The organism is Streptomyces sp. NPDC047108, assembly GCF_040643575.1.
In the GTDB taxonomy this organism is placed as follows: Bacteria; Actinomycetota; Actinomycetes; order Streptomycetales; family Streptomycetaceae; genus Streptomyces.
Genome location: NZ_JBEYUP010000007.1, coordinates 111089 through 167456, shown reverse-complemented (window position 1 = coordinate 167456; position 56368 = coordinate 111089). Strand labels below are relative to the sequence as shown.

The following is a 56368-nucleotide window of genomic DNA, read 5'->3' as shown; positions in this document are numbered from 1 at the left end:
CACGCGCCACGCCCCGGGGCGCCGGTGCGGGTGGCACCCATCGACGAGATGCCGTTCTCGGGCGCCACACGCCCGGCCTAGGTCCGCTCCTGGCCCACGTGTCGCCCGTTCCTCGCCCGTGCGGCGAACGGGCCCGGGGCCGCCGATGGTTCGCAGTCCCTCATGGCGGCGCAGCCCCGTGGCCGAAACCGGCTGCTCCTGGGCACCTGAATTATCGGAAGCACCGATTTCGGTCAGCAAACCGGTGGGATCATCTCTCTGTTAATCGCGATGGACGGCAGAGGCATCGCGTGACCCGCACGGTGTACCGCGAGCTGCCCCACCGCGTCCGCAGTCTCATGGCGGGTTCTCGTCACCGTTGGACGACTGCTGGGGACCTGCATGAGCTGGCACGACTCACCGATATTTCTGAACTGGGTGTTACCGGCCCTCCTGAGCGCGGGAGTTGCCTGGGTGTGCCTGATACGGCAGTACCACGGAAAGGGCCGGCTGCTGGGCACCCGCCGTTCCGTCCTGCACTCGGCCGGGCTGCTCGGCGCCATGGCCGCTGTCGCCGTCGTCCTGCTGGTCCTGCTGCCGCTGCTCGGCAAGGTCCCGCCGATCGCGGTGGGCGTGGCCACGGGCGCGGGCGTCGTCAGCCGCGGGCGTGTGCAGGCGGACACGACCAAGCCCTTCACGGGGATCCTGACCCTCGGAACGGCGCATCTCCTCGAACGGCTGGAGGAGCGGATGGCCACCGACTGCGCGGACTGGGCGGACGCGGTGATGACCGGCTTCGAGGACATCACGCAGATGCAGCTCTTCGCCCACGAGGTCAAAGCCCATGCGCTGGCCCGCCAGTCCAACAAGAACAGGCGCAAGTCGATCGAAGCGTGCTACGAGGAGGCGGACGACGCCCTCGGGCGCGCGACGAACGTCCACGCGGCCATCGGCGAGGCCTGCCGCCTGCCGACGCCCGGCGGTCTGCCGGAGGAGCGGCGGCTCCCCACGGCTGCCGAAAGCGTCGAACTCCACCGGGCATGGGCGGAAGCCGAGCACAGCCTCAAGCTCCTGTTGCAGCAGACCTACGTCTACGGTCGCCGGTCCGACGACACGGCGCTCCTGGCCCTGCGGGACACGCGGGTGACGTCCCGGGGCTACCGGGAGACTCCGGTGCCCGCCCAGCGGCGCTGAGACGGCGCGACGCGCGGCCGACGCCGGACGGTCACAACCGTGCCGTGACGCTGCCGCAGCGTGTGGCGTCTCCGCTGCCCAGCTCGCCATGAGGAGCAGGCATCGGCGGCGGCGGAGGATCGAAGAACCGGATCTCGACGGACGCGCCCAGCGCGGCCGCGGCGCTCGCCAGGGATCGCACCGTCAGGTTCGCGTCCCCTGACATCATCTGGCTGACGCGCCCCGGACTGACTCCCATGAGCTTGGCCAGCTCGGAGCGGGACACGCCTCGGGCGGCCAGCAGCCCCGCCAGGGACGTGGTCGCCTGCCGCGCGAGGCTGGCAGCGGCTAACTCGGCCTTGTGCTTGCCTTCGGTCGCCATGGTGGTACCCCCAAGTCTCGTGGGCCGGTGCCCTTCTGACAGCATGCCACCTTTAGCTCAAGCTAAAAGTGTAATTGACGGCACTGACATCGGACTTGACATGTCGTCAGTTAATGGAGCAGCTCTGACCTGCGCTGATGCAGGTCGGACGCATCGGCGCGCGAGACGAGATTCACTCCGACGGGACGAGGTCGACTCGCGCCACAGCCGGAAGCACCCCACCGAGCCCCGCACGACGCGTTGCGGACGCCCACCGCGGGCGCCGCGGGGCACCGGCGTCCCGCCTTCCCCAGCGCGCGGACAGAACCGGCCATCATGCAACACGGGCCACGCGGGACACACCCCACCCACCCGGCTCCGGGCCGGTCTCATGCCACCGGGAATCCGCGACACCACTGACCGGCAATTCAGCCGTGGGCCTCAACTTGCCGGTTCCGATGCGCAGTTGGTATCCAGGAATACCGCGTCGAACATTCGACGGCACGGCGTACGCGGGTGGGACAGATTTCCCCATCGGCTCGTCATCCGATAGTCGCATCAGCGACCGAATGCCTCTTCCTGATGAATTCACGCCTCCCGTTGACACGGTGGCTCTGTCTAGCGTGAAACACGACCCACTCTCAGAGGCGGGTGATCACCAAGTTCTGGTGGCTCCCCGCCAGTTGGAGGCAATTCGCCATGCAGAATCAGCTCATCCCCCTCCCCCCGATTCCGGGAATTCCGGTTCTCGGCCCGACGCTCATCACCGTCGTACCGCCCGTCGGCAACGCCGGGGACGTCGTCGTGCTCGTCGGCCTCAACCTGAACAACCCCACCTCGGTCACCTTCGGCGGGGTCGCGTCCCCCACGGTCATCCCGCTCATCCCGGGTGTCGTGCTTCTCGCGACCGTGCCCCCGGGATCCGGGACCGTGTCGGTCCAGGTCAACACCCCGACCGGCACCAGCAACTCGGTGCCGTTCTCGTACCTGGTGGTTCCCCCGCTGCCGCCGGTTCCGGCCGCCATCCTCCCGATCTCCGGCCCCGCCGCCGGCGGGACGCCGTTCACCATCGTCGGGGCCAACCTGACCAGTGCCACCGTCACCATCGGCGGCAACGCGGCGACCGGCGTCGTCGTCAACCCCAGTGGCACCGTGCTGACCGGTGTCACTCCTGCGGGCACGGCAGGCCTCCAGGCCGTCGTCGTCACCGGCCCCGGGGGCAGCGCACCCGTGGCCAGCGGTTACACCTACGTGTGATCCGCACCCCGCACAGGCCGATGCCCCGGCCGGTCACGGCATCTTCCACATGCCGTGCCCGCGCCGGGGCACCGGTGCGTCGGGCCCGCCTACGGGACGGGCTGCCGCGCCGCGAACGCGACGAACGCGGCCCAGGCGGCAGGCGTGAACGCCAGCTGCGGGCCGGAGGTGTCCTTGGAGTCCCGGACGTGAACGGTACCGGGGCAGGCGCCGACCTCGACGCAGGCGCCGCCTTCGGAGTCGCTGTAGCTGGACTTGCGCCAGGCAACCGCAACCTCGACGCACTCGCCGCCGCCGGAACTGCTGTAGCTGGACTTGCGCCAAGCGATGGCGACCTCGACGCAGGCGCCACCCTCAGAATTGCTGTAGCTGGACTTGAACCACGCCAGCGCGTCAGTCATAGCTCCTCCGCCAACATCCCGATGAGGCGCACCGATTCCTCTGGGCCCAGGGCCCGCCGGAGGATCATGTCATGGCGCTGCCTGATCAGGCTCACCTTCTCGGGGACGGAATAGAGCAGGCCCATCGTCTGACCCTCCTCATAGGCCAGGTGCTCGTGCTCCGAGGTCTCCAGAACGACGAACGGCCCCATGAGCCCAGGATGATAGCCCTGGCCTGTCGGCATGACCTGAACGGTGACGTTGCGCTGCCTGCTGACGTCCAGGAGATGGTGCAGCTGCCGTGTGTGAGCGTCCGCGTCGGTGATTCTGCGCCGCAGAGCGGTCTCCTCGATGACGAAGTTGAAACCCTTGACCTGTTTCTCCAGCATGCTCTGACGACCCAGCCGCGCCGCCACTCGCTCCTCGACCGTCTCATCGTCGAGGGGCGGACAATGCCCATTCATGAGCGCTCGCGCGTAGGCTTCCGTCTGCAACAGTCCAGGGACAAGTTGGGACTCATACCAACTGAGTGCAATTGCCTCAGCCTCGTATCGCATGTAGTCCTGCGAATAGGACGGAAACTTCTCCGGCTTCAAATAGTCCTGCGCCGCGGTCAACAACCCCTGCGCCCCGCACATTTCGTCCGCGATCTCCAGCACACGAAGCGTCGGTTTGCGCCGACCCTGCTCCATCGACTTGATCGTCTCGCAGCCGTAGCCCGCTTCCTGGCCCAGCTGTTCGCGGGTCACGCCCGCTCTCGTGCGCCACAGCTTGAGCTGGTTGCCGCAGTACCGCCAAGCCATGGGCGGCTGGGAGGAGTTCCCAGTCGTCATCGCGCCCCGCCTCTCCCCGGTGCACGCGGGGTACACCACGCACCGTACCCGCGTCGTTACTGCCGAGGCTACGCCGTGGCCAGCACCGTTTGAGCCATGGTCGACGGAACTCCCCCACCACCGAAGGACATCGAATGGCGCCTGCCGCGTCACTCCCGCAGCGTGGGCCGCTCCCGCCAACTGCTGCGGGAGCAGGCGCGCGCATGGAAGGTCCCGGACGACGTGACCGAGACGGCCGTGCTGCTGCTCAGCGAGCTGATGACCAACGCCCGTACGCACGCCCGGGTCTCGCCGGGCCGGGAGCTGCGGGCGCGCTGCGTCCTGCGGGACGGCGTCCTGCGCGTCGAGGTCTCCGACGCGAGCGACGCGCTGCCCGCGCCCCGTACCGCGTCGCCGGACGACGAGGGCGGGCGCGGCCTGGCGCTCGTCGCCGCGCTCGCGGACGAGTGGGGCGCGCATCCGCGGGCGTGCGGCATCGGCAAGACCGTGTGGTACGCGCTGAAGCTCCCGGCCTGGCCTCTGAGTTGAGGTGTCGGGGTGTCAGACCAGACGCCGCGCCGTCGCCCACCGCGTCAGCTCGTGGCGGTTGCTGAGCTGGAGCTTGCGCAGGACCGCCGAGACGTGGGACTCGACCGTCTTCACGGAGATGAATAGCTGCTTGGCGATCTCCTTGTACGCGTAGCCGCGCGCGATGAGGCGCAGCACCTCGCGCTCCCGCTGGGTGAGGCGGTCCAGGTCCTCGTCGACCGGCGGGGCGTCCGTCGAGGCGAAGGCGTCGAGGACGAAGCCCGCCAGGCGTGGCGAGAAGACCGCGTCGCCGTCCGCGACGCTGAAGATCGCGTTCACCAGGTCCGTGCCGGTGATGGTCTTGGTGACATAGCCGCGCGCGCCACCGCGGATGACGCCGATGACGTCCTCGGCGGCGTCGGAGACCGACAGTGCGAGGAAGCGCACCGGCTGCTCCGGGTCGCCCATCATCGCCGCGCTGCGCCGCAGGACCTCCACGCCCCCGCCGCCCGGCAGGTGGACGTCCAGGAGGACGACCTCCGGCCGGGTCGCGGTGATGACGGTGACGGCCTGGTCGACGTCCGCGGCCTCGCCGACGACCTCCACGCCCGTCTCGTCGGTGCGGCCGATCTCGGCCTGGACGCCCGTCCGGAACATCCGGTGGTCGTCGACCAGCACGACCCGTACGCGGCGGCCGGTCGCGTCGGCGGCGGCTTCCGCGTCGGCGGCGGCCTCGGCCTCGCTCGGGTTCCGGCTCTCTGCCTCTTCCGTCATCACGAAGCCCTCTCCATCTCCAGCTCCACTACCGTGCCCCCGTCCGGCGCGGAACGCAGCCGCGCGGTCCCGCCGTTGCGCTGCATTCTGCCGATGATCGATTCGCGGACGCCCATGCGGTCCTCCGGTACGGCGTCCAGGTCGAAGCCCGGGCCCCGGTCCCGTACGGACACGAAGACCGTACGCCCCTCGACCTCGGCGTAGACCTGTACGGGCCCGCCCTCGCCACCGTACTTCGCGGCGTTGACCGTCGCCTCGCGCGCCGCCTGGAGCTGGGCGGACAGCTTCTCGTCGAGCGGGCAGTCGCCGACGCAGACGACCTCGACGGGGACGCCGTGGTGGTCCTCGACCTCGGCGGCGGTCCGCCGTACGGCCTCCGCCAGGGTCTCCGGCTCGGCCTCCTCGTCCTTGCCCCTGCCCTGCGGCTTGTAGAGCCAGGCGCGCAGCTCGCGCTCCTGGGCGCGGGCCAGCCGCGCGACCTCCCTGGGGTCCTCGGCGTTGCGCTGGATCAGGGTCAGCGTGTGCAGGACGGAGTCGTGGACATGGGCGGCGACCTCGGCACGCTCCTGGGCACGGATGCGCATCAGCCGCTCCTCGGAGAGGTCCTGCGTCATCCGTACCAGGTAGGGGCCCGCGAGCAGGATGACGCCGACCAGGACGGCGAGCGCGGCGGTGAGCACGGTGCCGAGCTGATGGGCCGAGCCGCGGAGCACGATGAAGCCGGTGACGCCGAGGCAGACCAGCACCACCCCGGCCGCGCTGCGGGCCACGGCCTGGACGCCCTTGCTGCGGCCGACCGCCATCCAGCGCCCGCGGCGGGCGTTGTCGGCCTGGCGCCAGACGAGCGCGACACCGGCGGCGATCAGCAGGACCGGCCAGATGTAGGCGTTGGCGACCCGGCCGAGCTGGATGCTGTCGATGAAGATCGCCATCCCGGCGATCAGGGCCAGCAGGGCGAGGATCTGGCCCTTGTCGGGCTTCCGGGCGAAGATCCGCCGGCGGCCGTCGGGGCCCGTGCGCTCGGCGGGCGGGGCCGGGACACCGCCGACGCCCAGCGGGACGGCGAACCAGAACCCCGCGTACAGCAGCGCGCCCAGCCCGTCGAGCAGCAGCAGCGCCAGGAAGACGATCCGTACCCATGAGACCGGCAGCCCGAGGTGGCCCGCGAGGCCGCGCGCCACACCGCCCACCATGCGGCCGTCCGCGCTGCGGTAGAGCTTGCGCGGGGCCGGCTCCTCGGGGGCGTCGGGCGCCGGGGCGAAGGGGCCTCCAGCGCGGGCAGCGGCGGTCATGCCCCGATCGTCACACGGGCGGAGCACGGCGGGCATCAGGGTCGACCCTGATCGTTCCCCGAGGCTCCGCCCGCCTCAGTACATCCGGGCGCCGCGGGCCTCGGGCCCGGCCGCCGCGCGCGGACGGTCGTCCGCGCGCGGGCCGTGCGAGGCGGATGCGTGCGGGGGAGGTACGGGTCAGAAGGTGTCGTACGTCGGCCGGCCCGCCGGTTCGTAGACGTGGACCATCACACCCGTGCTCGTCGTCCTCGCCTCCTTGAGCCTCATGGCCGTGGGCAGCGCCCCGTCGGCGAAGAGGCGCTGTCCCTTGCCGAGGACGACCGGGAAGATCCAGAGCCGGTACTCGTCGATGAGATCGCGCTCCATCAGCGACCGGGCCAGGGCGCCGCTGCCGTGGATCTGCAGCTCACGGCCGGGCTCCTTCTTCAGCGCGGCGACCCGACCGGGGACGTCGTCGGCGATCACCGTGGAGTTCTGCCAGTCCGCCTTCTCCAGGGTCGTGGAGGCCACGTACTTGGGCAGGGTGTTGAGCTGGGTCGCGACGAGGTTGTCGGGGTCCGTCTGGTTCGGCCAGTAGGAGGCGAAGATCTCGTACGTCCTGCGGCCGAGGAGGAAGGCGTCGGCCTCGCGGAACCAGGCGTCGACGTAGCGGCCCATGTCCTCGTCGTAGAACGGGACCAGCCAGCCGCCCTGGTCGAAGCCGCCGCTGGGGTCCTCCTCCGGCCCGCCGGGGGCCTGCATGACCCCGTCCAGGGACAGAAAGGTGGTCAGCGTGATGCGGGTCATGGCGTCCTGCCTCTCGTCGGGTGAACCGGTCCCCCTCACACCGGTTCAGACTCGGCGACGGCCTCGGACTCATCGGTCTCCGACACGTGGGTGCGTCCGTACGGCGCCCCGCCGGTGCGGGCGCGGTCCCGTACGGCCACCGGTCACTCGTCGTGGATCTTCAGGCTGTTGCGCACGTCGTCGAAGATCTTCTTGCTCTCGTCCCACTGGGCCTCGGGCGCGGACAGATAGACCGCGTACTCCTTGCCACCGGGCTCGCCGAAGCCCAGGTCGATCGCGCGGTACCGCTGGACCCTTCCCGCGAAGGTGAACTCCCAGAGGGCGGCGGGCATGCCCCGGAAGGTCGTGGACTGCATACGCAGCTGCTGGTAGTCGGGCAGCTTGCCCTCCTGCAGCGACTTGGCCTCGTCGTCCTTCCAGTGCTGGAGGGGGTCGGTGGTCGCGAAGTCGAGGACGTTGATGCGGATCCCGACGAGCTCGGCGCCGTCGACGTACGAGATGGCGCTGCCGGCGGCGTCCTTCTCCTTCCAGCCGTCCGGGACGGGGACGGAGAGGCCCTCCTCCTCGTGCTCGACGTAGTGGTAGCCGTCGGGCAGGGGCGAGGGCTTGGCCGTCGGCTTCGACGGTGACGACGACTCCGGCTTCGACTGGGACTTCGTGGGCGTGGAGGGCCCCTTGTCCGCCGAGGCGTCGGGGCCGAAGCCCGTCCCGCGCCACAGGACGTAGCCACCTGCCGCCCCGGCCAGGACGACGGCGACGGCCGTCCAGACCACGACGCGGGCCTTCTTGCGGCGGGGAGGAGGCGGTGGCGCGGGCACCGGCGTGGGCGCGGACGGGGTGTCGCCGGCGTACCCGCCGTACAGGGCGGCGCCCTGCGCGCCCTCGGGGGGTCCGAAGACGCCCGCCTGACCGTGCGCGGCGACGGCGCCGGTGCCGTGGCTTCCCGTGCCGTAGCCGCCCGTGCCGTGGCCGTCGGTGCCGGTGCCGGTGCCGGTGCCGAAGCCCTGGCCGGTTCCGTCGCTGTGCCCGGGTCCGGGTGCGGTCACCGGACCGCCCAGGCGCCCCATCGTGGTGGTGACGTCCATCGGTCCCGGGAACTGCCCCCGGTCCACGTACGCCGTCTCGGACTCCGCCGCGTGGTCGCGCAGCCGCAGCTCGACGGTCTCGGCCGGGGGCCGCGCCTCGGGGTCCTTGGCCAGCAGGTGCTCGATGAGCGGGCCGAGGGTGCCCGCGCTGCGCGGCGGTTCCAGCGCGTCGACGGCGATCGCGTAGGCGGTCTCGATCGCGGTGTCCTTGCGGAACGGCGGCCGCCCCTCCAGGGCTTGGTAGAGCGTGGCGCCCAGCGCCCACAGGTCGGATGCGGGGCCAGGGGTGCCGCCCCGGACGCGTTCGGGGGCCACGTAGTCCACCGAGCCGACCAGTTCGCCGGTCCTGGTCAGCGTGGAGGTGCCGGAGGCGACGGCGATCCCGAAGTCGGTGAGCACGACACGCCCGTCCTCGCCCAGCAACACATTGCCCGGCTTGACGTCGCGGTGGAGAACTCCGGCGGCGTGCGCGGCCCGTAGAGCCGCGATCATGCCGCGCCCGATCCTGGCCGCCTCGTCCGGGGTCACCGGGCCTTCCTGCTTGAGGACGTCGCCCAGCGTCCGGGACGGCACGTGCTCCATCACGATGCAGGGCAGCCCGCCGTCGTCCACGACGTCATGGACGACGACCACGTTCTGGTGCGTGATGCGGGCCGCGCTGCGCGCCTCGCGCCGGGTCCGCTCGTACAGCGTCTCGCGCTCGTCGTCCGCCAGATGGGGCGGTACGTGCAGCTTCTTCAGGGCCACATGACGGCCCAGCAGCTCGTCCTCCGCCCGCCAGACGGTGCCCATCCCCCCGCGGCCGATCCGTTCGAGCAGACGGTACCGGCGTGCGACGAGACGCCCCTCGTCCCTCCCCGTGTCGTCAGACACTTCTACGCTCCCCTTGCTCCCCCGCCTGCCATGGACCCGACATGCCATGGAACCGCCACGATAACGGCGTTCACCTGCCGCGTCCCCACCGGGGACATCTCAGGGTCGTACCAGGGTCGGACCCGATGTCCTCAGGGTCACGGCGCCGTCACCATGGAGTCATGACCGACCACCACACCACCACGGACCGAACGGGCAACCTCAGCGGCGCGCCGCCGCTGCGGCGGAGCCGCGGCACGAAGGTGGCCGGTGGGGTGTGCGCCGGGCTCGGCCGGACGTACGACGTCGACCCGGTCATCTTCCGCGTCGTGCTGGCCGTACTGGCGCTCGCGAGCGGCATCGGCTTCATCGCGTACGCCGTCGCCTGGCTGCTGATTCCGCGCGAGGGCGAGGACGAGAACGAGATCAGGCGGCTGCTGTACGGGCGCGTGGAGGGCGAGGCGCTGGCCGCCGTGCTGTGCGCGCTGGTGGGCTGCGGTCTGCTGCTGGCGACGCTCGGCCACCCGACCCGCCTGTTCTTCTCGGTGGTGGTGCTGGGCATCCTCGCCGGGTGCGCCCACTGGTCGCAGCGGCGGCAGCAGTCGGGCACGGCGGAGACTTCGGCGGGGGCAGGGCCCGCGGGCCCGCCGGGTGCGGGCGGTACCGGTGCGGCAACTCCCGCCACCGGTCAGAAGGGTGCGCCCCCGGAGACCCAGGCACCGCCGGCGCCGGACGCGCCTTCCTGGTGGCGCGGCCCGCTCACCAAGGACGGGTCGACCGGCACGACGGGCACCGGTTATCTCTGGGGGCCGGACGACGGCCTGGCCTGGGACGCCAAGGAGCCCGCCGCACGGCCCTCCTGGGGGGCCGGATACCGCCCGGCCCGGCACCGGAGTCCCTGGATCGGCGGGTGGGTCTTCCTGCTGGCGGCGGCGGCCTGCGCGACCGGCATCGGCACCACCTGGGACGCCGGACCGCTGGGGACCAGCCTGCAGACGGGGCTCGCCTGCGCGCTGGCCGTCTACGGACTGGGCCTGGTGGTGGGCGCGTTCTACGGAAGGGCGGGCGGCGGGACGATCGTGCTGGCGGTGCTGACCGCCGGTCTGCTCGCGTGCGCGGCGGCCCTGCCGAAGAGCGTGACGGCGGACTGGGCGCGTACGGACTGGAGACCCGCCACGGTCTCCGCCGTACGGCCCGCGTACGAACTGGGCACGGGCGTCGGGACGCTGGACCTGTCCAGGGTGGAACTCGGGGAGAAACAGACCGTGTCCACGCGCGCGAGCGTGGGCGCGGGGCAGCTCCGGGTCGTCGTGCCGGAGGACGCCAGGGTGACGATGGACGTCGAGATCGGCCTCGGCGACCTGCGGCTGCCGGGCGACCGGCGGGACGACGTCGACGTCACCCCGGGCATCGACGAGCACCGGACGCTCGGGCCGGCGGAGGGGCGCACGGCACGCGGCACCCTCCACCTCGAACTGGAGACGGGCACGGGACAGGTGGTGGTGAGCCGTGGGACGCCATGAGTTCGAACCGGGCAAGCTGGTCGCGGGACTTGCCCTGCTGGCCGGCGGCGTGATCTTCGCGCTGGACGCGGCGGGGGCCTGGTCCGTCCCGGCCTGGGTGCTGATCCCCGTGGTGGTCGGCGGCCTGTCGCTGGCGGGCGCGACGGGCGTGGTGCGGTCGGCGGTCCGCCGCGGGGCGGACCGGCGCCGTACGGTCGGGAACGGAAGCCGGAACGGGCCCTGAAACGGGCGCGGTTCGGGCGGACGCGGAAGCCGGAACGGGCCCGTGCGCGGTAAGGAACCGGGGGCCTCTGCGGGCGATCCGGGGGGATGGGCGTCCGTGTGATCCGGCGCACGCCACCGAGACGCACGCCACCGAGATCCGGCGGCTCCGTGGGGATCCGGGGGGAGATCCGGCGGATCTCGGTGGATCCGGCGGCTCCGGGGGGACGTCGCGGCGGGTGGAGCCGACGCGGCTATCCGTAGAGCTGGGTGCCGTAGCGCGTACGCCGCGATCCGAGCCTGGCGTCGAGGGAGAACATCGGCGCCCCGGCGAAGATCAGCGGAATCCACGCCACCATGTAGATGAGGTCGTTGCCGTAGTAGTACGGCTCGGTCTGCCAACTGACCGTGAGCCACAGGCTCAGGGAGATCAGTGCGCCGCCGAAGGCGGCCAGGCGGGTCAGGAGCCCGACCAGCGTGCCGACCCCCACCGCGATCTCGCCGATGGCGATCGCGTAGCCGAAGTTCGTCGGACTCTTCAGAGCCAGGTCGACCATCGCGGGGATCGCCGCCCCGTCGCGTACGTTCCGCATGAGGTCGCCGATCGAGCCGTTGCCACTGCCGGCGAGGAAGGCCGAATCGGTCAGTTTGTCCACACCGGCATAGATAAAGGTGACGCCGAGAAAAAGGCGCAACGGGAGCAGGGCGAAGCGGGAAGCGGAATCCCGCATCGTCGGGACGGGCTCACCCAGCCCGCCCGTACGACTCCGGTCAACGCGTGCTCCATGAGCCATGCCGTCCGCCCTTCATCGCCGGCCCCCGCGGAGACGATTCTCCGGCACGCGGGTGGCGTCGGCGAGAGGTACGCAGCAGATTCGGTGAGGGTTCAACCAGCGGTCATCAGCGGCAACCAGGCCCAAACCTCATGAACCGGACCGGCCGGTCAGCCGTCCGCGACGTCGATCCGGATGCGGTTGGACTCCGCGCCCGTCACCGTGACCACCTGGACCTCGACCCGGCCCGGCTCGACCTCCGCCGGTACGGGCACGGTCAGCGTCAGATCCGTCGGATTGCCGAAGCCGCCCGCGACCGGCACGAGCGGCACATGCACATGAACGGTCCCGATGCGTACGACCATTCGGGCGAGGGCTTCCGCCGTGTCCGCGCCCGGCGGCACGAAGCCGCTGCCGCGGATCTCGATGTCGTCCCCGGTCCTGATCGGCCCGTCGAGGTCGCCCGCCTCCCGGGCACGTACGACCGACATCACCAGCGGCCGGCCGCCGTCGGTCAGCTTGGCCGCGAGATAGGCGAGGGAGGAGACGAGAGCGAGCCCGACGAGCCCCCATGGCAGAGCGGGCAGCCGCTGCGGCTCCCGTACGAGCGCCACGACCGCGAACACCGCCACCCCGGCGGCCACCGCCGCGTACTGCACGTCCGCGAGGCTGCCGCGGCCGGCGTCGTCCGTGAGGACATCGGCGGCACGCGGGCGGGACGCGGCCACCTTCTGGAGCCGCTGGGTGCGCACCCGCAGCGTCACGATGACCCGCGCCGCCACCGCGACGACGAACGCGAGGGCGAGGACGGCCAGCAGACCGGCGCCGCGGCCGAGGCGCAGCCCGTCGAGCAGCCGCGCCCGGTCGTCGGTCACGGCGAGGGCCCCGGCGACGACGAGGACGGAGACGACGGCGACCAGCGTCCACAGGGCCGCGACCGTACGCGAGGTGGACAGGCGGTTGTCCTCACCGACGAGCGGCCCGGCCAGGGCACCGCGCCCGTGCCGCAGCCAGGCACGGCCCTCCGCGCGCCCCAAGTCGGCGGCGGTACGGGCGGACCGGGTCAGCTCGTCCGACACCCACTGGCGGGAGGCGCCGGTGGAGTGGGCGAGCGCGCCGGGGACGCCGCGGCCCGCGGCCAGTTCCTCGCGCTTGGCCACGAACGCGGCGACGGCGCGGCGGTGGCCCTCGCGGGCGCAGTCGGCGCAGGCGCCGCAGGTGCAGTCGCTCCCGCGCCCGTCACCTGCCGTACGTCCGCGCGCCGTGCGGTCCTTCGCCGTGGCGGCCGGTGCCGCGGACGAGGTGTCCGCCGTGGCCCGCGCCGCGGGGTCGCGGTCGCCGCCGTCACGGCCGCCGCGGGGAGCGTCCGTCGCGCCCGTGGCGCCGGAACCGCCACCCGGCTCACCGTCTCTCGCCGAGTCCACGGCCATGGGACAACACCTCTCTCGCTGCACGCGCCGCAATGCCCGTGTGATGAGAGGGAATTGTGCCGCATTCGTCCGGGCTGTCAGGGCAGTGGATCGGCGCCGCCGTGGGTGATCCGCTGCCACAGAACCTGGTAATTGATCCAGGCCACGAGATCGTTTCCGAGTTGCTCGCGGGTCTGCACGGCGTCGTCGTGGTTGATCAGAACCGGCTTCCCGGCCGCCTTCGCCGCCAACTGCACCTGGCAGGACCGCTCCATGGTAATGAACCACCACGCGGCGGCGTCGACGGAGTCCCCGACCGTGAGGAGACCGTGATTGCGCAGGATGACGGCCTTGTGCGGACCGAGCGAGGCGGCGATCCTCGCCGCCTCGCGGGCGTCCACGACGACGCCGGTGTAGTCGTCGAAGAGCGCGTGATCCTCGTAGAAGGCGCACACGTCCTGCGTGATCGGCTCCAGCATCGCGCCCAGTGCGGCCAGCGCGCGCCCGTACGTGGAGTGGGCGTGCGCGACGGCCACGACGTCCGGACGGGCACGGTGCACGGACGAGTGAATGGCGAACGCCGCCTGGTTGACGTGGTGGCGCCCTTCGACCACCTGTCCGTCCTCGTTGGCGAGGACCAGATCCCCGACGGTGATGTGGTCGAAGGACTTCCCGAAGGGGTTGACCCAGAAGTGATCCGCGAACTCCGGGTCCCGCACGGTGACATGGCCCGCGACGCCCTCCTCGTAGCCGAGGTGCCCGAAGATCCGGAGCGCGCCCGCGAGCCGTTCCTTGCGGTACTGCCGCTCCTCGGCGAGCGAGTCGAAGGTGGGCGGCATCGCGAAATGCAGCTGCTCGGTGGGGATGGGCTGGGGTGTCCGACCGGGCTCGGGCATCGGCTCTCCTCATGACTCCGTGGTTCCGAGCGGAAGCTACCGCCGCGTATCCACGGAGAACAGAGCCGTGCGGCACCCTCACGGAACCGGCACGACCCGCCGCTCTCCGCCCCGGTGCGTTCACACACCGCGGGGCGGGCTCACAGGCGGTCGATCTCGGTGAGGTCGATGTCGATCTCGAAGGGGTCGGTGAGCTTGAGCCGCTCGGCGTGGACGCCGGTGGAGCGGTAGGCGCGGGCCTCATGGTCGAGCTCGAAGGTGTGGACCACGGGCCGCTCGTCGGTCCCGGCCATGTCGACGCGCCAGAAGTGCGGGATCCCGGCGCCCGCGTATTTGTGGGGCTTCGTGTCGTAGTCGCGCGCTTCGGAGTCCGGCGAGACCACTTCGACGGCCAGCATCACGTCCGCTGCACGGAAGTACGTCTGAGCGCGGCGCTGTACGGCGTCGGCCCGCACCACGGAGACGTCCGGCTCGGGACCGTTGCGCTTGTCGATCACCACGGTCATTTCCCGCCGCACCTTCCAATCGATGGGCACGGTGGCCCGCAGCCCGCTCACGAGAAGGTCGATCACCACGCTGTGGAAATCCCGTTGCGGACTCACGAAGACCAGGCTCCCGTCGATCAGTTCGGTGTGCGGCGGGAGATCGGGCAGGGTGAACAGGTCATCCACGGTGTAGCCGTCTCGCGGCGGCACCGGCCAGCGGTGCGCGGGCGCAGCGGTCATGAGTGCTCCCATGGACGTGAGTCTGGTCCGTACGCTCAGGCTACCCAGGGCGAACAGCGACGCCGCCACTCGAAAGAATGAGCGACGGCGTCGGCGTTGTCCCGTAGCGGGAGGTCACTCCCACTCGATGGTGCCCGGGGGCTTGCTCGTCACGTCGAGCACGACACGGTTGACCCCGTCGACCTCGTTGGTGATCCGCGTCGAGATCCTGCCCAGCACGTCGTACGGGAGGCGCGACCAGTCGGCCGTCATCGCGTCCTCGGACGAGACCGGGCGCAGCACGATCGGGTGGCCGTACGTCCGGCCGTCGCCCTGGACACCGACCGAGCGGACGTCCGCGAGCAGCACCACGGGGCACTGCCAGATCTCGCGGTCCAGGCCGGCCGCGGTCAGCTCCTCGCGGGCGATGGCGTCGGCCTCGCGCAGCAGGTCCAGGCGCTCCTTGGTGACCTCGCCGACGATGCGGATGCCGAGACCCGGGCCGGGGAACGGCTGGCGCTGGACGATCTCCTCCGGCAGGCCCAGCTCCTGGCCGGCCATCCGGACCTCGTCCTTGAACAGCCGGCGCAGCGGCTCGACGAGCCCGAACTGGAGGTCCTCGGGGAGGCCGCCGACGTTGTGGTGCGACTTGATGTTGGCGGTGCCGGTGCCGCCGCCGGATTCGACGACGTCCGGGTAGAGGGTGCCCTGGACCAGGAACTCGACCTGTTCGCCCTGTGCGCCCGCCTCGGCGACGATCTCGCTCGCGGCCTGCTCGAAGACCCGGATGAACTCGCGGCCGATGATCTTCCGCTTCTGCTCGGGGTCGGAGACGCCACGGAGCGCGTCGAGGAACCGGGCCTCGGCGTCGACGACCTTGAGCTGGACGCCCGTCGCGGCCACGAAGTCCTTCTCGACCTGCTCGGACTCGCCCTGGCGCATCAGGCCGTGGTCGACGTACACACAGGTGAGCTGGTCCCCGATGGCCTTCTGGACGAGGGCCGCGGCCACCGCGGAGTCCACGCCGCCGGACAGACCGCAGATCGCCCGCTTCGAGCCGACCTGCGCGCGGATCGCGGCGACCGACTCCTCGACCACGTTCCGCGTCGTCCAGTCGGGCTGGAGGCCGGCGCCTCGGTAGAGGAAGTGCTCCAGGAGCTGCTGGCCGTACGTGGAGTGCATGACCTCGGGGTGGTACTGGACGCCGTAGAGCCGGCGCCGGTCGTCCTCGATGGCGGCGACGGGGGCGCCGTCGGTCGTCGCGGTGACGGTGAAGCCCTCGGGCGCGGCCGAGCAGGCGTCGCCGTGCGACATCCACACGGACTGCTCGCCGGGGGTGCCCTCGAAGAGGGTCGAGCCCTGGCGGGAGACGGACAGCGGCGTACGGCCGTACTCACGGCCGCCGGTGTTGTCGACCGTGCCGCCGAGGGCGAGCGCCATGGCCTGGAAGCCGTAGCAGATACCGAAGACGGGGACCCCGGCCTCGAAGATCTCCGGGCCCAGGTGCGGGGCGCCCTCGGCGTAGACCGACGCGGGACCGCCGGAGAGGATGATCGCCTTCGGCTTCTTGGCGAGGATCTCCGGCACCGGCATGGTGTGCGGCACGATCTCGCTGTAGACCCGTGCCTCGCGGACGCGACGGGCGATGAGCTGTGCGTACTGCGCGCCGAAGTCGACGACCAGGACGGAGTCCGGGGTGTGGTCGGCGTCGGGAGCGGCGGGCGGGGTCGCTGATGGCACTTCGGCGGCCTTCCGGCGGTGAAACGGGGTGTGTGCCCTCGATTCTAACGGGGGCACGGAACCGGTCCGCCGCCTCGCCCCCGCGGACCGCTTCCCCCTGATCTCCTGTCGCGGGCGTGAGGGCCGCGGGACGCCCGGCCGTCTCATCATCCGGGCGGATCAGGCCCGGATTGGCCCGCCGGGCCCGCCCACGCCATACTGATCCGCATGTCTCGGCACATGACCTTCGTCTTTACCTATGGCACCCGGCCCGTCCGGCTGCCATGGTCGTGCTGCTTGAGCCACTGACAAGCGACTTCCCAGGCGCCCCGGGCCGACAAGGCCCGGGGCGTTCTGCGTGTGCCGGGCCCGCGACCGTCGTCCCGGGGCAGCCGCCCCGACCCGAGGAGACACGGACCATGAGCGTCCCCACCGCAGCCCGCCCCGCGGACGGCGCCGCCGACACCGGCGCCCGCACCGAGGAGGCGGCGGCCGAGATCACCGGCGCCCGCGACCGGATCGACGATCTGGACGGCAGGATCATCGGCCTCATCCAGGAACGGATGGCCGTCTCGGCGGTCATCCAGAAGACCAGAACCGCCTCGGGCGGACGGCGGGTGAACCTGTCGCGCGAGATGGAGATCCTCAGCCACTACAGGGACCAGCTCGGCAAGCCGGGGACCGCTCTGGCGATGACGCTGCTGGAGCTGTGCCGGGGCCGGGCGTAGCGGGCGGCGCGAGGGCACCGGGGCCGCGGGGATCCAGGCGCGTACGGTCAACGGCCCTCAGGGCACCGGCAGTTCCTGAGGGCACGGCGCTTCCTGAGCACACGGCGCTTCCTGAAGGCGCGGGCCGTCACCCGTACGGCCCGTGACCGGGCCGCGGCCCCTTCGTTGGTCCCGGTGTCCGTGCCAGCCAGGGGCGGTCAGAGCATTCCACGCGTGGCTCCGCCCTCGTTCGATCGGGCGCCCCTCAGCAACAGGGCGGAACCACTGGAGCGCGTGACGCGGTGCGCGTCGTGGGACCGCGCTCCAGTGCGTGACCGGACAGCAGGGGACAGCAGCCCGGTCACGGCCAATGAGGACGGCCGGTTCCCGGGACGCCGGGACCCGGCCGTCTCGCCTTTCTCCGGCATGGCCTTCCCGGAACTTCCCGCGGCGCCCTTCACCTTGGCTTCACTTTCGTCACATCAGTGACACAGGTCACGTGCGGGCCTCTTCGTTGATCGCACAACCATTCGCCCCCATGACGGGTCTCGTATCTGCAAACGCACGGCCCTACCGCGCTCCCCCAACCGCGACGGCCTCCAGATGCTGTGCTGCCATCCGCAGCACCACGGACCCTGAAGAGGTCTCATGAAGATCCGCCGCGCCCTGGCGACCGCTGCCGCGACGGCTGTCCTGGTCCCCGCCGCCCTGCTCGCCGCACCTGCCGCGTACGCGACCGACGGCCCCTCCGCGACCCCGACCGCGGACGACACCTCGACGCCCGACCCGGAGGAGAGCGAGAGCACCCCGGCCGGCGACCCGTCGGAGAGCGAGAGCGACCCGGCGGCCGAGCCGTCGGAGAGCGAGTCCTCCCCGGCGAGCAGCCCCTCCGCCCCCGCGCCGTCGGGTTCGGCCTCCGCCTCCCCCGACCCGACCCCGTCGGAGACGGACGAGCCCGAGGAGGAGTGCAAGGCCGCCGACTTCCGCGCGAGCCTCAGCGGCTTCCCGGACAAGGTCGTGGCCGGCTCGGGCTGGAAGGAGTTCACGCTCCACCTGGACAACAGCGAGGGTGAGGACCTGGAGAGCGTCGTCATCGGCGCGTCCGTGGTCTACAAGAACGACCTGGAGAGCGACGGCGTCTCCGACACGATGTCGAAGTTCGCCCAACTCCAGTACTTCGACGGGGAGAAGTGGTCCGGCGACCTCTCCGACGGCGGCTCGATCGGCGGCTGGCTGGACGTCGCCGCCGGCGAGAAGCTCTCGCTCGATCTGCGTCTGAGCATCGGCGCCAAGGCCCCGGCCGGTTCCGCCGTCGGCATCGCCTTCGGCGTCTACACCGACGAGGAGGACTGCTACCTCGACGAGAGCTGGTACGAGTTCGAGGTGCTGGCCGCCGGCACCCCCGAGCCCGGTGACGTGAACGACGCCGAACCGCAGGGCGGCAAGAACCCCGTCGACGTGAAGCCGGCCGGTGACGTGGAGAAGATCGAGGGCGCGCTGGCCGAGACCGGTTCGTCGTCGGCGCTGCCGACCGTCGCCGCGCTCGGTGGGACCGCCCTGGTCCTGGGCGCCGGTGCCTTCGTCGCCGTCCGCCGCCGCAAGGCCGCGGGCAGCGAGGCCGCCGTGTAACCACGGCTTCCCGCAGGGGACCCCGCACGGGGAAGGGGCCGCACCGGAGGGGGGTGCGGCCCCTTCTTCACGGGTCCGTTCCTTACGGGTCCGTTCCTTACAGGTCCGTTCCTTACAGGTCCGTTCCTTACGGGTCCGTTCCTTACGGCTCCGTCGCCGCGTCGCGCCCGAACCGGCCCACGCGGGGCGGGCGTCGGTTCAGGACGTCTTCTTCGGCACCACCGGCACGGGAAGCACCGGCAGCTTCAGCGCGCCGAACGCGCTCTCCGGCACCACCGGGGACTTCGGCGACACGGCCTCGAGCCGGGCGTACGCCGCTCCCTGCTCCGGACGGGCGTCCACCTCACCCTTGTTGGGCCACAGCGACATCGCGCGCTCGGCCTGCGCCGTGATCGTCAGCGACGGGTTGACGCCCAGGTTCGCGGAGACCGCGGAACCGTCGACGACATGGACGCCCGGGTGCCCGTACAGCCGGTGGTACGGGTCGATGACGCCGTGGTCCGCGTCCTCGCCGATCGGGCAGCCCCCGAGGAAGTGGGCGGTGAGCGGAGTGCCCATCAGCTCACCGACGTTGCTGCCCGGGTAGCCGTTGATCTCCTCGGCGAGGATGCTCGCGGCCTTCGTGGCTTCGGGGATCTGGTTGGGGTTGGGCGCACCGTGGCCCTGGCGTGCGGTGAGCAGTCCCTTGCCGAGGCCCTTCGGCTTCCGGTACGTGGTCAGCGAGTTGTCCAGGGTCTGCATGACCAGGCCGATGATGGTGCGCTCGGACCAGCGGCGGTTGGACAGCATGCGCACCGTCAGCCACGGGTGGCGGGCGCAGTTCGCCAGCCAGGCCAGCGGGCGCGGGACCCGGCTGCCGTACGGGACCTGCAGGACGGACATCGCGCCCATCGCGTTCGAGCCCTTGCCGTAGCGGACGGGCTCGATGTGGGTGTTGTCGTCGGGGTGGATCGACGAGGTGATCGCGACGCCGCGCGTGAAGTCGACCCGCTCCCCGCCGCCGTGCTTCTTGCGGTAGCGGCGGCTGTCGGTCATCGCGCCCACCAGCGCCTCGGAGTTGGTCCGGGTCAGATGCCCGAGCTTCGCCGAGATGCGGGGCAGCAGGCCCTTGTCGCGCATGGTGTGCAGCAGCGTCTGCGTGCCGTACGTGCCGGCCGCGACGACGATCTGCTGCGCGCGCAGCGTCTTGGGGGCCGAGCGCTTCTTGTCGGTCGGCACGGTCGACACCAGGTAGCCGCCCGAACCGTCCTCGGCTATGGCCGTCACCGTCGTCATCGGGTGGACGACGGCCCCGGCCTTCTGGGCGAGGTGCAGGTAGTTCTCGTTGAGGGTGTTCTTCGCGCCGTGACGGCAGCCGGTCATGCACTCGCCGCACTCCGTACAGGCGCGCCGCGACGGGCCCTCGCCACCGAAGAACGGGTCGGCGACCTCCTCGCCCGGCTTCGCCTTCGCCGTGCCGTCGCCGTCCTTGCCGTCGCCGAAGAACACGCCGACGGGAGCCAGATGAAAGGTGTCACCGACGCCCATGCGCTCGGCCGTCGCCTTGAGGTGGACGTCCGAGGGGGTGACCGTGGGGTTGAGACGGACGCCGAGCATGCGCTGGGCCTGGTCGTAGTACGGCTTCAGCTCCTCGTGCCAGTCGGTGATGTGGCCCCACTGCTGGTCCTGGAAGAACGCCTTCGGCGGTACGTAGAGGGTGTTGGCGTAGTTGAGGGAGCCGCCGCCGACCCCGGCGCCCGCGAGGACGAGGACGTTGTTCAGCAGGTGTATGCGCTGGATGCCGTAGAGGCCGAGCGGGGGCGCCCAGAGGAAGTTCTTCACGTCCCAGGAGTTCTTGGGCAGCGTGTCCCTGGTCCACTTCCGGCCGGCTTCGAGGACCCCGACCCTGTACCCCTTCTCCGACAGGCGCAGGGCGGAGACCGACCCGCCGAAGCCGGACCCGACGACGATGACGTCGTAGTCGTAGGCAGACTCGTCCCGTGACACTGGTACCTCCGTAGAGCGTGCTGGTCGGCGCCGTGTGGGGCAGCGCTCGTTCATCTCGGTTCGGCGGGGCGGGGGTTGGTTGAGGTCGGCGGGGACCGCGGCCCTCGGCGAGGGCCGCCGGCCGTGGGTCAGCGCAGCCCGAAGACCTTCATGGCCTTCAGGGCGCGGCTCATGAACTGCGCGTACTGGGCGTCGTCCATGCCGAACGACGGGGCGAGCGGCAGCACCCGCTGGTGCGCGATGGTCTGGGCCTCCGTGTACTTGAGGATGCCCTCGGAGCCGTGGCGGCGGCCGAGGCCGGAGTCGCCCATGCCGCCCATCGGGGCCTGGACGCTGCCGTAGGCGGCGGCGTAGGACTCGTTGACGTTGACGGTGCCGGAGCGCAGCCGCGCCGCCACGGCCCGGCCCCGGCGCCCGTCCTTGGTCCAGACGCTGGCGTTGAGACCGTAGGGGGTGGCGTTGGCGAGCGCGACGGCGTCGTCCTCGTCGCTGAAGCGGTAGATCGAGACGAGCGGGCCGAAGGTCTCCTCGGCGCAGACGGCCATGGGCGCCTCGACGCCGTCGAGGATGGTCGGCTCGTGGAAGAGCGGGCCGATGTCGGGGCGGTGGCGGCCGCCCGCGACGACCTTGGCGCCCTTCTCGACGGCCTCCTCGATGTGCCGGGTGATCGTCTCGAGCTGGCGGTCGGAGACCAGCGAGCCCATGTCGGCGCCGAAGGCGAGGGCCGAGCCCAGGCGCAGGGCGCGGGTGCGGGCGGCGAACCGCTCGACGAAGGCGTCGGCGACCGACTCGTGGACGTAGAGCCGCTCGATGGAGATGCAGAGCTGGCCGGCGGAGGAGAAGCAGCCCCTGATCGCGCCCGCCGCCGCCTTCTCGATGTCGGCGTCGTGCAGGACCAGCATGGCGTTCTTCCCGCCGAGTTCGAGGGAGCAGCCCACGAGGCGGGCGGCCGCGCCCTGGGCGACCTCGCGGCCCGTACGGGTCGAGCCGGTGAAGGAGACGTAGTCGGCGTGCTGGACGACGGCGGGGCCGACGACCGGGCCCTCACCGAGGACGACCTGCCACACGCCGGCGGGAAGTCCGGCCTCGATCATCAGCTCGCGCGCCCACAGGGCGGTGAGGCAGGTCTCGGTGTCGGGCTTCATCACGAGCGCGTTGCCGGCGACGAAGGCGGGCAGGGCGTCGCCGACGGACAGCTCGAACGGGTAGTTCCAGGGTGCGATCTGGCCGACGACACCGCGCGGCTGGCGCAGCTCGGTGGCCTTGGTGAGGACGGGCACGGCGCCGGTGTGGCGCTTGGGCCGCAGGTAGGCGGGGGCCTTGCGCCCGTAGTGGCGGGAGGCGCTGGCGACCGCCTGCACCTCCTCGTGGGCGTGCAGGCGCGCCTTGCCGGTCTCCAGCTGGATCAGGTCCAGGACCTCGCTCTGGCGCGCGAGCACCAGGTCGTGGAAGCGGAGCAGGACGGCGGCCCGCTGCCGCGCGGGCGTGGCGGCCCAGCTCTTCTGGGCCTCGCGGGCCTGCGCGAATGCGGTGGCCACGTCCTCCGGCGTGGATTCGGGCAGGTCCGCCAGCTTCTCCCCGGTGAACGGGGTGTGGTTGGCGGTACTGCCGGAGCCGACGACGCCGCGCGTGAGCCGGGCGACCAGCTCGGGCGTGACCACATCGGCGGCTTTACGGGTGCCCTCGGGGGCGGTGAAGACCGGGTTGCCCGTGGCGTGCGCTGCGGTGTCCTGCGTGTCCGTCATGCGGCAGAGAGTATGCCGGGACGCACGCTTTGGGTACCCGTCGGTAACTCGTTTTCACCGGTCGTCCACAATCGCGCCAGTGATGACTGGCAGGAGTCCTAAAGGTCCTCGATGTCCAGGTACTTCACCGCGGTGTCGAAGAGTGCCTGACCGTCCTTGCGCCCCTCTCCCCGGGCGGGCATGGAGACCGTGAGTACGACCGACCGCTTCTTCGCCCGGTCGACGTAGATGTGCAGCAGCCTGCGGTACGAAATATCGTCTTCGTCGTAGTTGTACGGCTTGTAGGTGGTATCCACCTGAGCGGCCGGGCGGCCCTGCTGCTCGGCCTTCCGCCGGGTGCTGCGGGCGTCCGCCACCTCGGTCTCGTTCTCGCCGCCCGCCCCGTAGAAGTCGGCCCACCCCTCGGCCTCCTCCTCCGCGGTGCCGACGTCCTCGGTGTAGACCGACACGTCCACGGTGAACACCCCGCTGGGGTCGGCGAATTCGACATAGGCGTCGTCAGCGTTCACCGTCCGCCGGTAGTCGCTGGGGACCGCCAGGGAGGCGCCCACGACCTCGCCCTCCTCGCGCACCACCCAGTCCGGCGGCATGCCCTCGGTCGCGAACGGGTTCGCGAAGACCAGCACCAGCACCAGGGCCACGGCCAGCGCCAGCAGACCCGCGCCGAAGCCGAGCCGCGCCGCACGGCTGCGCTGCAGCACCGGCGGGACGAACGCGCTGCCACCCGTCGCCGCGCCCGGAGCGGCGAGGCGCGCCGCGGCGGCCTGCTGCGGCGGGCGCGCCACCGACTCCAGCGTCTGCCGGATCTCGTACGCCGTCGGCCGCGCCGCCGGATCCTTCCGCAGAAGCTGCATGACGAGCGTGCCGAGTGCGCCCGCGCCCCGCGAGGGCATCTGCGGCTCGGCCGACAGCACGGCCTGCAGCGTGGCCGGGGTGGTGGAACGGCGGTACGGGGACATGCCCTCCACCGCGGCGTACAGCACCACGCCCAGCGACCACAGGTCGGACTCCGGGCCGGGGCGCTGCCCCAGGACCCGCTCCGGGGCGATGAATTCGGGGGAGCCGACGAACGCGCCCGTCTCGGTCAGGCCCTGCTCGCCCTCCACCTGCGCGATGCCGAAGTCGGTGAGCACGACCCGGTCGTGACGCCCCAGCAGAACGTTGGCGGGCTTCACGTCGCGGTGCAGCACACCGGCGTCGTGCACGGCCGCCAGGGCACCGAGAACGGCGGCGCCGATACGCGCCGCCTCGCGCGGATCGAGCGTGCCCTCCTCGAGGCGGTCGGCGAGCGACTGACCGCGCACCAGTTCCATGACGATCCACGGCCTCCCGTCCTCGACCACCACGTCGTGCACGGTGACGATCGAGGGGTGGTCGACCCGGGCCGCGGCCCGGGCCTCGCGCTGCATCCGCTGGTAGAGGGTCTGCCGCTCCCGCTCGGGCAGATTGTCGGGGACCCGTGGCTCCTTGACGGCCACATCGCGGTCCACCACGACGTCATGGGCCTTCCAGACCGTGCCCATGCCGCCGTGCCCGAGGCGCGTGTCGAGACGGTAGCGGCCGCCGACGAGGCGGCCCGCGTCTGGAGCGGCAGGTTCCACGGGGGCCGTACGGCCGTCGCCTTCGCGTCCGGCGCGCTGCGGTACGACGGAGGCCGGGGGGCGGGGCACCTGCACAGGCGGCCGGGCGACCTGGGTCGGCTCGTGGTGGTGCGACGGGGCGGGCTCGTGGCCGGGGCTCGACGCGGGTGGCTGAAGGCCGTAGCTGGTGGGCTCGTCGGCCCGTCCCCCCATGTTCGTCATGTGCTCATCTTTACCGGTGCGGGGGTGTGCTCCTCCAGCGGGTGAGGTGACCGGATGCCGCACCGTGACACATCCGTGCCCGACCGCTGGACGGGGATGGAGCCGGGGCCGGGGTGAAGGCGCCGGGAGTTCGGGCGAAGGCGCGGGGACTCAGGTCAGGGTTTGCGCCTGCCGACGTCGATCGTCTCGACGGCGGTGTCGAAGTGGCGCCGTGCGGTGGCCCGTTCGCCGACGGGGGCCGAGATCCACAGGTCGTACATCCTCCCGCCCTCGTCCCAGCTCAGGTCGAACGTCTGCCGCGGGCCTCCGTCGGCGGCGGTGCCGTTCCAGGTGAACTCCCAGAGGGCGGCGCGGTGTCCGCCGTGGGTGGTCGCCGTGACCCGCGCGTCCCGGTAGCCCTTGTAGCGCTTGGGCCCCTCCGCGTGGGCGTCCCGCATCACGGCCAAGGGTCCGCCCGGCTCCTCGTCCTGGACGTGGACGCCGATCCGGAACACCCCGTCGCGGTCGCCGTAGTAGATGCGCGGCCCCTCGACGGAGCGCGTGAAGCCGTTGGGCACGGCGAGGGAGAAGCCGGCCGGGTCGGTCACCCTGCGGTAGCCGCGCGGCACCGGGTTGTCCTCGGGGTCCGGGGTGCGCGTGGCCGTACGCGTCGAGGTGACCGTCACCGTCGGCGACGGGCTCTCCGATGACGGATCCCCGGTGGGCGAGCGCGTCGCCGTCGACCCGCCCGGGGGCTTGGCGTCGTCGGTGCTGTCCAGCAGGACCGCGACCGCCGCCACGCCGGCGCTCACGGCGGACGCGAGCAGCAGCAGCGCCGCAACGACCGTACGGGCACGGGCCGGTGACGAGCGCGAGAACCGAGAGGGCCGTGCGGTCGGTGCGGACCGTAAGGTCGGGGAGGACCGGGAGCGGCGCCTCCACGACGGCCACCGCAGGAACGGCGAGCTCTCGGAGAGGCGCTGCGTGGCGGCGTATCCGGGCGGCACCTCCGGCATGCGGCCGGTCCGCAGATACTCCTCCAGCAGCAGCTCCGCGCCCTCCGCGTCGAGCCGCCGGTCCGGGTCGCGCTCCAGCAGCCCCCGGACGAGCGGCAGCAACGGGCGGGCCGCCTCGGGCGGATGGATGTCGTCGGTGACGACGGCGTGGAGCACCCCGCCGAGAGAGTCCCGGTAGAAGGGCGATGTGCCGTTGATGGCGGTGCACAGCAGGGCGCCGAGCGACCACAGGTCCGACTCCGGTCCCGTACGCCCGCCCGACATCCGCTCCGGAGCGGTGTATTCGGGCGTGCCGACGAAGGAGCCGGTCTCGGTGATGGTGGTGCCGCCGGTGATCTGCGCGATCCCGAAGTCGGTCAGCACCACGCGTCCCGTGGACGCCTCCATCAGGACGTTCGCGGGCTTGAGGTCGCGATGGAGCACTCCGTGGGCGTGCGCGGCGCGCAGTGCGCCGAGGAGTTCCCTGCCGATACGGGCCGCCTCGCGCGGCGGCACGGGCCCGTCGGCGGCCAACTGGTCGGACAGGGAACGGCCGTCGATCAGCTCCATCACGATCCACGGCCGGTCGTCCTGCTCGACGACGTCGTGCACGACGATGACGCCCGGGTGCGCGAGCTGCGCGACCGTACGGGCCTCCAGGAAGGTCCGCTCCCGCTGATTCCGGGCCTCGGCCTCCGGAATCCCCTCCTCGACACGGAGTTCCTTGACCGCGACCTCGCGGCCGAGGACGTGGTCCGTGGCCCGCCACACGGTCCCCATACCGCCGCGCCCCAGGCGCGCGCCCAGCCGATACCGCCCGGCGATGAGGCGGTCACCCTCGCCCCGGAAGCTCCCCATGGTCACATCCTGCCCCACCTGTCCCCTGGCGGGGACAGGGCCTCGGGCATGTGGGTGATCACGGGACGAACTGCACGGCGCACCGGGGCAGTTCCGCGCGCCTCCCGTCGCACCACCCGTCGCTCCACCCGCTCCGCCGCGCTACCGCCCCCCGGCCGCGGTCCGCTGCGCCCGCGCCCGGTCACCTCGGCGCCGTGGGCGGGGTGTCCGGCCCCTGCCGGGGTGTGCCGCACCCGGGCACGAACCGCCCTGGTCGCAGCGGTGCCGAGCGCGCAGTGTTGCCGACATCCGTACCGCAGATGCAAGGGACGCAAGGAGAAACCATGGCCACGCCGTCGTCCGTCACGACCGAGAACGACTCGCCCTCCACCGTCCGGAACAAGCCGTCCGGCACCGTCAAGAACGTCCTGATCACCGGAGCGAGCAGCGGCATCGGGGAGGCGACAGCACGGCGGCTCGCGGCCGCCGGCCACCGGGTCTTCCTCGGCGCCCGCCGCACCGAGCGGCTGGAGCGCCTGGCCCGGGAGATCTGCGCGGACGGCGGGACGGCCGTGTACCGGCGGCTGGATGTCACCGACGCCGAAGGCGCCGACGGCATGCGCGCCTTCGTGGACGCAAGCCGGACCGCGTTCGGCCGGATCGACGTCCTCGTGAACAACGCCGGCGTGATGCCGCTGTCGCCGCTCGAGGCCGTCAGGACCGACGAGTGGGACCGCATGATCGACGTCAATGTGCGCGGAGTCCTGCACGGCATCGCCGCGGCGCTCCCGCTGATGCGCGAGCAGGGCGGCGGGCACGTCGTGAACATCGCCTCCGTCGGCGCGTACGAGGTGTCACCCACCGCCGCCGTCTACTGCGCCGGAAAGTTCGCGGTGCGCGCGATCTCCGAGGGGCTGCGCCAGGAGTCCGCGGGAGACATCCGCGTCACGCTCGTCTCGCCGGGGGTGACCGAGTCCGAACTGGCCGACGGCATCTCCGATCCCGCGGCACGCGAGGCGATGCGGGCGTACCGCTCGGTGGCGCTGCCCGCCTCGGCGATCGCCGACGCCATCGCGTACGCGATCTCCCAGCCCCCGCAGGTCGACGTGAACGAGATCGTCGTGCGCCCGGCCGCGAGCGCCCAGTGACCCGGGACGCGCCCAGGAGCCGCCGTCCCGGGGCACACCGCCGACCACCGCACCCCCTTCACCGCACCATGGCCAAGAGACGGACAAGGAGCCGACGTTGAGCACCGACCACCTCACCGAGCACGAGGCCCTGCTGCGGCGCCTGCGCGCCCTGGAGGACAAGGACGCCCTGCACACCCTGCTGCTGCGCGGCTGGCACGCCCTCGACCGCAACGACTGGGACACCTGGTCCCGCTGCTGGACCGAGGACGCGGTACTGGAGTTCGGGCCCTGGCAGCAGATCCACGGCAGGGAGGCGATCCGCGCCAAGGTCCATGAGGCGGAAGCCCCGTACGCGACCATGCAGCACCACATTCTGAACGCCACCTTCGACGTCCAGGGCGACCGGGCGACTGGCGTCGGCTACATGTGGTTCGTCGCCGTCGCCGAGCCGGACCGCAGCGCCGATCCGTACGCGATGGGCGGCCCCTACGACTGGGAGTTCGTCCGCGCCGAGGACGGCTGGCGCCTCTCCCGCCTGCGCATCGGCGTCCGGTGGACGCGCGGCGAGGACACGGTACGAGCCTTCTCCTGACGCGCCTTCAGCTGAACGGGCCGTGGCCGGCGGCGGATCCAGGGGCGGATGCGGGGCGGCCGGTTCAGCCGTGCCGCACCGCCCCGGTCGCGGCGCCCCGACCGCGGGTCAGCCGCCGGCCCGGGTGGGCAGGGAGGATGCCGGGCTGCGGCCAGCGGTAGACGCGCCGGAACCGGTCCATCCCGATGGCGAGATCGACGTGCAGCTCGGTCACGCCGTCGGCATAGCTGTGGCGGGCCCGGATGACGCCGAATCTCCACTTCCCGCTCGCCCGGATCCAGGCCGCGGGCTCATATCCCGGCGCGTACACATCCGTTCGGACCTCACTGCCGCGCCCCGGCCCGCCCGGTGCCGTGGGGGCCGCCGGTTCCGTACGGCCCGGGGCTTCGGTGGCCTCGCACGACGGCTCGTGTGTCGGACGCTCCCAGTAGTACATGCGTTCGATTGTAGGGGCTGGGCCGCCACGGGGCGAGCAGATCGGGGCCGTGTCGGCGGATCGGTGGACGGGGCCGACGCGCGGCCGGCCTCACCGTCGAACACGGCGGCTAGCGTGTGACCTTCGGCGAACCGCCAACCGACCGGGAGGTCCTGACATGGCCAGCAAGTTCACCGAGCTTGCGATCGACTGCGCCGATCCCGTCGCTCTCGCCCGGTTCTGGTGCGCGGTCCTCGACTACGAGGTGCAGGACGAGGACGACGGGCTGGTCACCATCCGCTCCCCCCAGGTGCCTGAGGGCAGGAACCGCCCCGGTCCGGTGCCGCCGGCGTTGACCTTCGCGCGCGTGCCCGAGGGCAAGACCGTCAAGAACAGGCTCCACATCGACGTCAACGCGACCGACAGGGACCAGGACGACGAGGTCCGGCGCCTTCTTGACCTCGGTGCCCGGCACGCCGACGTGGGCCAGACCGGCGACGAGAGCTGGGTCACCCTTGCCGACCCGGAGGGGAACGAGTTCTGCGTCCTGGCGGGCCGCCATCCCTGACCGGCCTGCGGGTCGGGAGGACACGACCCGCGTCGGACGTATCGCGCGACCGTGTCCGGACCGTCAGTCCCGGCCGCCCGCACGCGAGTCGACATCGCGCAGGAACGCGGGCACCCGGCTGTTGAGTACGCGCACGGGGATCGCGTGCCCGGCTCCGGGGACGACCTCCACCACCGCGTCCGGCAGGAGGCTCCGCGCCCTGGCCTGTGCCTGCGCCCATCGGACCACTCCCCCGTGGGCCGCGTCGATCGGCGGCGGCCGAGTCGATCTTTGCAGGGGCGGGGTGTGGGGAGGGCGGCGGGTCGGAGGGTCGGCCGCGCGGTCAGCCGGTGGAGCGCCGTCAGCCGGTGGGACGGTAGGTGTCCGCGGCCTGCTGGTAGAACGTCGCGACCGCGTCGCGCTCGTCGGCAGGCCCCATGACGAGGACGAGGTGGTAGCGGCCCTCGACGATCATCGCGAGGTTGCGGGCGGTGACCTCCCGGCCGCTGCCGTCCTTCCAGGTGAAGGTGCCCTCGGCCATCGCCGTCCCGCCGACGTCGATCCGGCGCAGACCGGACGCCGATGACCACTGCGAGTCCCGGAACGGTTTCAACTCCCGCTCCTTGTCCTGCTGGTAGGTCATCGGGTCGCCGCCGAAGTCGTCGACGGAGTCGCGGCCGGGGACCACGACCATCTCGAAGTCGCCGCCCACGTACCGGATCTGGCCACGGGAGTTCTCACCGCGCCGCTCCCAGTCCTCGTCGACGGCGAGCGCGAAGCCCGCCGGGTCACGGCGGACCGCGAACCCCTCGGGCAGCCCGGACGGTTCGGTGGACTGCGGCTCCTGCGACCCTCGATCGTCCGCGTCGCCCGCCCCCGGACGGGAGGCCCCGGTGCCCGCGGACCCCGTACGGCCCCGGTCACCGCTCTCGTCCGCACGCGGCATGAACAGCAGGGCGTACGCGAGGGCGGCGACGAGCGCGAGCAGGACCAGGCCGACGAGGATCCGGCCGAGGCGGCGCGGGCTGGATGTTCCGTCCCCGCGCTGCCCGCGGGCGGCCTTCTCTCGGACGGGACGACGCTCCGGCAGGGGCTGTTCGCCGAAGCCCGGCCCGCCGGGACGCGGTCCGCCGAAGCCCTGTTCCGGGGCGTGCTGTTCCCTCACTTCGCGCTCCCGGGCACCCTGCTCCCGGGCCCGCTTGTGGCGGCCGCGGGCGGCAGCGCCCCCGAACGCCCGGCGCCTGCGTACCAGTTCACCGCGGCGTCGCACGACCGGGAGGCGGCGCGGATCGGCGGGCGCCCCGTCGAGGGAGGGGACGGTGACGGTGCGGTGGCCCAGGTCCGGCTCGGGCGCGGACCGTACGAGCGAGCGCAGCCAGCCGCGCAGTTCCTCGAAATCCGGCCGCTCGGTGGGGTCCTGGCGCAGCAGCGACTCCACGACGGGGCGCAGCGGTCCGCACTCCTCGGCATAGGCGGGCGGCTCCGAGCAGACCATGTCGACCAGTTCGGCCGCGCTGTCCTCGGGGTACGGCGCGTGCCCCTGCACGGCCCGGTAGAGCAGGGCGCCGAGGGCCCAGAGGTCGGTGGCCGGGCCGACGGGCGGTGCGAGACGCCAGGTGCCGTGGACGGGCCCTGCCTGTTCGGGGGCCCACCGTTCGGTGACCGCGCCGACGACCACCAGCCGGGCCTGGCGGGCCCGTTCGGCGGCGAGCGGTGTGAGCGGGCCGCGGTATCCGTCGTCTCCTGGGGCGCCGCCCGCGTCGCCCCAGGGAGCGTCCGTGGTGTCGCCGGCCTCGTCCCACGGCTCCTCGCTGTCGTCCCAGGCCGCCTCGGTGCCCTCGCCCGCGTCCGGGCCGACAGCGGGAAGTCCGGCGCGGGGAGCGGGGAGCGGCGTGCGGCCGGGGCCCGCGGAGGGGCGGGGCGCGAGCGCGCCACTGTACGGTTCGTCGCCGCCGTACGGCTCGGCACCGCCGTACGGTTCGACGCCACCGTACGGTTCGACGCCACCGTACGGTTCGACGCCGCCGTTGGGATCGGCGCCGGTGCGCGGCCGGCCGAGGCCGTGCGGCTCGACGCTGTACGGCTCCGCGTCCCCGTACGGCTCGGGGAGGCTCGGGCGGTCGTGGTCGCGTGCGGACTCCAGGCCGTGTCCGGTGCGCGGCGCGGGAAGGCCGGAGTCTCCCCCCTCGCCGGGCCCGCGGTGGGGGTTCGCCGCGGGGAGCGCGGCCGGGGAGCCGGAGCGGGGCTCGTAGGGCAGGTATCCGGAGGGCAGGGGCTGATCGGCGGCGGTGCGCTCCCAGGGCGCCCGGGCCGCGGGGACGTCGGTACCGGGTGCGGTGCTCCGGCGCGGAGCGGGGAGCCCGCGGGCCTCCCGGCCCCGCTCCCCCTCGATGCCCCGCTCGACGGCGCCACGGTCGCTCTCTGCACGGCCGCTCTCGACGGGGGTGTTCGCCTGGACGCGTCCGACGGCGGCGCGGGCACCGGCACGGTAGGCGGCGATCGCCCCGTGACGCGCGGACCGGGGGCCCGTGCCGCCCTGCCCGTACGCGTCCTCCGCGGTGCCCCGACCGCCCGTGTCCGGTCCGACCGCGTCACCGCTCGCGCCCCAACTGCCCGCGCCCCGGCCGCTCGTGCCACCGGCGCGTGCGGCGTCCGGCGCGCCCGTGGGGCCGTACCCGCCCGTACCGCCGTAGCCCCTCGCGCCGTGTCCGCCCGCGGTGCCCTGGCCGCTCGCGCCGTCATCACCGCCACCGGTGTCTCCGGCATCCGTGTCGGCACGGCGGCGCGGGCCGGGGCGCGGCACCGGGTCGTAGCCGCAGAGCGCCTCCTCCGCCGCGCCCGCCGCGAGGCCGGTGAGCATGGCGCGGCCGTCCTCGCAGACGCGGACCGTGCGGGAGGTGATGTTGCGGTGGGTCCAGCCGTGGGCGTGCAGCGCGCGCAGCGCGGTGAGGAGGTCCGCGGCGACCTCGGCCGCGCGGTGGGGCGACATCGGCTTCTCGGCGAGCAGGGCCGCCAGCGGCCGGGAGGCCACCCGTTCGCTCACCACCCACAGGCTGCCGCCCTCGGCGAACACGTCGAAGACCTGGTCCAGGCCCGGGTGGTCGGGCAGGGCCGCGGCCGCCGTCGCGGCGTCGACCGCGCGCCGCACGACGGGGTCGGCGGGCCGGCGCGGGTCCGCGCCGTAGCCGGGCCCGGCGGTGCCGTACGAGCGGTCGTCCGGCCCGTCGGCGCCGACGACTTCCGCCTCGACCACCTCGGGCAGGGGTATCTGGCGGAGCAGCACTTCCTGACCGCTGTAGGTGTCGAACGCGACGGTCTCGGCCGGCTCGTATGCGTCGGCGGTCAGCCGGGGCAGGCGGTAGCGGTCGGCGAGCACCCGACCCGCATAGTCGTCCACGACGCCTCCCCGGAGCGCGCTGTCCACACCTCTCACACAGCAACCACGCTGTCCCGTCTAACCGTCAAATCCGGTCATATTCCGGCCGGTTGTGGCTGCGTACGGTTCGCGAGATCTCACGATACGTGCCCGAGGCGGGCACTGGTCAGTCCTTGGGCCGGAACGTGGCGAATGCCGTGTCGCGGAGCGTGGAGCACTCCTTGCCGTCCCACTCGTCCGCCTTGCAGGTGATCATGATGGAGTAGCCGTGGTCGGCATCCACCTTGAAGCCGCGGTCGAGGACGCGAACCCGCTCCCCGTTCTGCTTCCGCTCGAAGATCCAGTCGGCCACGGTCGGGTAGTTCCGGTACTCGACCTTCTTGAGGCTGATCCTGCGGTAGTCCGTGGAGTTGCTGCGCACGGCAGGCTCCAGGCTCTTCCATGCGGCCAGGGCGTCGGAGGTCGGATTCGGGCTGAAGTCGATCTGAACGCGCGGGAATCCGCCGGACTTGCTGTATATCCCGCCGGAGTTCCGGCCCGCGACGCCGGTACGGTGCCATTCCTCGGGGAGCCCCATGGAGAAGTGGAAGCGGGAGTCGGAGACCTTGTCGTAGCCGTCGGGCAACTCCCCCTTGCCGGGGCCCGAGCCGGATCCGCTGCCGGAACCGGAATCCGACCCCGTGCCCTCGTCCGGTCCCGAACCCGACTTCGGCTGCTCGTCCTCGGCCTCCCCGGTCCTCTCCCCGTCCTCCCCGCCCTCCGGGGACTTCTTCCCGTCCTGTGCGCCCTTGCCGCCCTCGCTGCCCGCGGAGGCCGCCTTGTCGCCGCCGGACGGGCCGCCCTTGGCACCGTTGTCGCCGCCGTCGCGGAAGGCGATCGCCAGGATCGTGCCGAGGACGACGAGCGCCACCATCACGGCCACGATGAGCAGGGTCCGCCGGGAGAACACGTCCGTGAGGGGCGCGGCCTCGGGCTGCTTCCGCTCGACCTCGCCGTGGCCCGGGGCCGGCGCGGGCGTGGACCTGGCGGCGTTGCGTACGGACGCCAGCGCGTTCCGCAAGCGCTTCTCGACCTCGCCGCGCGCCCCTGCGGACGGAGCGGGCGAGGCGTCCTGCCCCGCATCCGCTGCCGCGTCTGCCGCCATCGCGGTCGTCCTCGCCTCCGGCTCGGGCGTGCGCGCGGGCTTCGCCGTGCTCCGCTCGGCCGCCGGGGCCTTCTTCTGCGCGGGCGGGGTCTTCGCGGGCTTCGCGGCCGCCTTCGTGGCCTTCGCCGTCTTGGCGGGCTTCGCCGTCTTGGCGGGCTTCGCCGTCTTGGCGGGCTTCGCCGTCTTCGCCGCCGACCGCTCGGACTTCGGGACCCGGTCGGGGTCCGGCGGCATCGGGATCATCCGCGTCCGCTCGCCGGACGGCGCCTCGGGTCCCTGGTCCTCCGGCGCGTTGAAGGCGTCCGTGAGCAGCGCCCGCGCGCCCGCGTCGTCCAGCCGCTGGTCGGGATCCTTGGCCAGCAGACCGTAGATGACCTCCTCCAGCGGGCCCGCGTTCTTCGGCGGGTCCAGGGGCTCGGTCATGACGGCGGTGAGCGTGGCGAGCGCCGAACTCTTGTCGTACGGCGGCACGCCCTCCACGCAGGCGTAGAGCAGGCCGCCCAGCGACCACAGGTCGGCGGGCGGGCCGGGCTTGTGGCCGCGGGCGCGCTCGGGCGAGATGTACGAGGGGGCGCCGACGAGCATGCCGGTGGACGTGACCGACGGGTCGCCCTCGACCTGCGCGATGCCGAAATCGGTGAGGACGACGCGCCCGTCCTCCGAGATGAGCACGTTGGACGGCTTCACGTCGCGGTGCAGGATGCCCTCGCGGTGCGCCGCGCGCAGCACGTCGAGGACCTCGAGCCCGACCTCGGCGGCGCGGTGCGGGGTGAGGCCGCCGGTCTCCCGGATCACCTCGGCGAGGGAGTTGCCCTCGATCAGCTCCATGACGATCCAGGGCCGGTCGTCCTCGTCGACCACGTCGTAGACGGTGACCGCGCCCTTGCTGCGGATCCGCGCGATGGCCTTGGCCTCGCGCAGCGTGCGGGTGATGAGGCGCTGCTTCTCGTCCTCGTCGACGTGGGACGAGAACCGCAGCTCCTTGACCGCCACCGTCCTGCCGAGCGTCTCGTCCTCGGCCCGCCAGACCGTGCCCATCCCGCCGCGGCCGAGGACCTCTCCCAGCCGGTAGCGTCCGGCGAGGAGGCGTCCTGTGCTGCCCTGTGTCTGCTCCGCCTCCGACATGCATCCCCTCAGCGCTGCAATCAATCCACGATGGCGCCGAGTTGGCTGTGGTTCAAGGCGACCCATGGCGATTCATGGTGCTTTCGTGAATCCAACTCGCGCGACCGGCCCCGGCAGAGCCCCCATTCTCCCTCATGCGAGGGGGTGCTCGGAGTGCGGGTCTGGGTAGGCGCCCCTGCCGGGACCCGCGGTGACGGGCGCAGGGCGGTCCACTACCGTCCGCTCATGCGGGCCGACGGGCCGTCCGCGGCCCAGGCGCCCCGGGGAACCCCGTACGGGCGGCGGAATCCCGCCGCACCCGCGCGCGGGACCACGCCCCCGGGCACGGGCACGACGACACGTACATCGGCAGGAACGAGCAGGGAAACGAGGCCGGGAACCGACGACGATGACCGAGCGCACCGCACGCCGAACGGCCGCCGCCGCACTGTCCGTTGCGCTGTCCGCCACGCTGCTGGCGGGCGGCTGCGCGACGCCCGGCGGGAGCGCCGCGACGCGCGCGGAGAGCACCCGGCCGGGCGTACGCGACGCCGTGCGGGGCCTGGTGACGGCGGGCGGTGCGCCGGGCGCGGCGGCCCTGTCCCGTACGGAAGGCCGCGCACCGTGGTTCGGCGCGGCGGGCGTCGCGGACCTGCGCAGCGAGCGCCGGATGCGGGCGGGCGACCGGTTCCGCGCGGGGAGCCTCACCAAGACGTTCGTCGCCACGGTCGTCCTGCAACTGGCCGGAGAGGGCCGCCTCCGGCCATCCGACCACGTCGAGGACCATCTGCCGGGCCTGGTGCGCGGCCGCGGCAACGACGGCCGGCGGATCACCGTCCGCCAACTCCTCGCGCACACCAGCGGTCTGTTCAACTACACCGAGGATCCGCGGCTCGCCGCACGCCTCTTCGGCCGGGGCTTCCGCGCGCACCGCATGGAGGCCCACACGCCCCGGGAGCTGGTACGCGTCGCGCTGCGCCACCCGCCCCGCTTCGCGCCCGGCACGGCGTACGGCTACTCCAACACCGACTACATCCTGCTCGGGCTGATCGTCGAGAAGGTGACCGGCCGCCCGTACGCCGAGGAGGTCGAGCGCCGGGTGCTGCGGCCCCTGCGCCTGGAGGCCACCTCGTTCCCCGGGACGCGCTCAGAGCTGCCGTACCCGCACGGGAGGGCGTACTCGACGGCCGGTGAGACCACCGACGAGAAGGCCGGCGACGAGCCGCGTGCCCGCCACGGCCGGAGCGGCGCCGCTCATGAGCGCGCCCTCGACGACGTGACCCGGCTCGACCCGTCGAGCGCCGGCGCCGCGGGCGAGGCCGTCTCCACCCTCGGCGACCTGAGCCGCTTCCTCCACGCGCTGCTGAGCGGGGCGCTGCTCGAACCACGGCAGCTCCGGGAGATGCGGGACACCACCAGGACCGGCGGGCGCTACGGCCTCGGCCTCTTCCCCGTCCGGCTGCGGTGCGGGGTGACCCTGTGGGGCCACAACGGCACCATCAACGGCAGTTACGTCCGGGCGCTCGGCACCGCGGACGGCAGCCACGTGCTCACCTACCGCGTGAACACCGACCACGCCCCCTCCCTCCGCGCCGAAACCCGCCTGCAGCAGGCCGAGTTCTGCCCGCGGCGCACACGCTGACCGCCCGCCCGCTCCGGCGGCAACGGCCGGAACGGACGGGCGGTGAAGGCGCGTTGACAGCGCTTCGGCCGGGCCCCGGTCGCACCGAAGCCCGGCCAGGTCCTAGATCGGGACGATGTCCGGCGCGCCGAGCCGTGCCGCGTCCGCCGTCTGGTCGTCCGGCTGGAGCTGGGACTCGCGCTCGGCCTCCACCCGCTTCTGGTAGTGCTCGACTTCCTTCTCGACCTGGTCCTTGTCCCAGCCCAGCACGGGCGCGATCAGGTCCGCGGCCTCCCGTGCGCTGCGCGCTCCCCGGTCGAAGGTCTCGATGGAGATGCGCGTCCTGCGGGTCAGGACGTCGTCCAGGTGCCGCGCGCCCTCGTGCGACGCGGCGTAGACGATCTCGGCACGGAGATAGTCGTCGGCTGCGGTCAGCGGCTCGCCCAGCGACGGATCGGCCGCGATCAGCTCCAGGATCTCCTCGGTCAGCGAGCCGTACCGGTTGAGCAGATGCTCCACCCGCACCACGTGCAGGCCCGTGCGGGCGGCGATCCGCGCCCGCGCGTTCCACAGCGCCCGGTAGCCCTCCGCGCCGATCAGCGGGATGTCCTCGGTGACGCAGTCCGCGACGCGCTGGTCCAGGCCGTGCACGGCCGCGTCCACGGCGTCCTTGGCCATCACGCGGTACGTCGTGTACTTCCCGCCGGCGACCACCACGAGCCCCGGCACCGGGTGGGCGACCGTGTGCTCGCGCGACAGCTTGCTCGTGGCCTCCGACTCGCCGGCGAGCAGCGGGCGCAGCCCGGCGTAGACGCCCTCGACGTCGTCCCGGGTCAGCGGCACGGCCAGGACCGAGTTCACATGCTCCAGCAGATAGTCGATGTCGGCGCTGGAGGCGGCGGGGTGCGCCTTGTCCAGGTCCCAGTCGGTGTCCGTCGTCCCGACGATCCAGTGCCGGCCCCACGGGATGACGAACAGCACGCTCTTCTCCGTGCGCAGGATCAGCCCGGTCGTGGAGTGGATCCGGTCCTTCGGCACGACCAGATGGATGCCCTTGGACGCCCGTACGTGGAACTGGCCGCGCTCGCCGATCAGCGCCTGGGTGTCGTCGGTCCACACCCCGGTCGCGTTGACGATCTGCTTGGCCCGGATCTCGTACTCGCCGCCGCCCTCCACGTCCTGCACGCGGGCACCGACGACACGCTCGCCCTCGCGGAGGAAGCCGATGACGCGGGCGCGGTTGGCGGCCTCGGCGCCGTAGGCGACCGCGGTGCGGACGAGCGTGGCGACGTAGCGGGCGTCGTCCATCTGGGCGTCGTAGTACTGCAGGGCGCCGACGAGCGCGTCCCGTTTCAGGGCCGGGGCGACGCGCAGCGCGTGCTTGCGCGAGAGGTGGCGGTGCAGGGGCAGGCCGCGGCCGTGGCCGGAGGAGACGGACATGGTGTCGTAGAGCGCCACGCCGGACCCGGCGTACCAGCGCTCCCAGCCCTTGTGCTGCAGCGGATAGAGGAACGGCACCGGCTTGACCAGGTGCGGCGCGAGCCGCTCCAGCAGCAGTCCGCGCTCCTTGAGGGCCTCGCGTACGAGCGCGAAGTCGAGCATCTCCAGATACCGCAGCCCGCCGTGGATGAGCTTGCTCGAGCGGCTGGAGGTCCCGGAGGCCCAGTCGCGCGCCTCCACGAGCCCGGTCGACAGGCCGCGGGTCGCGGCGTCCAGCGCCGTACCCGCGCCGACGACTCCCGCGCCCACGACCAGAATGTCCAGCTCGTGTTCCGCCATGCGGGCGAGTGCCTCACCGCGCTCGGCCGGTCCCAGTGTCGCTGTCCTCACCGCTGCCTCCCGTCGTGTCCGGGTCGCTCTTTCCCCGCCCAGGGATTCTCACCGCGCCACGGGCCCGCAATCTCCGGGCGCCGGGCGGCGGCAACACCGATACCTCCACCATCAGCCAATACTCAATATCAGTCATATGTGTGCTTAGCCTTACATAGCGCCTCAGGAAGATCGTCTCGGGAAGGACGGCCACCAGCCATGCCCGCGGACCTCGCCGTCATCGGACTCGGCCACCTCGGCCTCCCCCTCGCCCAGGCGGCCACCGCCGCGGGCATCTCCACCATCGGCTACGACCCCGACGGTCACGCCGTCGCCGAGCTGCGCGCCGGCCGGCCCCCGGTGGACGGCTCGCTCGCCGCGGCCGACGTCCGCCGGATGCTGTCCGGCGGCTTCCGCCCCACCACCGACCCGGCCGAGCTGGGGCGGGTCCGTACGGCCGTGATCTGCGCGCCGACGCCGGTCGGCGAGGACGGAGCCCCGGACCTGTCGGCCCTCGGGGAGGCGGCCCGGGTGCTGGCGGCGTGGCTCCGGCCGCACGCGACCGTGCTGCTGGAGTCCACCGCGTACCCGGGCACCACCGAGGAGTTCCTGCTCCCGATCCTGGAGCAGGGCTCCGGGCTGCGCGGCGGCCGCGACTTCCACCTCGCGTACGCGCCCAGCCGCCTGGACCCCGGCAACCGCCGCTTCGGCCCCGCCAACACCCCGAAGGTCATCGGCGGCCTGACCCCCGCCTGCACCGAAGCGGCCGCCGCCTTCTACGGGCGGATCACCGACCGCGTCGTCCGGGCCCGCGGACTGCGCGAGGCCGAGGTCGTCCAGGTCCTGGAGACCAACTACCGGCACGTCAACATCGCCTTCGCCAACGAGATGGCCGTTCTCTGCCACGACATCGGCGTCGACGTGTGGGACGTGGTGCGGTGCGCCGAGACCAAGCCGTTCGGCTTCCAGGCCTTCCGCCCGGGGCCGGGGGTCGGCGGGCGCGGCGCCGCCATCGACCCCGGGCGTCTCGCGCCGAAGGGACAGAGCCCCGGCCACCCGCTGCGGATGGTGGAGCTGGCGCAGGAGGTCAACGACGGCATGCCGCGCTATGTGATCCACCGCTGCGCCGCCCTGCTCAACGAGCACGGCAAGTCCGCGCGCGGCGCCCGCATCCTGCTGCTCGGGGTGACGTACAAGCCGGACGTCCGCGACCAGGACGGCTCGCCCGCGCGCGAGATCGCCACCCGGCTGATGGAGATGGGCGCGCAGCTCAGCTACCACGACCCGTTCGTGCACCAGTGGAGCGTCCTGGGACGGCAGGTGCCGCGCGCCGACGCGCTGTACGAGGCCGCGGCAGCAGCCGACCTGACCGTGCTGCTCCAGCACCACCGCACGTACGACCTCCAAGGGCTCGCCGTGAAGGCCCAGTTGCTCCTGGACACGCGGGGCGCGACGCCGGTCGGTGCCGCGCACCGGCTGTGACGCAGGAACGGCCGTGCGCCCGCCGGCCCTGACGCCGCGCGCTCTGCCGGCGCGGGTGTCCCCGGCCGGTCCCGTGCGACGGGAGCCGGACCCCGGATGAGCGGGACGTCGGAGCGGGCCTCGGCCGGGGTCGCCGCGGGCGCGGCAGCGGCACTCGCCGGCGCCCTGCTGCTGGGCCCCCTTCAGGGCGCCTCAGGACCAACTGGGCCCGAACTCGGCTACTGGGCCCTGGCCATGGGGCTGTTCGTCGGCGCCGTCCTCGGCAAGGTGGGCGGCCGCGGCCGGTCGGTGGCGCTGTGGGGCATCCCGCTGGCCCTGGCCGGGGTCGCGCTGGCCCAGGTCCTGGCCGCGTGGATGCTGGTGGAGCAGGGCGGGATGTTCGTCTGGCACCCCGGCTCCGCCGTCGACCACTGGCGCGGCGAGATCCTCGGCGAGAACGACATCGCCTTCTACGCGGTGGCGGCACTGGAGGGCTGTCTGGTGGCCCAACGGATCGCCGAATAACGGCAGTTCGGGGGCCCTACGCGGCGGCGGACGTCCTCGCCAAGGGGTTGCCGGGGCGCGTCGCATCACGATGGTTGCGCGCTCAGGTCCCAGGCTTGTCACGGACCGTAGAAACGCGTTGCCCCGCTGTCAGCGCCAACTGCTAGCCTTCTGGCCGAAATTGAGTCAACCGCACTCCTGTGCGACACGTCCGCGTGCTCGTTCACGGATGCGGTTTCCAACGACACCTTCACATCGGGGGACAGCACATGAGCCAGCCTTGGCAGCAGCAGCCTCAGTCACAGCCTCAGCAGCCCGGGAACCCGTTCGCCCAGCAGCAGCCCGGCGCGTACCCGCCGCCCCCGGCGCCCGTCCGTAGGGGCAACGTCGGCCTTGCCGTGGTGCTCGGCATCGTCGCCGCCCTCGTCGCGGCAGGCATCTACGCGGGCGTCCTGTACGCCACCTTCGACGAGGACAAGGGCGAAGTCACGCAGATCGGCTACCTCGCGGTCGGCGTGGGCGCGCTCATCGGCTTCGCCCTGGGCAAGTTCGGCGGCAACAACGTGGCCCTGCAGATCCTCGGTGCCGTCCTCGGCGTCGTGGCCGTGGTCCTCGGCGAGCTGTACGGCTACGCCCTGATCATGGCGGAGTACTTCCCGGGCGCACCGGCCGCCACCGAGATCTTCTTCGACAACTTCAGTCGCCTCTTCGACGGCTGGAAGGAAGACCTGGACGCCATCAGCTACCTCTTCTTCGCTCTCGCCGCGGCCGCGGGCTTCAGCGTCGCCAAGAAGTCCGGCAGCTGACGCCACGTAGTCCGGCAACGGGCAGCACGCGTCATCAGTGAACGGGCCCCGACCGCCGTGCGGTCGGGGCCCGTTCACCTATCTCAGGGTCTGGCGTCAGCGCCTGGTGTGGTGGGCCGAGGGAGCCACCGTCACCTCGACGCGCTGGAACTCCTTCAGGTCGCTGTAGCCCGTGGTCGCCATCGCGCGGCGCAGCGCACCGAAGAAGTTCATCGAACCGTCCGGGATGTGCGAGGGGCCCAGCAGGACCTCCTCCGTCGTACCGACCGCGCCGAGGTTCATCCGCTTGCCGCGCGGCACCTCGTCGTGGACGGCCTCCATGCCCCAGTGGTGTCCGCGCCCCGGCGCGTCCGTCGCGCGGGCCAGCGGCGAGCCCATCATCACCGCGTCCGCGCCGCAGGCGATGGCCTTCGGGAGGTCCCCGGACCAGCCCACGCCGCCGTCGGCGATGACGTGGACGTACCGGCCGCCGGACTCGTCCATGTAGTCCCGTCGGGCCGCCGCGACATCCGCCACCGCCGTCGCCATCGGCACCTGGATGCCCAGCACGTTACGGGTGGTGTGCGCGGCGCCGCCGCCGAAGCCCACGAGGACGCCCGCCGCGCCCGTACGCATGAGGTGGAGGGCGGCGGTGTACGTGGCGCAGCCGCCGACGATCACCGGCACGTCCAGCTCGTAGATGAACTGCTTGAGGTTGAGCGGCTCGGCCGCACCGGAGACGTGCTCGGCCGAGACCGTGGTCCCGCGGATCACGAAGATGTCGACGCCCGCGTCCACCACGGCCTTGGAGAACTGCGCGGTGCGCTGCGGCGACAGCGCCGCGGCGGTCACCACACCCGCGTCGCGCACCTCCTTGATGCGCTGGCCGATCAGCTCCTCCTTGATCGGGGAAGCGTAGATCTCCTGCATACGGCGCGTGGCGGTGCGCTCGTCCAGTTCGGCGATCTCGGCGAGCAGCGGCTCGGGGTCCTCGTACCGGGTCCACAGGCCCTCGAGGTTGAGGACGCCGAGGCCACCGAGTTCACCGATGCGGATCGCGGTCTGCGGGGAGACGACCGAGTCCATGGGGGCCGTGAGGAACGGCAGCTCGAAGCGGTAGGCGTCGATCTGCCAGGCGATCGAGACCTCCTTCGGGTCGCGCGTGCGCCGGCTCGGGACGACGGCGATGTCGTCGAACGCGTACGCCCTGCGTCCGCGCTTGCCGCGCCCGATCTCGATCTCAGTCACGTGTCTGGCCTTTCCCTCAACGTCTGCGCCCACCAGTATCCCCGACGGTCTCCGCGCGGGACCGGCAGGCGCCCATGGCCCGGAACTGCCCCGGCCAGGGGCCGGGAGTGCCGCGAGCCGCTGCGCGCGGTGTGCGCGGAGCGGCCCGTCGGCGGAGGTGCGGTGGCGCGGTGCGGCCGGTGGGCGGACGCCGCGCCGGCCGACTAGCGGCGCGAGTAGTTCGGCGCTTCCGTCGTCATCTGGATGTCGTGCGGGTGGCTCTCCTTGAGGCCCGCCGCCGTGATCCGTACGAAGCGGCCCTTCTCCTTCAGCTCCGGCACATCGGCCGAGCCGACGTACCCCATGGAGGCGCGGAGACCGCCCACGAGCTGGTGCGCCACGGAGGCCAGCGGGCCGCGGTACGGCACCTGGCCCTCGATGCCCTCGGGGACGAGCTTGTCCTCGGAAAGGACGTTGTCCTGGAAGTAGCGGTCCTTGGAGTAGGAGCGCGCCTGGCCGCGCGACTGCATCGCGCCCAGCGAGCCCATGCCCCGGTACGACTTGAACTGCTTGCCGTTGATGAACACCATCTCGCCCGGCGACTCCTCGCACCCGGCGAGCAGCGAGCCCAGCATGACCGTGTCGGCACCGGCCGCGATGGCTTTCGCGATGTCACCGCTGTACTGCAGGCCGCCGTCGCCGATCAGCGGCACACCGGCCGGACCGCAGGCGCGGGCGGCCTCGTGGATCGCGGTCACCTGGGGCACGCCGATGCCCGCCACGACCCGCGTCGTACAGATCGAGCCGGGCCCGACGCCGACCTTCACACCGTCGACGCCCGCGTCGATCAGCGCCTGGGCGCCGTCGCGGGTGGCGACATTCCCACCGACGATGTCCACGGTGATGTTGGACCTGATCTTGGCGATCATGTCGAGGATGCCGCGGCTGTGGCCGTGCGCGCTGTCCACCACCAGGAAGTCGGCACCGGCCTCGACGAGCGCCTGCGCCCGGTCGTACGCCTCGTCGCCGACGCCCACCGCGGCGCCGACGACCAGCCGGCCCTCCGCGTCCTTCGCCGCGTTCGGGTACTTCTCGGCCTTCACGAAGTCCTTGACCGTGATCAGGCCCTTGAGCACACCCCGGTCGTCGACCAGCGGCAGCTTCTCGATCTTGTGGCGGCGCAGCAGCTCCATCGCGTCGTCGCCGGAGATCCCGACCTTGCCGGTCACCAGCGGCATCGGGGTCATGACCTCGCGGACCTGACGGCTGCGGTCCAGCTCGAAGGCCATGTCGCGGTTGGTGACGATGCCGCGCAGCTTGCCCTCGTCGTCGGTCACCGGGACGCCGCTGATGCGGAACTTCGCGCAGAGGGCGTCGGCCTCGCGCAGCGTCGCGTCCGGGCGGACGGTGATCGGGTCGGTCACCATCCCGGACTCGGAGCGCTTCACCAGGTCGACCTGGTTGGCCTGGTCCTCGATGGAGAGATTGCGGTGCAGCACGCCCGCGCCGCCCTGGCGGGCCATGGCGATCGCCATCCGGGCCTCGGTCACCTTGTCCATGGCTGCCGAGACCAGCGGCACGTTGAGGCGTACGTTGCGCGATACGCGGGACGAGGTGTCGACCGCGTTCGGCAGGACCTCCGACGCGCCCGGCAGCAACAGCACGTCGTCGTATGTCAGCCCGATCATGGCGAACTTCTCAGGCGTTCCGTCGACGTTGTCAGTCATGACACCTTCCCAGTGCTCTTGCCCGGCGCGGACTCCCATGCTAACGGGCTCAAGGTGCCCGGGATTCCGCCCCCGAATCCGCACAGGAGAGGTATCGGTCACGCGACCGTGCGGGCGACCGGCGGCGCGACGGCACCCGTCACTGCTCCGCCAGCGCCCGCAGCCTGCTGAGGGCCCGGTGCTGGGCCACCCGGACGGCGCCCGGTGACATGCCCAGCATCTGGCCGGTTTCCTCGGCGGTCAGCCCGACCGCGACCCGCAGCAGCACCAGCTCCCGCTGGACCTCGGGCAGGCTCGCCAGGAGCTTCCGCGCCCATTCCGCGTCGCTGCTCAGCAGGGCGCGCTCCTCGGGTCCGAGCGAGTCGTCGGGGCGCTCCGGCATCTCGTCGGAGGGCACCGCCGTACTCCCGGGCCCGCGCATCGCCGCCCGCTGAAGGTCCGCGACCTTGTGCGCGGCGATCGCGAAGACGAACGCCTCGAAGGGGCGGCCGGTGTCGCGGTAGCGCGGCAGCGCGCAGAGCACGGCCAGGCAGACCTCCTGCGCGAGGTCGTCCACGAAGTGCCGGGCGTCACCCGGCAGCCGGGACAGCCTGGTGCGGCAGTAGCGCAGGGCGAGCGGGTGCACATGGGCCAGCAGGTCGTGCGTGGCCCGCTCGTCGCCCTCGACCGCGCGATGGACGAGATCGCCGATGCCCCCGGGGCTTCCGGCCATGGCGGTGCCATGGGTCTCGTCGTCACGCATCGGTCCATGGTGCCTTGCTGCCTGGCGCTGCGTGGCACCGCGCCCGCGGTTGTGCATCGAAGCGTTATGAGTGGGTGCGCCTGTTGTCACGTCCTGCACCCTCCCCCCGACCGAGCCTTCCCCGAGGAATCCATACCTCCAAGGATGCGGCAGAGCCCGCGAAACGTTGACATCGCGTTGGTCACTGCTCCGTCCGCACCATCGGAAGCGCCTGTCACCCCGCCCGCGGAACCGCGGGCGGGGACCGGCCTTCCCCCGCTACGAACCACCCGGCACGGCCTTAACGGACCAGGCCCCAGCGGAAACCGAGCGCGACGGCGTGCGCGCGGTCCGAGGCGCCGAGCTTCTTGAAGAGCCGACGGGCGTGTGTCTTGACGGTGTCCTCGGAGAGGAACAGCTCACGCCCGATCTCCGCGTTGGAGCGGCCGTGACTCATGCCCTCCAGCACCTGGATCTCGCGGGCGGTGAGCGTCGGTGCGGCGCCCATCTCGGCGGACCGCAGCCGGCGCGGGGCGAGCCGCCACGTGGGGTCGGCCAGCGCCTGCGTGACCGTGGCCCGCAGTTCCGCGCGCGAGGCGTCCTTGTGCAGATAGCCGCGGGCACCGGCGGCCACCGCGAGCGCCACACCGTCGAGATCCTCGGCGACGGTGAGCATGATGATCCGGGCGCCGGGGTCGGCGGAGAGAAGCCGGCGCACGGTCTCGACACCACCGAGACCGGGCATCCGGACGTCCATGAGAATCAGGTCGGATCGGTCGGCTCCCCAGCGGCGGAGGACTTCCTCGCCGTTGGCGGCCGTCGTCACACGCTCGACGCCGGGCACGGTTGCGACCGCGCGGCGGAGCGCCTCTCGGGCAAGCGGGGAGTCGTCGCAGACGAGGACGGATGTCATGACCGTCCTCCGCAGCTGATGCGCGTCACCTTGAGCCTCCAGGCTGGTACGTATCGTCACCTCAGCGATTGACAGCGTCGGACATCTGCCCGAGTGCTTGTCCCGTCAACCGCCTCCGCACTCTCAACGACGGTCACCCGAAAGAGTTACGGGGTTCGGCGGCGTCCTTCAATACTCTACGTGAGGGCGGTGTCACGCGGCCGCTGCGGTACGTGAGCGCTGGTCAGAGGCCTGGATCGGGCACCCTCCGGATGGACTATGCCCTATTTGGCCGCTTTTCTTCCCATCTGCCGGTGTCTGTCGCTAGATTCGCAATGAGTCATATTTACATCTACTTACACAGTTGATGTACGGTCGTGGGCACTTGATCCACCGGAAAACCTCCGAGGGGATGAGCAATGGCAGACTTCTCCCGCCTTCCCGGCCCCAACGCCGATCTGTGGGACTGGCAGCTCCTGGCCGCATGTCGAGGGGTCGACAGCTCGCTCTTCTTCCATCCGGAAGGCGAGCGGGGAGCGGCCCGCAGCGCGCGAGAGGCCTCCGCCAAAGAGGTCTGCATGCGCTGCCCGGTACGGGCCGAGTGCGCGGCGCACGCACTCACGGTCCGGGAGCCGTACGGCGTCTGGGGCGGACTGACCGAGGACGAGCGCGAGGAACTGATGGGTCGGGCGAGACACCGCCTGATCGCCACCAGCAGTAACTGACGAAACGTTTCTTCTACCGCGGCACTTGTAGCTCTGAGTGACGCTTTGCCTTGCCCTGCGCGGCCCGTCCGCGCCTGCCCTGCGGGCACGACCGCCCGCCCTCTGCTATAGGCCGGCCCGCACCAGGGGCCCGTCGACCGCCGGATCCGCCGGGCCGCGGCCCGGCTCTCCGCCGCACCGCACGGCCGCCGTCACGCTCGGGGTGCCGCACAGCCGTCTCGCCGTGGCCTTCCCGACGGGACCGTCCCGCGTCGCCGTCCCGCCTCTGACCAGCCACAGCGGCCGTCCAGCCGCCGTCCCACCGCCGCCGCGTCCACAGGGGCAGCCGGGGCATCCGTCCCCGCGGCCGTCTCAGCCGCCGTCTCAGCGGTCGGCCGCCAGCGCGAGACGCTCCAGCATCGCCTCCACCGCCGGGACGTGCGCCAGATCCGGCAGCGTCAGCGCCACGACCTCCCGCTCCACCGCCGGCTCCACCTCCACCGTCGCCACGCCCTTGCCCCGTACGGACTCCAGCGCCAGCGCGGGCAGGACGGCCACCCCCAGACCGGCCCCGACCAGGCCGATCACCGCCGGGTAGTCGTCCGTCGCGAAGTCGATCCGCGGGGTGAAGCCCGCGTTCTCGCACACCTCGACCAGATGCCGGCGGCACCGCGGGCAGCCCGCGATCCAGGACTCCCCGGCCAGCTCCCCGATCCGGACGCGGTCGGCGCCTGCGAGCACGTGCCCTTCCGGCACGACACCCACGAGCCGGTCCGTGAGCAGAGGCCGCACGACCACGTCGTCCCGCCCCCAGTGTCCTTCCGGCACCGCCCCCACCGGGACCGCCGCCGGGTCCGCGCCCCGCACCCGGGGGTAGCGGAAGGCGAGCGCGATCTCGCAGTCCCCGGCCCGCAGCATCTCCACCGAGCGGGGAGGCTCGGCCTCCACCAGAGACACCTGGATACCGGGGTGGGCGGCGCGCATCTCGGCGAGCGCGGTCGGTACGAGCGTGGAGCTGCCGCTGGGGAACGAGACGAGGCGTACACGTCCGGCCCGCAGCCCGGCGATGGCCGCCACCTCCTCCTCGGCGGCGGTCAGCCCGGCCAGGATCCCGACCGCGTGCCGGACCAGGGCCTCACCCGCCTGGGTCAGGCGCATCTCCCGTCCCGCGCGGACGAGCAGCGGCGTCCCCGCGGTCTGCTCCAGGGCTTTCATCTGCTGGCTCACGGCGGGCTGGGTGCAGCCGAGTTCGCGGGCGGCGGCGGAGAAGGAGCCGGACGCGGCGACGGCGCGCAGCACTCTGAGGTGACGAGCCTCGATCATGGCCCAACCATAAGCGAGGCTTTGAGGCCGCGGTCAATCATCGCGCGCGGACTCGGGTCCTGCCGCTTACGTTCGGGACATGTACGTGCTCTCCGTGAATCTCGGCCGCCCGCACGTCGCCGACCACACCGGCTCCCCCACCGGGACCGGGATCGACAAGCGCCCCGCGGCCGGGCCCGTACGGGTCGCCGCCCCTGGCCCCAAGGGGACGGCGGGCAGCGGACTGGCCGGTGACGCGGTCTGCGACCGGCGCCATCACGGCGGGAACGACCAGGCGGTCTACAGCTTCGCGCGCGAGGATCTCGACGCCTGGGAGACGGACCTCGGCCGGCCCCTGCGCAACGGCGTCTTCGGCGAGAACCTCACCACCTCCGGACTGGACGTGAACGGCGCGCGGATCGGTGAGCGCTGGCGGATCGGCTCCGGCCTCCTCCTGGAGGTGTGCGGCGCCCGCGTCCCGTGCCGCACCTTCGCCGGGTGGCTCGGGGAGAAGGGCTGGCTGAAGCGATTCACGCGGCGCGCGGCCCCGGGCGCGTATCTGCGGGTGATCGAGCCGGGCGAGATCCGGGCCGGGGATCCCGTCACGATCGTCGAGCGACCGGACCACGAGGTCAGCGTCTCGTTCCTCTTCCGCGCCCTGACCCTCGAACCCGAACTGCTCTCCCGCGTGCTCGCCGCCGGGGACGCGCTGGCCCCGGAGGCCCGCGAGACGGCGGTGAAGCGCTCGTCTCAGGGCGCGGGCAGGGTCTGATCCCGGAGGCCGGGTCGCGCTAGCGTTCGCGCATGACGACTGCACTGATTACCGGAGCGACCGCAGGGATCGGGGCCGCGTTCGCACGGCGGCTGGCGGCCGACGGGCACAACCTCGTGCTCGTGGCCCGTGACGTCGAGCGGCTGCGGGAACAGGCGACCGAGTTGCACGACCGGCACGGCATCGAGGCCGATGTGCTGTCCGCCGATCTCTCCGAGGAGAAGGGCATCGTGTCCGTCGAGGACCGTCTCGCGGACCGCGTGCACCCGGTGGATCTGCTCGTCAACAACGCGGGCTTCGGCAACAAGGGCCGCTATCTCCAGGTGCCGATGGCCGACGAGCTGCGGATGCTCAAGGTCCACTGCGAGGCCGTCCTGCGGTTGACGAGTGCCGCGGCCGAGGGCATGCAGGAGCGGGGGCGCGGCGGGGTGGTGAACGTCGCGTCGGTCGCCGCGTTCGTACCGCGCGGGACGTACGGGGCGAGCAAGTCGTGGGTTGTGCAGTTCACGCAGGGTGCGGCGCGGGACCTGGCGGGTTCGGGGGTGCGGCTGATGGCGCTGTGCCCGGGCTTCGTCCGCACCGAGTTCCACGAGCGGGCCGGGATGGGCACGGACAACATCCCGGGCTGGATGTGGCTGGACGCGGACAAGGTCGTCACGGCGGCGATGCAGGACCTGGCGCGCGGGAAGTCGGTGTCGATCCCGGACGCCCGCTACAAGACGCTGCTGGGCCTGGCCAAGCTGGCGCCGCGCGGCGTGCTGGGCGGGATCTCCACGCGGACGGGCCGGAAGTACGGGCCGAGCTGAACGGGCCGGACCGAGCCGCGGGCCGCTCGGTCCGGACGGGCCGCTCGGTCCGGACGGACTGAACGGTGCGGACGGGCCGGGCGAGCTGGACGCGCTGGAACGAGGGCAGGATCGACACGTCAAGACCCGGACCGATGCCCCCTTTTCACCACTAAACTGGGCACCAGGCGCTCGTCCCGGGAGGTGCCATGACATTCGTGCAGATCATCGACTGCAAGACGAGCAAGTTCGACGACATGAACCGGCTCATGGACACATGGACCGAACAGACCAAGGGCAGGCGGACCGCCACCCACGCGATCGTCGGCCGGGACCGCTCCGACGACGCTCACTACGTGGAGATCGTCGAGTTCTCCTCGTACGAGGAGGCGATGCGGAACTCCAGCCTGCCGGAGACGGACCGGACCTTCCAGGAGATGGTGGCGCTCTGCGACGAGATGCCCACCTTCACCGATCTGGAGGTCGTGCGGGAGGACGAGCTCAACAAGGCCACCGCCCGCAGGTTCTTCGAGGAGGTGGCCACCGCCGGCAACCTCGACGCGATCGACGAGCTGTTCGCGTGGGACTACGTCGATCACGACGTGATGAAGGAGCAGGACACCACGGTCGGCTCGGACGTCATCCGTCAGGACGTGGCGGGTTGGCGGCAGGCCTTCGCGTTCGACTTCGTGCTCGAGAGCCAGCTCGCCGAGGGCGAGGAGGTCGTGACGCGGTGGACGTGGCGCGGCACGCACCGCGGCGAGTTCCTGGGCATCCCGGCCACCGGCAAGGAGTGCGTGATGACGGGGGTCACGGTCTTCCGGCTGCGTGAGGGCAGGATCGAGGAGGGCTGGTGGCAGTACGACATCCTGAGCCTGCTTCGTCAGCTCGACGCCGTCGAGATGTGAGGCGGGATGTGAGCGGCGCGGCACCGTGAGGGCGCCGGCCCGTGCACCGGCAGCACCGTGGCCCCGCCGCCGGTGGATGAACGGACCACGACACGGCCGAGGCCCGGTGCTCCCGCGACGGGAGCACCGGGCCTCGGTGCGTACGAGATGCGCGTACGGTCAGTGCGCGTGGCCGTGACCGCCGTGACCGGCCTCGGCCGGCTCCTCTTCCTTCTTCTCCACCACGAGGGTCTCGGTGGTGAGCAGGAGGGAGGCGATGGACGCGGCGTTCTCCAGCGCGGAGCGGGTGACCTTGACCGGGTCGATGACGCCGGCCTTGACCAGGTCGCCGTACTCGCCGGTCGCGGCGTTGAAGCCGTGGCCCTTCTCCAGCTCGGAGACCTTCGAGGTGATCACGTAGCCCTCGAGGCCCGAGTTCTCGGCGATCCAGCGCAGCGGCTCGACGACCGCACGGCGCACGACGGCGACACCGGTGGCCTCGTCGCCGACCTTGTCCAGCGAGCCCTCGAGGACCTTCGCGGCGTGGACGAGCGCGGAGCCGCCACCGGAGACGATGCCCTCCTCGACCGCGGCGCGGGTCGCGGAGATGGCGTCCTCCAGACGGTGCTTCTTCTCCTTGAGCTCGACCTCGGTCGCGGCGCCGACCTTGATCACGCACACGCCGCCGGCCAGCTTCGCGAGGCGCTCCTGGAGCTTCTCGCGGTCCCAGTCGGAGTCGGTGGCGTCGATCTCGGCCTTGATCTGGGAGATACGGCCCTCGACGTCCTCACGCTTGCCGCCACCGTCGACGACCGTGGTGTCGTCCTTGGTGACGGTCACGCGGCGGGCGGTGCCCAGCACCTCGAGCCCGACCTGGTCGAGCTTGAGGCCGACCTCCTCGGCGACGACGGTGCCGCCGGTGAGGGTGGCGATGTCGCCGAGCATGGCCTTGCGGCGGTCACCGAAGCCGGGCGCCTTCACGGCGACGGCGTTGAAGGTGCCGCGGATCTTGTTGACCACGAGGGTGGAGAGCGCCTCGCCGTCCACGTCCTCGGCGATGATCAGCAGCGGCTTGGAGCCACCGGACTGGATGACCTTCTCCAGCAGCGGCAGCAGGTCGGCGATCGCCGAGATCTTGCCCTGGTGGATCAGGATGTAGGCGTCCTCGAGGACGGCCTCCATACGCTCCTGGTCGGTGACGAAGTACGGGGACAGGTAGCCCTTGTCGAAGGCCATGCCCTCGGTGAAGTCCAGCTCCAGACCGAAGGTGTTGGACTCCTCGACGGTGATGACACCGTCCTTGCCGACCTTGTCCATCGCCTCGGCGATCAGCTCGCCGACCTGCTTGTCCTGGGCGGACAGCGCGGCCACGGCGGCGATGTCGGACTTCTCGTCGATCGGGCGCGCGGTGGCGAGAAGGTCGTCGGAGACGGCCTTGACGGCGGCGTCGATGCCCTTCTTCAGGGCGGCCGGGGAGGCGCCGGCGGCGACGTTGCGCAGACCCTCGCGGACCAGGGCCTGGGCCAGCACGGTCGCGGTGGTGGTGCCGTCACCCGCGATGTCGTTGGTCTTGGTCGCCACCTCCTTGACGAGCTGGACGCCGAGGTTCTCGTACGGGTCCTCGGCCTCGACCTCGCGGGCGATGGTCACACCGTCGTTGGTGATGGTGGGAGCGCCGAACTTCTTGTCGATGACGACGTTGCGGCCCTTGGGGCCGATGGTCACCTTGACGGTGTCGGCCAGCTTGTTGACGCCGCGCTCGAGGGCGCGACGGGCGTCCTCGTCGAACTTCAGGATCTTCGCCATGGTTTGCGTATGTCCTCTCGAAGAACTACGCCCCGGACGCCCGGTTGTTCAGACACGGGAGGCCGGGGCGCAGATCACAAAACGTGGGTGAATTACTTCTCGACGATCGCGAGAACGTCGCGAGCCGAGAGGACGAGGTACTCCTCGCCGCTGTACTTCACCTCGGTGCCGCCGTACTTGCTGTAGAGCACGACATCGCCGACCTTGACGTCGAGCGGGATGCGGTTGCCCTCTTCGAAGCGGCCCGGACCCACGGCCAGGACGACGCCCTCCTGGGGCTTCTCCTTGGCGGTGTCCGGAATGACCAGGCCAGAGGCTGTGGTCTGCTCGGCGTCCAGCGGCTGGACCACAATGCGGTCCTCGAGCGGCTTGATGGCAACCTTGGTGCTGGCGGTCGTCACGATCCGACCTCCCCCTTCGGAGATCTCACGGGGTTGATTGTCTGAGGTGGCGACCTGGTAGATCCGTCGTCGCGGGTGCCGGATCTGCCCGTCGCTGTTGTGCTGGCACTCCCTGGTGGAGAGTGCCAAGCCTGAGACTATGACGGCGTTAGCACTCAGTCAACTAGAGTGCCAACGGAGCCGATGGCGCCCCACCAGTACCGCAGCGCGGCCGGCCCCTTCGCCGGGCTGACGCGGACCCCTTCCGGGCCGTCTTCCGCCTGATCAGGCCCTGGAAGCGCCCGCCGCTCACCGTTCATGCGCCCGTCCTGCCGCTCGGACATCGGGGCCACGTACGAGGACGGGCGGCCGCGCCGGGTCGGCGTGTCCCTCGCTCCCGCGCGCCCTTTCGCCACCGGCCCCTTCCGCGCGGCCGGGCGATCGTCCGTCAGCAGGCGCAGGCGGCAGAGCCGAGAGGTGCGGTGAGCGGGTCCGCGGGGCGCCGCTCCGTACCGGCCGCGCCCTCGACCGGGAAGCCCTCGCGGATCCAGTACTCGACGCCTCCGAGCATCTCCTTGGCCTGGTACCCGAGTTGGGACAGCGCGAGCGCCGCACGCGTCGCGCCGTTGCAGCCCGGCCCCCAGCAGTAGGTGACGACGGGGACCGCCGGGTCCAGCAGGCTCCCGGCCCGGGAGGGGATGTCGGCGAGAGGCAGGTGCACGGCACCCGGCACATGGGCCTGCCGCCAGCCGGCCTCCGCGCGAGAGTCCACCAGGACGAAGCCCGGGTCGCCGGCGTCGAGTGCGCCCCGGACGTCGGAGACGTCCGTCTGGAAGCGGAGACGTGCGGCGAAGAAGGCGATGGCTTCGGCGGTGGCGGCCTCGGCGGTGGCGGCGGGCGGGGCGGGCAGGGCCGGTTCGACGGCGGCGTTCGTCATGCGCAAGACACTAGGACCGCCCCCCGTACGCCCGGAACCGAGAATCACCGGCGTTCCAGGACCTCGGCCGGGGATACCGTGGTAGTAGTGCGCCATGACCGCTGATTCCCTGGACGAGACCGACTTGCGCATCCTGGAAGCCCTGCAGCACGACGGCCGGGCGAGCTACGCGGAGCTGGCACGGGCCGTGTCCATGTCCGCCAGCGCCGTGACCGAGCGGGTGCGGCGGCTGGAGGAGAGCGGCGTCATCAGCGGCTACGCGGCCGTGGTCGATCCGGACCGACTCGGGCTGGGCATCCTGGCGTTCGTCCGCCTCCGCTACCCGACAGGCAACTACAAGCCGTTCCACGACCTGCTCGCGACCACACCCGAGATCGTGGAGGCCCACCACGTGACCGGCGAGGACTGTTTCGTGCTCAAGGTCCTCGCCCGCTCCATGCGCCACCTGGAGAGCACGACGGGCCGCATCGCCGGACTCGGCTCCGTCACCACCAGCGTCGTCTACTCCAGCCCGCTCCCGCGCCGCGCGGTCACCCTGCCGTAGGGCTCGTCACGCCGTACCCTCACGGGCCGTGATCCGCACGGGCGTTCGGGGTTTCGGTAGGGTCGCGGGCATGGCTACCACGGCGACGGTACGGGAGTGGCACGACGAGGACGGCTGGGGAGTGCTGGACTGCCCCGAGACGCCAGGGGGTTGCTGGGCCCACTTCTCGGTGCTCGAGATGGACGGGTTCCGCAGCCTGTCGCCGGGACAGCGGGTCGCGTCGGTGGAGTGGGAAGGGCCCGGCATCCAGCAGGACGGTTACGCGTACCGGGCCGTGCGCGTCGTTCCCTGAACCGCCGCCGCGCACCAGGCCGTTGACGGCCCGGCCCTCCCGGCCGGGCCGTTCCCCTCACCGAGCCGCTCTACGCTCCGGGGTCAGACGTAGTCCTCGAGGCGGGCCAGGGCGAAGCCCTGGGACGTGGCGGCGCGGATCACGCGCCGCACCATGTCCGGCATCGTGCCGTCCCACTCCGACCGCCCGCGGAAGTGGGTGAGGACGATGTCGCCCGGCTGGAAGCGGTGTTCGCCGCCGCCGAAGTCGATCCGGCGGGCGAACGCCTCCTGGCTCCACAGCGGGACCACCGTGACGCCGCAGGAGCGGGCGGCACGGAGGGTGTCGCGGTCCCAGTTCCCGTACGGCGGACGGAAGATACGCGGACGTACGCCGAACTCCCGCTCGATGATGTCCTGCTGGCGGCAGATCTCCTTGCGCTGGCCCCGGTAGGACAGCGTGAGCAGATCGCGGTGGTTGATGGTGTGGTTGTTGATGGCGACACCGAGGCCCTGGAGCTGCCGGAAGTAGTCGTAGTCGTCGCGCACGACGTAGTCGCTGAGGAACGCGCTGATGGGGATGGACAGTTCGCGGACCATCCGGATCAGCCGGGGGTCCTTGTGGGCACCGTCGTCGATCGTCAGAAAGACGACGCGGTCGCGGGTGGGGACGCGGGCGATCACCGGCGGCAGTCCGGAGCGGGGGCCGATGCCGTGGAGGGCGGAGGGGGCGAGCCTCCGCTCGGGCGGGGCCGGCGCGATGAGCGGCGGGACCGACAGGCCCCAGCGGCGCGCGAGCGCCAGCCTGGCGGACTGGGACCTGGCCGTCTCGCGGGCGTAGAGGGCCAGCGCACGGTTGGTGCCGTACGAGGACGCGGCGCCGGGCGTACCGGCGCTCACCCCGGCCCGGCCGGCAGTGGCCGCCAGGCCCGCGGACGGGCCGGACACGGCGGCTGCGCCGGGTGCACCCGGCGCCCCGGCGCCCGGGCCCGAGGTCGATGCACCGTCCGCGCCGTGGGCCGGGTCGCCCCCCTCCCCCGCCAGGGCACGCCCCCCGGCGTACGGGGAGGATCCGTACGCGCCTGTCCGTCCGGCGCGCGCTCCACCCTCCAGGGCGTACGCCGCGGTCGGCGCGCCTGCCGCCCCGAGGGCGGCGCGGCCGGACTCGGGACTCGACCGGTCCCGTGGGGCATGGTCGGGAGGCTGGGCACAGGCGCCTCCGACGACGCCGATGAGCATGAACACCGCGGCGCCGCGGAGGCTCGTGCCCCAGCGCCAGATCTGCTCTTTGTCCCAGATGGAGTCTCTTTTTTCGTTTTGTCGTACAAGCTGCATAGTGCCGCATCCTGCCAGGGGCACCGGGCCGGGCAGCTCCGAAAACGCCGAGGCCCCGGCCTGGTCCTCCGCTCGGCCCACACCCGTCCGGCCGCGCCCGCGGTTCGCGTCCCCCAGCCGCGGGACCGGCCGGTGCCGCGGCTCCTGCCCCCGCGGCCGGCCGGCGGGTCCGGCCGGTTCCGGCCACCGGCACAATGGAGCAGGTGGACGACCTCGACGCCTTCGCCGCCCTGCTCACCGACGAGGGCCGGGCGCTCCTCGGCACCCTGCGCGACTACGACCCCGCCCAGGAGCTGGCGACCGCCACCCGCCTCCGCCGCGACCACCCGGCCGAGCTGGTCTCGGCCGCGCTCGGCCAGGCCAGGCTGCGGCAGCGCGCGGTGGCGAAGTTCGGCGCCCAGGACGCGGCCGTCATGTACTTCACCCCGGACGGCGTCGAGCAGGCGACGCGTACGTCCGTCGCCGCCCACCGCGCGGACCGCTTCGCCGCGCTCGGCGTACGGCGCGTGGCCGACCTGTGCTGCGGCATCGGCGGCGACGCGATCGCGCTGGCACGGGCGGGCATCGCGGTCGTCGCCGTCGACCGCTCCCCGCTCACCTGCGCGGTCGCCCGGGCGAACGCCGAGGCGCTGGGACTCACGGACCTGATCGAGGTGCGCTGCACGGACGTCACCGAGGTGGAACTCGGCGCGTACGACGCGGTGTTCGTGGATCCGGCGCGGCGCGGCAGCCCGGGGCGGCGCGGGGGCGGGCGGATCTTCGACCCCGAGGCCTACTCGCCGCCCTTGTCGTGGGCCGTCGAAGCCGCCCGCAAGGCCCCTTTCGCCGCCCTGAAGATCGCGCCCGGCGTTCCGCACGAGGCGCTGCCGGAGGACGCGGAGGCCGAGTGGATCTCGGACGGCGGCGACGTGAAGGAGGCCGTGCTGTGGTTCGGGGCCGGTACGGCCGGAGCCCGCCGCGCCACCCTCCTCCCCGGCCCGCACGACCTGCTCGGCGCCGGTCTCCCCGACCCGAGCGCGGGCCCCGTCGGCCCCTTCCTCTACGAGCCGGACGGCGCGGTCATCCGGGCGCACCTGGTCGCGGACGTGGCCGAGCGGCTCGACGGCCGCCTCGTCGACCCCACCATCGCGTATGTGACGGCGGACGAGCTGCGCCCCACCCCGTACGCCGCCGCGTACGAGATCACGGACGTCCTCCCGTTCAACCTGAAGAAGCTCAAGGCGCTGCTGCGTGAGCGCGGGGTCGGCACGCTGACCGTCAAGAAGCGGGGCTCGGCCGTCGAGCCGGAGGAACTGCGCAGGAAGGTCAAGCCGCAGGGGCCGAACGCGGCGACGGTCTTCCTCACGCGGGTGGCGGGCGCCCCGACCATGCTCATCGGCCGCCCCGCGAAGGCCGTTGCCTCCTGAG

51 protein-coding genes (1 of these 51 only partly in view) are annotated in these 56368 nt (G+C 72.2%); 22 read left to right on the top strand and 29 right to left on the bottom strand.

Annotated elements, in window-relative coordinates:
- Positions 1-81, top strand: partial view of a C40 family peptidase gene (locus ABZ822_RS17170; RefSeq protein WP_360853803.1) — the 3' end only. 996 nt of this gene lie to the left of the window's left edge; 81 of the gene's 1077 nt are visible here — the last part of the coding sequence; its start codon lies off the left edge, out of view; the stop codon is at positions 79-81.
- Positions 82-381: 300 nt separating this feature from the next.
- Positions 382-1173, top strand: coding sequence for a hypothetical protein (locus tag ABZ822_RS17165; RefSeq protein ID WP_360853800.1), 792 nt, complete (start codon positions 382-384; stop codon positions 1171-1173).
- 31 nt (positions 1174-1204) lie between these two features.
- Here ABZ822_RS17165 and ABZ822_RS17160 read toward each other — a convergent pair whose 3' ends face one another.
- Positions 1205-1534: a helix-turn-helix transcriptional regulator gene (locus ABZ822_RS17160; RefSeq protein ID WP_360853797.1), complete on the bottom strand. Its 330-nt coding sequence runs from the start codon at positions 1532-1534 to the stop codon at positions 1205-1207.
- 678 nt (positions 1535-2212) lie between these two features.
- Between ABZ822_RS17160 and ABZ822_RS17155 the strand changes: the two genes are divergently transcribed.
- Positions 2213-2770, top strand: a complete 558-nt coding sequence (locus tag ABZ822_RS17155; protein ID WP_360853794.1) for an IPT/TIG domain-containing protein — start codon at positions 2213-2215, stop codon at positions 2768-2770.
- Positions 2771-2859: 89 nt separating this feature from the next.
- Here ABZ822_RS17155 and ABZ822_RS17150 read toward each other — a convergent pair whose 3' ends face one another.
- Together ABZ822_RS17150 and ABZ822_RS17145 are read right to left on the bottom strand one after the other, a co-directional pair.
- Positions 2860-3171: a DUF397 domain-containing protein gene (locus ABZ822_RS17150; RefSeq protein WP_360853791.1), complete on the bottom strand. Its 312-nt coding sequence runs from the start codon at positions 3169-3171 to the stop codon at positions 2860-2862.
- Positions 3168-3983 (bottom strand): helix-turn-helix transcriptional regulator, encoded by an 816-nt coding sequence (locus ABZ822_RS17145; RefSeq protein WP_360853788.1) that lies wholly within the window; start codon positions 3981-3983, stop codon positions 3168-3170. The genes ABZ822_RS17150 and ABZ822_RS17145 overlap by 4 nt, the downstream gene beginning before the upstream one ends.
- Positions 3984-4079: 96 nt before the next feature.
- Here ABZ822_RS17145 and ABZ822_RS17140 point away from each other — a divergent pair, with 96 nt between their 5' ends.
- Positions 4080-4511: an ATP-binding protein gene (locus ABZ822_RS17140; RefSeq protein ID WP_360853785.1), complete on the top strand. Its 432-nt coding sequence runs from the start codon at positions 4080-4082 to the stop codon at positions 4509-4511.
- 12 nt (positions 4512-4523) lie between these two features.
- Here the strand turns inward: ABZ822_RS17140 and ABZ822_RS17135 are convergent, their stop codons facing one another.
- From ABZ822_RS17135 to ABZ822_RS17120, 4 genes are all read right to left on the bottom strand, one after another.
- On the bottom strand, positions 4524-5264 hold the full coding sequence (locus ABZ822_RS17135; RefSeq protein ID WP_360853782.1) for a response regulator transcription factor: 741 nt from the start codon (positions 5262-5264) through the stop codon (positions 4524-4526).
- Complete coding sequence (locus tag ABZ822_RS17130; RefSeq protein ID WP_360853779.1) at positions 5264-6556, bottom strand: PspC domain-containing protein; 1293 nt, start codon at positions 6554-6556, stop codon at positions 5264-5266. The genes ABZ822_RS17135 and ABZ822_RS17130 overlap by 1 nt, the downstream gene beginning before the upstream one ends.
- A gap of 177 nt (positions 6557-6733) precedes the next feature.
- Entirely contained in the window at positions 6734-7342 is a 609-nt protein-coding gene (locus ABZ822_RS17125) for a dihydrofolate reductase family protein (RefSeq protein ID WP_360853776.1), read from the bottom strand.
- Positions 7343-7485: 143 nt separating this feature from the next.
- Positions 7486-9300, bottom strand: a complete 1815-nt coding sequence (locus ABZ822_RS17120; protein WP_360853773.1) for a serine/threonine-protein kinase — start codon at positions 9298-9300, stop codon at positions 7486-7488.
- A 161-nt stretch (positions 9301-9461) separates the two neighbouring features.
- Between ABZ822_RS17120 and ABZ822_RS17115 the strand changes: the two genes are divergently transcribed.
- Complete coding sequence (locus ABZ822_RS17115) at positions 9462-10802, top strand: PspC domain-containing protein (protein WP_360853769.1); 1341 nt, start codon at positions 9462-9464, stop codon at positions 10800-10802.
- On the top strand, positions 10789-11025 hold the full coding sequence (locus ABZ822_RS17110) for a hypothetical protein (RefSeq protein ID WP_360853766.1): 237 nt from the start codon (positions 10789-10791) through the stop codon (positions 11023-11025). The genes ABZ822_RS17115 and ABZ822_RS17110 overlap by 14 nt, the downstream gene beginning before the upstream one ends.
- Before the next feature lie 232 nt (positions 11026-11257).
- Here the strand turns inward: ABZ822_RS17110 and ABZ822_RS17105 are convergent, their stop codons facing one another.
- The 5 genes from ABZ822_RS17105 to guaA all read right to left on the bottom strand — a co-directional run bounded on the left by ABZ822_RS17105 (position 11258) and on the right by guaA (position 16525).
- Entirely contained in the window at positions 11258-11734 is a 477-nt protein-coding gene (locus tag ABZ822_RS17105; protein WP_360854206.1) for a DoxX family protein, read from the bottom strand.
- 212 nt (positions 11735-11946) lie between these two features.
- Positions 11947-13206, bottom strand: a complete 1260-nt coding sequence (locus tag ABZ822_RS17100; RefSeq protein WP_360853763.1) for a hypothetical protein — start codon at positions 13204-13206, stop codon at positions 11947-11949.
- 77 nt (positions 13207-13283) lie between these two features.
- Complete coding sequence (locus tag ABZ822_RS17095) at positions 13284-14081, bottom strand: class II aldolase/adducin family protein (RefSeq protein ID WP_360853760.1); 798 nt, start codon at positions 14079-14081, stop codon at positions 13284-13286.
- A gap of 140 nt (positions 14082-14221) precedes the next feature.
- Positions 14222-14818, bottom strand: a complete 597-nt coding sequence (locus ABZ822_RS17090; RefSeq protein ID WP_360853757.1) for a Uma2 family endonuclease — start codon at positions 14816-14818, stop codon at positions 14222-14224.
- Positions 14819-14920: 102 nt separating this feature from the next.
- A complete protein-coding gene (gene guaA, locus ABZ822_RS17085) occupies positions 14921-16525 on the bottom strand; it encodes a glutamine-hydrolyzing GMP synthase (RefSeq protein ID WP_360853753.1) in 1605 nt (534 codons plus the stop codon).
- A 398-nt stretch (positions 16526-16923) separates the two neighbouring features.
- On the opposite strand from guaA, the gene ABZ822_RS17080 reads away from it, so the two are divergent.
- Complete coding sequence (locus tag ABZ822_RS17080; protein ID WP_360853750.1) at positions 16924-17232, top strand: chorismate mutase; 309 nt, start codon at positions 16924-16926, stop codon at positions 17230-17232.
- Positions 17233-17859: 627 nt separating this feature from the next.
- Positions 17860-18840: an LPXTG cell wall anchor domain-containing protein gene (locus ABZ822_RS17075; RefSeq protein ID WP_360853747.1), complete on the top strand. Its 981-nt coding sequence runs from the start codon at positions 17860-17862 to the stop codon at positions 18838-18840.
- A 198-nt stretch (positions 18841-19038) separates the two neighbouring features.
- On the opposite strand, the gene ABZ822_RS17070 is transcribed toward ABZ822_RS17075, so the two are convergent.
- The 4 genes from ABZ822_RS17070 to ABZ822_RS17055 all read right to left on the bottom strand — a co-directional run bounded on the left by ABZ822_RS17070 (position 19039) and on the right by ABZ822_RS17055 (position 26205).
- The gene (locus ABZ822_RS17070; protein ID WP_360853744.1) at positions 19039-20880 is read right to left on the bottom strand and encodes a GMC family oxidoreductase; all 1842 of its coding nucleotides are present in this window, start codon (positions 20878-20880) and stop codon (positions 19039-19041) included.
- Positions 20881-20954: 74 nt separating this feature from the next.
- Positions 20955-22571 (bottom strand): succinic semialdehyde dehydrogenase, encoded by a 1617-nt coding sequence (locus ABZ822_RS17065; RefSeq protein WP_360853741.1) that lies wholly within the window; start codon positions 22569-22571, stop codon positions 20955-20957.
- Between the two features lie 98 nt (positions 22572-22669).
- Complete coding sequence (locus ABZ822_RS17060) at positions 22670-24373, bottom strand: serine/threonine-protein kinase (RefSeq protein WP_360853738.1); 1704 nt, start codon at positions 24371-24373, stop codon at positions 22670-22672.
- Positions 24374-24528: 155 nt separating this feature from the next.
- Complete coding sequence (locus ABZ822_RS17055) at positions 24529-26205, bottom strand: serine/threonine-protein kinase (protein ID WP_360853735.1); 1677 nt, start codon at positions 26203-26205, stop codon at positions 24529-24531.
- Positions 26206-26528: 323 nt separating this feature from the next.
- Here ABZ822_RS17055 and ABZ822_RS17050 point away from each other — a divergent pair, with 323 nt between their 5' ends.
- Positions 26529-27332: an SDR family oxidoreductase gene (locus tag ABZ822_RS17050; protein WP_360853732.1), complete on the top strand. Its 804-nt coding sequence runs from the start codon at positions 26529-26531 to the stop codon at positions 27330-27332.
- Positions 27333-27429: 97 nt separating this feature from the next.
- Positions 27430-27906 (top strand): nuclear transport factor 2 family protein, encoded by a 477-nt coding sequence (locus tag ABZ822_RS17045; RefSeq protein WP_360853729.1) that lies wholly within the window; start codon positions 27430-27432, stop codon positions 27904-27906.
- A 64-nt stretch (positions 27907-27970) separates the two neighbouring features.
- On the opposite strand, the gene ABZ822_RS17040 is transcribed toward ABZ822_RS17045, so the two are convergent.
- Positions 27971-28342 (bottom strand): hypothetical protein, encoded by a 372-nt coding sequence (locus ABZ822_RS17040; RefSeq protein WP_360853726.1) that lies wholly within the window; start codon positions 28340-28342, stop codon positions 27971-27973.
- A gap of 157 nt (positions 28343-28499) precedes the next feature.
- Here ABZ822_RS17040 and ABZ822_RS17035 point away from each other — a divergent pair, with 157 nt between their 5' ends.
- Complete coding sequence (locus tag ABZ822_RS17035; RefSeq protein WP_360853723.1) at positions 28500-28889, top strand: VOC family protein; 390 nt, start codon at positions 28500-28502, stop codon at positions 28887-28889.
- A 340-nt stretch (positions 28890-29229) separates the two neighbouring features.
- On the opposite strand, the gene ABZ822_RS17030 is transcribed toward ABZ822_RS17035, so the two are convergent.
- Both ABZ822_RS17030 and ABZ822_RS17025 read right to left on the bottom strand, forming a co-directional pair.
- The gene (locus ABZ822_RS17030; RefSeq protein ID WP_360853720.1) at positions 29230-32265 is read right to left on the bottom strand and encodes a serine/threonine protein kinase; all 3036 of its coding nucleotides are present in this window, start codon (positions 32263-32265) and stop codon (positions 29230-29232) included.
- A gap of 145 nt (positions 32266-32410) precedes the next feature.
- The gene (locus ABZ822_RS17025) at positions 32411-34513 is read right to left on the bottom strand and encodes a serine/threonine-protein kinase (protein WP_360853717.1); all 2103 of its coding nucleotides are present in this window, start codon (positions 34511-34513) and stop codon (positions 32411-32413) included.
- A gap of 388 nt (positions 34514-34901) precedes the next feature.
- On the opposite strand from ABZ822_RS17025, the gene ABZ822_RS17020 reads away from it, so the two are divergent.
- On the top strand, positions 34902-36134 hold the full coding sequence (locus ABZ822_RS17020) for a serine hydrolase domain-containing protein (RefSeq protein WP_360853714.1): 1233 nt from the start codon (positions 34902-34904) through the stop codon (positions 36132-36134).
- A 102-nt stretch (positions 36135-36236) separates the two neighbouring features.
- On the opposite strand, the gene ABZ822_RS17015 is transcribed toward ABZ822_RS17020, so the two are convergent.
- On the bottom strand, positions 36237-37943 hold the full coding sequence (locus ABZ822_RS17015; protein WP_360853711.1) for a glycerol-3-phosphate dehydrogenase/oxidase: 1707 nt from the start codon (positions 37941-37943) through the stop codon (positions 36237-36239).
- 198 nt (positions 37944-38141) lie between these two features.
- Between ABZ822_RS17015 and ABZ822_RS17010 the strand changes: the two genes are divergently transcribed.
- The 3 genes from ABZ822_RS17010 to ABZ822_RS17000 all read left to right on the top strand — a co-directional run bounded on the left by ABZ822_RS17010 (position 38142) and on the right by ABZ822_RS17000 (position 40693).
- A complete protein-coding gene (locus tag ABZ822_RS17010; RefSeq protein ID WP_360853708.1) occupies positions 38142-39404 on the top strand; it encodes a nucleotide sugar dehydrogenase in 1263 nt (420 codons plus the stop codon).
- A gap of 96 nt (positions 39405-39500) precedes the next feature.
- Positions 39501-39908, top strand: coding sequence for a hypothetical protein (locus tag ABZ822_RS17005; RefSeq protein WP_360853705.1), 408 nt, complete (start codon positions 39501-39503; stop codon positions 39906-39908).
- Between the two features lie 248 nt (positions 39909-40156).
- Entirely contained in the window at positions 40157-40693 is a 537-nt protein-coding gene (locus ABZ822_RS17000) for a hypothetical protein (protein WP_360853702.1), read from the top strand.
- Between the two features lie 96 nt (positions 40694-40789).
- Here ABZ822_RS17000 and ABZ822_RS16995 read toward each other — a convergent pair whose 3' ends face one another.
- From ABZ822_RS16995 to ABZ822_RS16980, 4 genes are all read right to left on the bottom strand, one after another.
- On the bottom strand, positions 40790-41920 hold the full coding sequence (locus ABZ822_RS16995) for a GuaB3 family IMP dehydrogenase-related protein (protein ID WP_360853699.1): 1131 nt from the start codon (positions 41918-41920) through the stop codon (positions 40790-40792).
- A 203-nt stretch (positions 41921-42123) separates the two neighbouring features.
- Positions 42124-43626 carry an IMP dehydrogenase gene (gene guaB, locus ABZ822_RS16990; protein ID WP_360853696.1) on the bottom strand — a complete coding sequence of 501 codons (1503 nt, stop codon included), beginning with the start codon at positions 43624-43626 and terminating at the stop codon, positions 42124-42126.
- 139 nt (positions 43627-43765) lie between these two features.
- The gene (locus tag ABZ822_RS16985) at positions 43766-44368 is read right to left on the bottom strand and encodes a sigma-70 family RNA polymerase sigma factor (RefSeq protein WP_360853693.1); all 603 of its coding nucleotides are present in this window, start codon (positions 44366-44368) and stop codon (positions 43766-43768) included.
- A 280-nt stretch (positions 44369-44648) separates the two neighbouring features.
- Positions 44649-45260 carry a response regulator transcription factor gene (locus tag ABZ822_RS16980; protein ID WP_003948568.1) on the bottom strand — a complete coding sequence of 204 codons (612 nt, stop codon included), beginning with the start codon at positions 45258-45260 and terminating at the stop codon, positions 44649-44651.
- A 398-nt stretch (positions 45261-45658) separates the two neighbouring features.
- Between ABZ822_RS16980 and ABZ822_RS16975 the strand changes: the two genes are divergently transcribed.
- Positions 45659-45964, top strand: coding sequence for a WhiB family transcriptional regulator (locus tag ABZ822_RS16975; RefSeq protein WP_360853690.1), 306 nt, complete (start codon positions 45659-45661; stop codon positions 45962-45964).
- A gap of 363 nt (positions 45965-46327) precedes the next feature.
- On the opposite strand, the gene ABZ822_RS16970 is transcribed toward ABZ822_RS16975, so the two are convergent.
- Complete coding sequence (locus tag ABZ822_RS16970; protein ID WP_360853686.1) at positions 46328-47266, bottom strand: LysR family transcriptional regulator; 939 nt, start codon at positions 47264-47266, stop codon at positions 46328-46330.
- Between the two features lie 79 nt (positions 47267-47345).
- On the opposite strand from ABZ822_RS16970, the gene ABZ822_RS16965 reads away from it, so the two are divergent.
- From ABZ822_RS16965 to ABZ822_RS16955, 3 genes are all read left to right on the top strand, one after another.
- Positions 47346-48017: an MOSC domain-containing protein gene (locus tag ABZ822_RS16965; protein WP_360853683.1), complete on the top strand. Its 672-nt coding sequence runs from the start codon at positions 47346-47348 to the stop codon at positions 48015-48017.
- Between the two features lie 32 nt (positions 48018-48049).
- Positions 48050-48823, top strand: coding sequence for an SDR family oxidoreductase (locus ABZ822_RS16960; protein WP_360853680.1), 774 nt, complete (start codon positions 48050-48052; stop codon positions 48821-48823).
- Positions 48824-49011: 188 nt separating this feature from the next.
- Positions 49012-49710, top strand: a complete 699-nt coding sequence (locus ABZ822_RS16955) for an ester cyclase (protein ID WP_360853677.1) — start codon at positions 49012-49014, stop codon at positions 49708-49710.
- Positions 49711-49869: 159 nt separating this feature from the next.
- Here the strand turns inward: ABZ822_RS16955 and groL are convergent, their stop codons facing one another.
- The 3 genes from groL to ABZ822_RS16940 all read right to left on the bottom strand — a co-directional run bounded on the left by groL (position 49870) and on the right by ABZ822_RS16940 (position 52812).
- Positions 49870-51495: a chaperonin GroEL gene (groL, locus tag ABZ822_RS16950; protein WP_360853674.1), complete on the bottom strand. Its 1626-nt coding sequence runs from the start codon at positions 51493-51495 to the stop codon at positions 49870-49872.
- A 92-nt stretch (positions 51496-51587) separates the two neighbouring features.
- A complete protein-coding gene (gene groES / locus ABZ822_RS16945; protein WP_360853671.1) occupies positions 51588-51896 on the bottom strand; it encodes a co-chaperone GroES in 309 nt (102 codons plus the stop codon).
- Positions 51897-52323: 427 nt separating this feature from the next.
- Positions 52324-52812, bottom strand: coding sequence for a rhodanese-like domain-containing protein (locus ABZ822_RS16940; RefSeq protein ID WP_360853668.1), 489 nt, complete (start codon positions 52810-52812; stop codon positions 52324-52326).
- A gap of 94 nt (positions 52813-52906) precedes the next feature.
- Here ABZ822_RS16940 and ABZ822_RS16935 point away from each other — a divergent pair, with 94 nt between their 5' ends.
- Positions 52907-53356 (top strand): Lrp/AsnC family transcriptional regulator, encoded by a 450-nt coding sequence (locus ABZ822_RS16935; protein WP_360853665.1) that lies wholly within the window; start codon positions 52907-52909, stop codon positions 53354-53356.
- A gap of 70 nt (positions 53357-53426) precedes the next feature.
- Positions 53427-53648: a cold shock domain-containing protein gene (locus ABZ822_RS16930; RefSeq protein ID WP_360853662.1), complete on the top strand. Its 222-nt coding sequence runs from the start codon at positions 53427-53429 to the stop codon at positions 53646-53648.
- A gap of 83 nt (positions 53649-53731) precedes the next feature.
- On the opposite strand, the gene ABZ822_RS16925 is transcribed toward ABZ822_RS16930, so the two are convergent.
- The gene (locus tag ABZ822_RS16925; RefSeq protein WP_360853659.1) at positions 53732-54574 is read right to left on the bottom strand and encodes a polysaccharide deacetylase family protein; all 843 of its coding nucleotides are present in this window, start codon (positions 54572-54574) and stop codon (positions 53732-53734) included.
- 581 nt (positions 54575-55155) lie between these two features.
- On the opposite strand from ABZ822_RS16925, the gene ABZ822_RS16920 reads away from it, so the two are divergent.
- The gene (locus tag ABZ822_RS16920) at positions 55156-56367 is read left to right on the top strand and encodes a class I SAM-dependent methyltransferase (RefSeq protein ID WP_360853656.1); all 1212 of its coding nucleotides are present in this window, start codon (positions 55156-55158) and stop codon (positions 56365-56367) included.
- Position 56368: the final 1 nt, after the last annotated feature.

Coding starts and splice junctions, on each gene's coding strand:
- ABZ822_RS17055 (WP_360853735.1), bottom strand. CDS start 26,205: ATGGGGAGCTTCCGGGGCGAGGGTGACCGCCTCATCGCCGGGCGGTAT.
- ABZ822_RS17025 (WP_360853717.1), bottom strand. CDS start 34,513: ATGTCGGAGGCGGAGCAGACACAGGGCAGCACAGGACGCCTCCTCGCC.
- ABZ822_RS16930 (WP_360853662.1), top strand. CDS start 53,427: ATGGCTACCACGGCGACGGTACGGGAGTGGCACGACGAGGACGGCTGG.
- ABZ822_RS17145 (WP_360853788.1), bottom strand. CDS start 3,983: ATGACGACTGGGAACTCCTCCCAGCCGCCCATGGCTTGGCGGTACTGC.
- ABZ822_RS17060 (WP_360853738.1), bottom strand. CDS start 24,373: ATGACGAACATGGGGGGACGGGCCGACGAGCCCACCAGCTACGGCCTT.
- ABZ822_RS17035 (WP_360853723.1), top strand. CDS start 28,500: ATGGCCAGCAAGTTCACCGAGCTTGCGATCGACTGCGCCGATCCCGTC.
- ABZ822_RS17010 (WP_360853708.1), top strand. CDS start 38,142: ATGCCCGCGGACCTCGCCGTCATCGGACTCGGCCACCTCGGCCTCCCC.
- ABZ822_RS17160 (WP_360853797.1), bottom strand. CDS start 1,534: ATGGCGACCGAAGGCAAGCACAAGGCCGAGTTAGCCGCTGCCAGCCTC.
- ABZ822_RS17090 (WP_360853757.1), bottom strand. CDS start 14,818: ATGGGAGCACTCATGACCGCTGCGCCCGCGCACCGCTGGCCGGTGCCG.
- ABZ822_RS17105 (WP_360854206.1), bottom strand. CDS start 11,734: ATGCGGGATTCCGCTTCCCGCTTCGCCCTGCTCCCGTTGCGCCTTTTT.
- ABZ822_RS16970 (WP_360853686.1), bottom strand. CDS start 47,266: ATGATCGAGGCTCGTCACCTCAGAGTGCTGCGCGCCGTCGCCGCGTCC.
- ABZ822_RS17020 (WP_360853714.1), top strand. CDS start 34,902: ATGACCGAGCGCACCGCACGCCGAACGGCCGCCGCCGCACTGTCCGTT.
- ABZ822_RS17075 (WP_360853747.1), top strand. CDS start 17,860: ATGAAGATCCGCCGCGCCCTGGCGACCGCTGCCGCGACGGCTGTCCTG.
- ABZ822_RS17000 (WP_360853702.1), top strand. CDS start 40,157: ATGAGCCAGCCTTGGCAGCAGCAGCCTCAGTCACAGCCTCAGCAGCCC.
- ABZ822_RS17140 (WP_360853785.1), top strand. CDS start 4,080: ATGGTCGACGGAACTCCCCCACCACCGAAGGACATCGAATGGCGCCTG.
- ABZ822_RS17165 (WP_360853800.1), top strand. CDS start 382: ATGAGCTGGCACGACTCACCGATATTTCTGAACTGGGTGTTACCGGCC.
- ABZ822_RS17135 (WP_360853782.1), bottom strand. CDS start 5,264: ATGACGGAAGAGGCAGAGAGCCGGAACCCGAGCGAGGCCGAGGCCGCC.
- ABZ822_RS17070 (WP_360853744.1), bottom strand. CDS start 20,880: ATGAACGAGCGCTGCCCCACACGGCGCCGACCAGCACGCTCTACGGAG.
- ABZ822_RS17040 (WP_360853726.1), bottom strand. CDS start 28,342: ATGTACTACTGGGAGCGTCCGACACACGAGCCGTCGTGCGAGGCCACC.
- ABZ822_RS17065 (WP_360853741.1), bottom strand. CDS start 22,571: ATGACGGACACGCAGGACACCGCAGCGCACGCCACGGGCAACCCGGTC.
- ABZ822_RS17150 (WP_360853791.1), bottom strand. CDS start 3,171: ATGACTGACGCGCTGGCGTGGTTCAAGTCCAGCTACAGCAATTCTGAG.
- ABZ822_RS16980 (WP_003948568.1), bottom strand. CDS start 45,260: ATGACATCCGTCCTCGTCTGCGACGACTCCCCGCTTGCCCGAGAGGCG.
- ABZ822_RS17125 (WP_360853776.1), bottom strand. CDS start 7,342: ATGACCCGCATCACGCTGACCACCTTTCTGTCCCTGGACGGGGTCATG.
- ABZ822_RS17005 (WP_360853705.1), top strand. CDS start 39,501: ATGAGCGGGACGTCGGAGCGGGCCTCGGCCGGGGTCGCCGCGGGCGCG.
- ABZ822_RS17115 (WP_360853769.1), top strand. CDS start 9,462: ATGACCGACCACCACACCACCACGGACCGAACGGGCAACCTCAGCGGC.
- ABZ822_RS16985 (WP_360853693.1), bottom strand. CDS start 44,368: ATGCGTGACGACGAGACCCATGGCACCGCCATGGCCGGAAGCCCCGGG.
- ABZ822_RS17050 (WP_360853732.1), top strand. CDS start 26,529: ATGGCCACGCCGTCGTCCGTCACGACCGAGAACGACTCGCCCTCCACC.
- ABZ822_RS16935 (WP_360853665.1), top strand. CDS start 52,907: ATGACCGCTGATTCCCTGGACGAGACCGACTTGCGCATCCTGGAAGCC.
- ABZ822_RS16955 (WP_360853677.1), top strand. CDS start 49,012: ATGACATTCGTGCAGATCATCGACTGCAAGACGAGCAAGTTCGACGAC.
- ABZ822_RS16975 (WP_360853690.1), top strand. CDS start 45,659: ATGGCAGACTTCTCCCGCCTTCCCGGCCCCAACGCCGATCTGTGGGAC.
- ABZ822_RS17155 (WP_360853794.1), top strand. CDS start 2,213: ATGCAGAATCAGCTCATCCCCCTCCCCCCGATTCCGGGAATTCCGGTT.
- ABZ822_RS16965 (WP_360853683.1), top strand. CDS start 47,346: ATGTACGTGCTCTCCGTGAATCTCGGCCGCCCGCACGTCGCCGACCAC.
- ABZ822_RS17130 (WP_360853779.1), bottom strand. CDS start 6,556: ATGACCGCCGCTGCCCGCGCTGGAGGCCCCTTCGCCCCGGCGCCCGAC.
- guaB (WP_360853696.1), bottom strand. CDS start 43,626: ATGACTGACAACGTCGACGGAACGCCTGAGAAGTTCGCCATGATCGGG.
- groL (WP_360853674.1), bottom strand. CDS start 51,495: ATGGCGAAGATCCTGAAGTTCGACGAGGACGCCCGTCGCGCCCTCGAG.
- ABZ822_RS17100 (WP_360853763.1), bottom strand. CDS start 13,206: ATGGCCGTGGACTCGGCGAGAGACGGTGAGCCGGGTGGCGGTTCCGGC.
- ABZ822_RS17095 (WP_360853760.1), bottom strand. CDS start 14,081: ATGCCCGAGCCCGGTCGGACACCCCAGCCCATCCCCACCGAGCAGCTG.
- ABZ822_RS16920 (WP_360853656.1), top strand. CDS start 55,156: ATGGAGCAGGTGGACGACCTCGACGCCTTCGCCGCCCTGCTCACCGAC.
- ABZ822_RS16940 (WP_360853668.1), bottom strand. CDS start 52,812: ATGACGAACGCCGCCGTCGAACCGGCCCTGCCCGCCCCGCCCGCCGCC.
- ABZ822_RS17080 (WP_360853750.1), top strand. CDS start 16,924: ATGAGCGTCCCCACCGCAGCCCGCCCCGCGGACGGCGCCGCCGACACC.
- ABZ822_RS16960 (WP_360853680.1), top strand. CDS start 48,050: ATGACGACTGCACTGATTACCGGAGCGACCGCAGGGATCGGGGCCGCG.